Origin of the sequence: Paenibacillus sp. FSL H8-0259 (assembly GCF_037963255.1) — a bacterium.
Lineage (GTDB): Bacteria > Bacillota > Bacilli > Paenibacillales > Paenibacillaceae > Paenibacillus_AQ > Paenibacillus_AQ phytohabitans.
The window spans coordinates 3,632,566-3,690,236 of record NZ_CP150147.1 but is presented as its reverse complement, the minus strand read 5'-3'; the positions used below and the strand labels follow the sequence as shown (position 1 = coordinate 3,690,236).

The following is a 57,671-nucleotide window of genomic DNA, read 5'->3' as shown; positions in this document are numbered from 1 at the left end:
AAGGGCAGCCGTTGTTGCGGCGGTAAAGAACACAGCCTCTTCACCCGTATAGAATGAAGCTGCCGATCCCATTCCCAGTAATCCCATAATCAGCCCCAGCTGGCTGATTGTAGAATAGGCTAACAGAGCCTTCAGGTCCGTCTGCTTCATCGCCTGGATCGATCCATAGATCAAGGTGATCAGGCCGACGCCCGACACAATCCAAAACCACTCATGTTGCCCCGCAAACACCGGGCTGAAACGCGCGACCAGATACAGTCCTGCTTTGACCATCGTTGCCGAGTGCAGATATGCGCTGACCGGGGTCGGTGCTTCCATCGCATCCGGCAGCCAGATATGAAACGGAAACTGGGCCGATTTGGTGAAAGCCCCCAGCAGAATCAGGATCATCGACGGTATGAACAGCGTTTGTCCGCTGATGTCCCCGGCCTGGCTCCAGATTTCACGGATACTGAAGGTCCCTGTCATGCCATACAGCATCAGGAAGCCGGCGAACATTGCCAGACCGCCGAAGACCGTGATCAGCATCGACTTCAGTGCGCCGTAGCGTGACTTCTGTCTACGGTGCCAATAGGCAATCAGGAGGAAGGAGGATACACTTGTCAGCTCCCAGAAGCCGTACAGAACCATCAGGTTATCGGACATTACCACCCCGAGCATCGCGCCCATAAAGATTAGGAGATATACATAAAACGGGGTCAGTTCTTCTTTGCGTTTGTCCAGATAATAAATCGAGTAGAAGATGACCAGCATCCCCATTCCCGTAATTAACAATGCAAACAGCAAACTTAATCCATCCAGATGAAATACCAGATTAATGCCAAGGGACGGAATCCAGGATACAGTCTCATATCCGGAGTCCCCTCCCTTAATGACAGGAATCCGGGTCAAGAAATAAATGAACAACGCCAGCGGTCCGGCAAGTACAAGCCAACCCCGGTGGAGCCAGGCCATCCGCCCGCGTAGAAGCGCTATCATTAGGGCCAGCAGAAACGGAACAAGTACGGTTATATGCAGCAAAGGCAAGCCTCCTTTTCCACTCTACAAATTAAGTTGTGAACAATAGTACATACTACTGGAAGTAAAAACGATTATAAGGGATCGCTAAGTGTCCCCTCGCAGATATGCAAATATCTCGCTTTACCATCTTGCTCAATTCTGAATAAGCCATTCTCAAATTCCGTGTGCAATTCGTGAAAAAATTTCCCTTTGATGAAATCCTGACCTTCCGGCTCATCGCTGAGCTGATAAACGCCCTCATTCTTCACCAGATAGGAGATTACACCTTCTTCATGCGTCTCTTCAAGACCGGCGCGCATCCGCTGTACTGCCACAACATGCAGATCCATCATCTTCATTTTACTGATCAGCTCATTGACAAAATTGCGCTTGGTCAGCTCCTGCCACAGTGTCTGGGCGGATTGTCCGATAATAATCTGCGTGACATCCTTCTCTTCTGCCGCTTCAACGATTACATCCGTTGTCTTGCGGCCCCGGCGTTTGCGGACCATAAACTCTGCTCCGGCCTCCTCGGCGAGACGCTTCCAGACCGCCATGAACATTTCTTTGCTCTGATTGTATTCATCACTATCCGAGCTATCCACATTGAGCACATAAAGCGGTGCCCCCAGCATCTCAGACAGCTCGACTCCACGCCGGATCAAACGCTCCCCGTGCGGACCATAATGAACGCATACCATAATTTTTTCCTTGTGAATGACCTTCGCCCTCCTGTAACATGGGCAAGAAATACAAAAGGAGCCTACTGGCGTTAGGCCCCTTTCTGTTGTTTCAAACCCTAAAAATTATACTTAAATTATATCTATTCCGATACTGTTTGTAAAGTTTACGGACAAGGATATGACAACATTGAAACATAATTACCATTATATCGAAGCCCAAATCAGTCCTTTCACAAGCTATATCTGGCATCGCATGTAAGGTTCATAGAATTTCTTAATGACCACACCAAAAATAATTGATTGGTAAATTGATGTAAGGTTTTATAGAATTCTTTTAAATTAAAAATAAATCCGGGGCTGCCCGAATCCACTATCAGACAGGGAGTGCTAGCTAAAGTGTCCACCGTTCATTCCGTTACTTCAGAAATTACTAACCAGGCTGTACAATATGTTCATCAGATCTACGCGGAGGTCCAGCAGCGCGACCCGCAAGAGCCCGAATTTCATCAGGCGGTCAAGGAGTTCCTGGATTGTCTCGTGCCTGTCCTGGCCCGTCATCCGCAATATATGAAGCAAGGGATTCTCGAACGGCTGGTTGAACCCGAGCGCAGCATATCCTTCCGCGTGCCCTGGGTCGATGATGCCGGCAAGGTCCGGGTCAACCGCGGTTTCCGCGTTCAATACAGCAGCGCCATCGGCCCTTACAAAGGCGGACTCCGCTTCCATCCATCCGTTTATCTTGGCATTATCAAGTTCCTGGGCTTCGAGCAGATTTTCAAAAATGCCCTGACCGGCCTGCCCATGGGCGGCGGCAAAGGCGGCAGTGATTTCGATCCCAAGGATAAATCCGATCAGGAAGTTATGCGTTTCACCCAAAGCTTCATGACGGAACTGTACCGCCACATCGGCCAGGATACGGATGTTCCCGCAGGGGATATTGGTGTCGGCGCACGCGAGATCGGCTATATGTTCGGACAATATAAACGGATTCACGGAGGACATGCGGCCGGGGTTCTCACCGGAAAAGGGCTGTTATACGGCGGCAGTCTGGCACGCAAGGAGGCTACCGGCTACGGCTGTGTATACTTCGTGCAGGAAATGCTGTCGTCCACGCGGGGAACCAGCTTCGAGGGCAGCCGGGTAGTTATCTCGGGATCAGGAAACGTCTCTATTTATGCTATCGAGAAGGCTCAGCAGCTGGGTGCTCTTGTTATCGCGTGCAGTGATTCGAACGGATACATTCATGATCCGCAAGGCATCAACCTCGCTACTGTCAAAAGACTGAAGGAAACCGAACGCCTGCGCATCAGCGAATACGTGAAGGAGCATCCGCACGCACAGTACATTGACGGCTGCAGCGGAATCTGGAGTCTGCCATGCGATATCGCCCTGCCTTGTGCCACCCAAAATGAGATTGATCTGACATCCGCCCGTACGCTGATTCTGAATGGAGTCCAAGCCATCGGTGAAGGGGCTAATATGCCGACGACGATTGAAGCGGTAGAATTGTTCCTTGAGAATAATGTATTGTTCGCTCCGGCCAAAGCGGCTAATGCGGGCGGTGTAGCCGTCTCGGGCCTGGAAATGAGCCAGAACAGCATGCGGCTGGCCTGGAGCTTTGAAGAAGTCGATGCCAAGCTGCAGGAGATTATGAAGAATATCTACCGTAGAACGGTGCAGGCGGCAGAGGAATACGGAGTGGCCGGTAACCTGGTGGCTGGAGCTAACATCGCCGGTTTCCTGAAGGTTGCCGACACTATGCTGGCGCAGGGGATTGTGTAACTAAATAAGCTGCAGATTAATGGCGGGCGGAACGAGCTTTGGTTATTACGGCGAGTCGTATGGACTGCACGTAATCGATCTGTTGCTATATGTGTAAAACTACCTGTAGAGCTCGGCCTGAATGTATTGTTAAATGTATTGTTGTACGTAGTGCAACATAGATTCACTGATAATGGGGTTTTCATAAGGATTGTTGTATGAAATACAACAATTGTCCCGTTCGCCGCTTGAATACGTGGGAAATGCTGCTTTTTATACAACAATTCTTGATTAGACCCGATACCATGAGGGAAATGTTGTATTTCGTGCAGGATTTAAACAAGGCTATTATGTTCAGCTTATTTAGTTACCGCATTTGTCCGGTTACTTCCTCTCTATGAATCAGAGGTATTTCTACCTCTGATTTTTTTTGATTCCATCAGAACCTGCAGAAGGGGTGTCTCAAAGGCCATGCAATGGCTATTGAGACACCCCTCGTTTTTGGAGTATGCGATACTTAAACTCGTGGTGAGAACGCTCCGCGAACGGACCGTTGTTCTAAATGCTGTGCTCTTTAAGCAGGATCAGGGTTTCCCCCGGGCGAGCCCCGGCCAGATCATGGTCCTCACAGCAGCCGGCTGCTCCCACCTGCATGCCCCTTGCTCACTCTTCGCCAGCCTACAGCAGCTCGCGCCGCAGCGTCTCTGCCGATTTAGGGGACAGATGGCCGAGAGGAATATCGAATACCGTCTTGGCACCCTTATGGCCTTCATGCTTCAGGCGGACAGCTGCGCGGGCATAGGCTACCAGCACGCTGGCTGTAAATTCAGGATTACTGTCCAGCTTCAGCCCGAATTCAGCAATCTGCTTGCTTCCTCCGCCGGTTATACCACTACGGATAACGAAGCCGCCATGCGGCATGCCGGAATGCTTCGCAGCAAGCTCATCCTCCGAAATGAAGTTCACCGTTGTATCATAATCGGCGAAATAATTCGGCATCCCCACAATGCTCCGGGTGATAGCCTCATGGTCCGCCCCTTCTTCCGCCACCACGAAACATTCCCGGCGGTGCTTCTCGCGGGTAGTCAGCTGCGGGGTCTCGCCGCCCCGGATACTGTCAATGACCTCCTGGACAGGAACGGTATATTGCACGCCTGCCTTCACACCGGGAACCCGGCGGATCGCATCCGAATGCCCTTGGCTGACTCCGGTGCCCCAGAAGGTATAATCCTCACCTTCCGGCAGGATGGACTGCATCAGCAGACGGTTCATGGAGAACATTCCCGGGTCCCAGCCCGTTGAGATCACACTGACTGTCCCGCCGCCTTGGGCTGCCTTATCCACTTCAGTGAAGAAGTCAGGAATTTTGGCATGGGTGTCAAAGCTGTCCACTGTATTAAACAATCTGGCCAGCTGCGGAGTCTGCTCCGGCAGGTCTGTTGCTGATCCGCCGCACAGAATCATTACGTCGATTTTGCCTATGTATTGCTCGGCTGCGGAAATATGCTCTGTGACTGCTCCTGTGATCTCCGCCAGCTGCTGCGGGTCTCTGCGGGTAAAAATAGCGGCAAGCTCCATATCCGGATTTTGTTCAATCGCCTGCTGTACCCCTTTGCCCAAATTCCCGTATCCGACAATCCCAACTCTGATGTTTGAAGTCATGTTTAATATAGTCCTCCCTTGCCGGTTATCCCGGAGATATGAATCCTTTAAATTATAAGTATATATACATTACACGAAATGTAAACATTTAAGAGTATATAAATTGAATTTTCCCGGACTTGTCCTTTCCCCGTTCTTCACTTACAATGAGTCCAATTGATAATCATTCTTAATGGATGGGGTGAAAAATGAAGATTCCAGCTGTGATCTCTCATACGTATGGAGACAGCCATTACATACAAACACCGGACGGGCGTCAGCTCCATTACATGGAGAACGGAGCCGGTCCGGTAACTGTGGTATTCGAATCGGGCATGGGCATGTCCCGCTCTGCCTGGGGGCTGGTGCAGCCGGTAGTCGCCAGATACGCGCGGGCTGTCGTCTACGACAGGGCGGGCAGCGGGAAAAGCGGTGCGGACCGGGCACCAAGGACCCTGAGCAGAATGGCCGATGATCTCATGTGCTTATTGAGCCACTTGGGAGCGGGCCCCTTCATTCTCGTCGGACACAGCTGGGGCGGCCCCGTTGTCCGCACAGCAGCTTCCCGGAACCCTGACATCATACGGGGACTCGTTCTGGTCGATCCGACAGACGAGCATTGCGGGCTCTATTTCGAAGAAGCTTCCGTGAAGCATTTTGCGAAGATGAATACTCTCCTTCCGCTGCTTGCGGGAACCGGTTTATACAAGCTGATGGGAAGCAAGCCGGGCAAGGTTCTGCCAGCGGATGTCTACAAGGAACAGCGGCAGGAGGATTTCACTATGCGGGCAGCTCATACCATGGTTGCTGAGGGAGCAACCTTCCTGGAGGATTTACGGGCACTTCTGGAGCATCCGCTGAAGCTGGAGGGTATTGAGGTATCCGTGCTCTCAGGAACACTAATCACGCGGATGGAACGGAATTTCCGGCCTGCGCTTCATGCAGCGCACAAGCAGACGGCCGCCTGGTCGAAGCCCGGCAATCCGGTCATATGATCATGTACAGCGAGCCCGGACTGATCGCAGATGAGGTCAGACGGATGATCGATTAGTCTGGGCTTACCGCTCCCTGTTCACCACATAATTCATTAAATGCTTCAGGAAGGTGATATTACGCGGGATCCCGCGCAGAGCCTCATTGGCCTTGCAATAGTGATCCCACATCTCTTTACTGGCCCCTTCTTGACCAAGAATCGAGACAAAATTCGAATTATTGTTAACAACATCGTTGCCGACAGGCTTACCAAGTACATGCATATCCCCTTCCACATCAAGCAAATCATCCTTAATCTGAAAAGCAATGCCCATATGGTAAGCGATTTTTTTGAGCGCACTGATCTCCGCATCGCTAACCTCAGCCAGCATGGCCGGCATGACCAGGCACGCCTCAAAGGCCACTCCTGTTTTGTAAAAGCACACATTATTCAGCTGCTCCAGCGTCAATGTTCTGCCTTTTGCATCCAAATCCATCGCCTGGCCCATACACATCTCCTCTGCCTTCCGGGCCGAATAACGGATCAAGGCAAGCACTGTTTCCGCCTTAAAGCGGTCAAGCGAGGCTTGCTCCCCGATGGCCTTCTGGATCAGATACAGACCGGTTAACTCCGCAACTGCACTGCTGTGAATCTCATGCAGGGTCGTGCGCCCTCTGCGGGTAGAGGCATTATCCTGGGAAGGCAGATCATCGAAGATCAGGGAGGCGGTATGCATGTATTCAAGCGAGCGGAGAAGCGGAACGATGGCTGCCGGCTCCAAGCCGTATTCCTTCACACCCATCACCCAGGTTAGAATCGGTCGCACCCGCTTGCCGTCCCCCGCCAGGCTGTAATTGGCCGCATCGATCAGCTGCTCCTTCATGGCCGGAAGCTCCTGCGGCTTAGCGAAGAGCAGTTCTTCTTTGATCAGACTGCGGACACTTTTAAACGTAGCGAAGAATTCCTTCTGCTCCCTGGCATCCTTCTTCAAGTGCTCAATCATCCGGTCCCGCAGCAGCTTATCAAAAAAGTCCACATCATCCGCTTTGTCTACCAGGATCTGAATGAGCCTGTTAAACTCCGGGTTGCCTGCTGCAAAAATCCTCATCGTCTCATTATACTTATCAGATCCCACACGTTCTTTATAACGTTTCAGCCCGTTAATTGCCCGGTCAAGAATAACCTCGCGGGCCTTGGCATCGGAGTGATATACACTGTGGATCAGATTGGAGATGACCGCCCAGTATAACTCAAAAGGATTAATCAGATCAGGCCTTTGCTTATGATATTTCAAATAATAGGTATACGGTGTTACGGCTCCGTCACTCATATCCTCGGTCATATCCGCGAAATCATCGGCAAGCTGATTGTAGAGGCCAAAAAAGAAGGTCCGCTCTTCAAATCCCTCATCCGCAGGCGCACTAATCACTGAACGCGCAATCAGCCGGGATGACGATGACTTCAAGATAACGGGGATGTACAAATCATCGTTAGTGTAATCTCCCCTGGTGAGTACCTTGACACGGTCCATATCCTGAGCCTGAAAAAAGACATAAGACTGGCCGAAAAAGATATGCTGCATCTCCGGCCGCTGTTGCTGCTTAATATACTCGAATGCCTCTGACAGTTCCGAATGAATATACTTGATCAGTTCCATGTTCTCTCCGGACCAACCCCCTAGTACCGGCACAACTCCTGTGAGCAGCGCTGAACGAATCAGCTCAGAGTATTGCACTTTCTCTTGAACCGTCAGTATCCGAGAATCCAGCAGATCGTCAACGAAAGGATACGTCAGTCCATAGGAATAGCCAAGCCTGATCGCTTCATCCAATCTCCGGGACCGTTCCACAGGCGCAGTATCACCGTCCATCTCTTCTATAACATGCAGTATAACGCCAACGATAATCTTGATTAGCTTGCGCTGGGCATGCTCCGCGTTCATTCCCTCCGGTATATGGGCTGCTACAGATCTTAATTTGGCAAAAACCCAGATCACTGCAGCTTCTATCCCTTCCTTCTGGGCCCAGCGGTATACCCCGTCCAGATTCATGAAATCCGGCACTTCTCCGCTGCCTGAGCGGGCTGACTTCAGCAGATGCTGGTTCAGATCAGCTATGGTTCTCCTGATCCGTTTCTGTGTATCTGGAGAATCCGGTGCCTTACCCAGATCCCTCATATAAATGTACGAGACGCTCCGGTCCAGATAATCATCCAGCTTCTTCGTGTAATTCAGCCATTGGATGTAGCGGTAATAATCTTGGGTGTCCGGCTTTTTCTTCCCCGGTGACCACAAGGACAACACGGAGAACCGCCGGATATGCTTCTTTTTCCACTCATGGATATCCGCCGTCAACGCCGTCACATAAGATTGGCTCTTCAGCTGATCATGGAGTGAGCTTAAGTAGCGGGCGGCCTTCTGCTCTGCCAGCTGATAACCTGTATGGGGATGTTCTCTGACAATTTCATTCATAGGATGCACAACCTTAGCTTCATATTGGTTTATCATGCTGTATGGGGGTCTTTGAACAAATGGGGAGCCTGCTTTTTATCCTTATACGAACAAGTGGCAGCATGGTTACGAAATCAAGTTAAGGATTGACAAACGGTCAATAAACAATTAAAGTTTTAACAGTTACATCATTGATAATGATTATCAATTTCATAAATTTATCATTGAAAGGGAGATTATCAGAAATGAAGAAATTGTTGTTACTTCTACTCATCCTTACCCTCCTGGTACTAAGTGCCTGCGGCAATAATGCAAGCAACAGTGCAAGCAACAACACGGCTGCTGCCACAGCTACACCGGCACCCGAAGCCAGCGCAACTGCAAGTGCTGATAACAGCAGCACAGATACCATTACATATGAGTCCGAAACCGGACCTGTCGAAGTTCCCGCCAATCCCCAGCGTGTTGTAGTTCTTGCCGGGTACGCAGGTAACCTGCTCGCTCTGGATGTCCCCCTAGCAGGAGTAGATTCCTACATCAAAGCAAATCCGAATTTCCAGGATCAGTTGAAGGACGTTGCGGAAGTCTCCGAGGAGAATGTGGAGAGTATTCTGAATCTCAAGCCAGACTTAATTATTGCTTCGTCAGACACCAAGAATCTGGACAAGATGAAACAAATCGCACCGGTGGTTACCTATACATACAACAAAGTGGATTATCTGACCCAGATCCTGGAGATCGGCAAAGCGGTTAACCAGGAGCAGAAAGCCGCTGACTGGATTGCTGATTTCAAGGCACGTGCCCAGGCCGCTGGTGAAGAAATCAAAGCCAAGATCGGTGCGGATAGCACGATCTCGGTTATTGAAGGGGATTCCAAAAATCTGTACACCTTCGGCAGCGCCTGGGGACGCGGTACAGAAATCATCTATCAGGCCATGGGGCTGAAGATGCCGGATAAAGTGAAGGAAATGACAGCCAAAGACGGATACTTCAATTTGTCACTGGAAATCCTGCCGGATTATATGGGAGATTACGTAATCTACAGCAAAGATCCTGCAGGTGATGCTTCCTTCCAGGAGACTTCCACTTATAAGGATATCCCGGCCGTCAAAAATAATCATGTCTACGAAATAGATGCTACATCTTTCTATTTCAATGATGCTCTGTCGCTTGACTATCAGCTTGATTTTATTTCCAAGTCATTGCTGGGAAATTAATTATTATTTAAGCATCCAGCCAGGTTGAAACCGAAAAAAGGAGCGCAAATCGCGTTCTTTTTTTTCGCAAATTGATAAGGAACGGATGGTCGAAATGGAGAAACAGTCTCCGCAAAAGCCGATAAACTCTACTTTTGTGCTTAAGCTGCTCGTCAGCATGATTTTATTTGTGATTGTATTTGCCCTGGCGGTCAGGCTCGGTGCCAAAAATGTTTCACTGGCGGATATTTGGAGCGCCATCAGCAATCCGAAGGCTACGGGTGGTGATATCTCTATCATCCGTGAACTGCGGCTCCCCCGCGAAGTCGGCGGCATTCTGGTAGGTGCCGCCCTCGCTGTTGCCGGGGCAATCATGCAGGGACTAACCCGAAATCCGCTTGCCGACCCGGGGCTGCTTGGTTTGACGGCAGGTGCCAATGCTGCACTTGCGGTATCCTTTGCCTTCATCCCCTCCATCGGATACTACGGAATCATGATCGCCTGTTTCATCGGCGCAGCCTGTGGCGTGATGCTGGTGTTCGGCATCGCTGCACTCCGGAGGCAGAATATGTCGCCACTGCGGATGGTGCTGGCCGGTTCTGCCGTATCCGCTCTGCTGACCGCTGTAGCCGAAGGAATCAGCCTTCAATTCAAGATCTCTAAAAATGTATCGATGTGGACATCCGGCGGGCTGATTGGCACCACCTGGGGCCAGATTACAGCAATTGCCCCTATTATTATCATTTGCCTCATCGTTTCCATTCTGTTGTCCCGTCAGCTGACAATCCTTAGTCTGAACGAAGGAACGGCTGTAAGTCTTGGGCTCAAGACGACTCAGGTTAAGATTGCATTGTACATATTAATCACGCTGCTCGCAGGCGCTGCTGTTGCGCTTGTCGGTAACATCGCTTTTGTGGGCCTGATGATCCCCCACCTCGTGCGGGTATTTGCCGGGACAGATTACCGCGCCATTCTGCCGCTGTCCGCCATTGCCGGCGCCACCTTTATGGTGTTCGCCGACACACTCGGACGGATGATTGACGTCCCGTTCGAGACGCCTGTCGCCGCGATCGTGGCTGTGCTGGGCCTGCCGTTCTTCCTGTTCATTGTCCGTAAAGGAGTGCGATCCTTCTCATGAAACCAGCCCGGCTGTATCGTAATCAACCGCTTGTCGTATCGCTGCTTATGCTTCTTATCCTGGCTACCATCGTTATCGGAATAGGGATCGGATCTTCCCCGGTGTCATACGGGAGACTGATTCCGACAATCCTCGGGCACGGTTCTTTCGAGGATAATTTTGTACTGTTCTCCATCCGGCTCCCCCGGATACTGATTACGCTGCTCGCAGGTATGGCGCTTGCTTTATCCGGTGCTATTCTGCAGGGCATTACCCGCAATGAGCTGGCTGATCCGGGAATTATAGGCATTAATGCCGGGGCCGGGGTCGGGGTTACCGTCTTTTTCATTTTTGCATCTATTGACGCCGGGTCCTTCATATATATGATTCCGCTTGCGGCATTCGCCGGAGCCCTGGTAACCGCTGTACTCATCTATGCCTTCTCCTACACCCGCACCGATGGCGTTCAGCCGATCAGGCTGGTCATCACCGGAGTCGGGTTCTCCATGGCGCTCTCCGGCGTGATGATCGTACTCATCTCTTCGGTGGACCGGACCAAGGTGGACTTCATCTCCAAATGGCTGGCCGGTAATGTGTGGGGTACAGACTGGCCTTTCGTTCTCGCCCTGTTGCCTTGGCTGATCATTCTGGTCCCTTATGTGCTGTACAAATCCAGAACACTGAATTTGCTTGCTTTGAACGAGCCTACTGCTATCGGGGCAGGTGTGGCGGTCTCCAGAGACCGGGCTCTCCTTATGCTGGCGGCGGTTGCACTGGCAGCGTCGGCTGTTTCGATGACCGGCGGCATCGCCTTTGTCGGCCTGATGGCTCCGCATATTGCCAGAGCCCTGGTAGGAGCGCGGCATCAGCAATTCGTGCCGGTATCCATATTAATCGGCGGCTGGCTGCTGCTGCTGGCGGATACGATTGGCCGTAACCTGACCCAGCCTGACGGTATCGCTGCCGGAATAATGGTTGCTTTTATCGGCGCTCCTTATTTCCTGTATCTTCTATTGAAGAAAGAAGGGTAGTACTGACGCAAACTCTCCGCGTAAGCCCACTCCATAGACTAACGCCCTACATACTATATTGGGACCTGACTGCATACATGCAGTTAAATTGTTAGCTCAAAAGGAGCTGGAATCAGTGAAATCAGGAACAAAGCTTACCGGGCGGGTTATCTATAAAGGTGATCCGGGCTATGAAACGGCACGCAAAAATTGGGATCCGCATACGGACAGATTCCCGAAGGTATTTGTCTTCGCACAGAAAACGCAGGATGTAGCCAACGCCATCCGCTGGGCCAACGAGAATAACATCCCTATCCGGCCAAGAAGCGGCCGGCACTCGCTGGAGGTCAATCTGTCCCAGGTCAACGGAGGCATTGTCATCGATGTAAGTGAACTGAGAAGCATCAAGCTCAATAAAAAATCGGGAACTGCAGTAGTGGGGACCGGAAATACGGTGGGAAGAATTGCCCATACGCTTGCGCGGCAGGGATACATGGCCCCTTTTGGGGATAGTCCCACTGTCGGAATCGGGGGCATTACACTAGGCGGGGGAATTGGGCCGCTTCAGCGGACCGTAGGTCTGGTCAGTGATAATCTGATTGAGCTCGAAATGGTGGATGCCAAAGGCAGAATTATTGTCGCCAATAAGAACAGCAACGCCGATCTCCTCTGGGCTTCCCGCGGGGGTGGCGGAGGTAATTTTGGAGTCTGCACCCGTTATAAGTTCAAAGTGCGTCCCGCGCCGGCCACGGCGACCGTATTCCGCATCACCTGGCCCTGGAACCAGTTCGAAAAGGTACTCAAAGCCTGGCAGCGCTGGGCTCCTTCTGTGAACACCAGACTGGGCAGCGAGCTATCCATTGGTCCCAAAAAGGGCGGTAATGTCAGCATGCTGGGCCTGTTCCTCGGATCAAAAGCGGAGGCGGTCCGCCTCTTAAAGCCCATTACGGACGTAGGGACGCCCACGAATCAATTGATCCGCTCATTATCTTATCCCAAAGTAGTGAGTTTCCTGCTGGCTCCCGATCCGGTGGAGACCCAAAGATTCAGCAACCAGTTCTCCAGCGGTTTCGGAAGAAAACCTTTCCCGGACAAAGCGTTTAAGTCTATGCGTGAGTTCCTTGAGAACGTGGAGGGCGAGTTCGCAGGGTTCTATTTCCTCAACTGGGGCGGGGCTGTAAGCCGTAAATCACCCAGATCTACCGCCTTCTACTGGCGTAAAGCGAAATTCTATGTAGAGTGGAACAGTTCATGGGTCAAGAAATCGGATGCTGCCAAAAATATTGCCATAGTGCGGAATACACGCCGGAAGCTGCAGCCGTTCATCGTGGGAAGCTATATTAATGTTCCGGACCAGGGGATCAAACATTCCGGCCCGGTCTATTATGGAGCGAACTATCCCCGGTTACGGAGAGTCAAAGCCAAATATGATCCCGGAAATGTATTCAACAATCCGCAAAGCATTCCTCCGGCCCGCAAGGTATAAGAATAAGATTAAACTGAACATAAGGAGGCCCGCATGTATCCACGCGGGCCTCCTTCTTATGGTTGCAGCCTTTTACTGTCCGGAATTAGCCAGGAATTCATCAATCTGCCGCTGAACTTCTGCAATGATGGTATCAATTCCAGCTTCCTTCACCTGTGCCTGAAGCTTGGCCAGTCCGCCGTCCACATCCTTAACTGAACCGTATTCCAGCGGAATGCCATATTGCAGCATCACATTACCGACATTAGCTACCTCCGTCTTCACTTTGCTGTTATCGAAGACAAAGGTCTCCAGCGGATAGTGGTAAACCTCACCTTCCCATTTGTCGGTCAGCGCATTGCCTTCGTCAGGGAAGGAGGCGTTGTCCCGGTTCAATGGGGAGTTAAAGCCCCAGTTGGAGAATCCGGTATAGTTAGCATTTTTCTCTGCATTCGTATATTTATCATCGCCAACCGGATTATAATGCACAGCCGTAATGCCGTTCATCATCAGATCATGCAGTTCCTTGTCATTCTGCAGAAGATCAATCACCATCAGTGAACGTTCCGGGTTCTTGGTCGTAGCGTGAATAGAGACCCCGTTCTGCGTGGAGACAGCAACAGACTTCTTCTTGTCCGGTGTAATATCAGCCAGAGCCAGCTCATACGGTGAATTTTTCTCGCGCATATCCGTCATTAAAGCGCCTAGCGTACCAAGATTGTGTGTGATTGATGCTGTCTTGCCTGCACGGAACTCCTGCTGGTGATCCAGCTTGCTGTTCAGTGCGCTCTTCGACCAGGCGTTGTGATCCGCAAGATCTTTATAATAGTAGACAAGCTCTTTGAATTCCGGAGTTTCGTATACATTGAATACCTTACCGGCAGGATCTGTCAGCTTGAAGCCAATCGGCAGATCGAAGTCGAACATGTTCCATTCATTCTGCTGCTTCAGCAGGACCCGGTCCAGATTGTGCAGCTTCCAGTCCCCTGTCTCCGGTACGAACGGAGTGACACCCTGCTCCTTCTCGGAGACCGTCTTGAGATAAGTAGCATACGCCTCCGGGCTGTTGATCTCCGGCAGGTTATATTTCTTGCGCAGGTCCTCCCGGTACAGAATCAGCTTCTCAATCGTTTCCCCGCGGTTCTGAGGCACCATATAGAGCTTGCCGTTCACCTTCGCCTGACCCCAGCCCACCTCCGGCATCGCTTCCCAGGTCATCGGCGCGTACTTCTGCAGCAATTCGTCGGTCAGCTCAAGAAACCCGCCTTTGAGGGCCTGATCATTATAGCCTGCCCAGTTGGCAGAGTAGATGAGGTCAAAATTCTCATTCGCCGCCAGCTTGAGCGGATATTTCTGCGCCCAATCCGACCAGTCCAGGAACTCGGCTTCCAGCGTAGCGTTAACTTTCTCCTTCAGCTTCTTGTTGATCTCTCCAAATACCAGGTCATAGTCGACCGGCTTCGGTCCTACAAAAATCATCTTCAGTGTTACGGGCTGGGACGTATCCACTGTGCCGGAATCTCCGGCTGGGCTGGCATTCGTCCCGGCAGCTTCTGTCGCGGCTGCCGAAGCCTGCGGCTCCGCCGTGCTTCCTACGGCATTACCGTTGTTATTGCCGCATGCAGCAAGCAGAGAGATCATCAGTATACCGGACAGCAGTGTTAATCTTTTTTTCTTGTTCAATTGAATTTCCCCCCAGCGTATGTGTAATCGCTTACAATTACAGTATAATAAAAAATCCAAGTCCGTCTAATGTAGGCAGTCAACGATTATACATACTTTTGCAACGACTTTTTGGGCGGAAGTACAATAAATGATGAATTTTGCCGCTCTGTTTATTTAAACAACCCAAAGAAACGGCATTATCTTTAGCAGCCCTTATAAGGCTGTTAAGACAATGCCGTCTCAAACCATATGGTTCTATATCAGGTTCAGCTGCTTATTTCTCAAGAAATCCTGTAGAGGGATTCGTAATGAAGAAGCCTTCTTGGGGAACATAGAAATACTGAATCCAGACACCGTCCAGCAGCGGTTGACGTGTATCCAGCACAATCTCGATACCTTTATCCGTGGCAACCACTTCATCATGCTCGGTCGGTGTATCAAGAGCAACATCATAGTGCCCGTGATTGCCGTGATCCTGAGTAATAATGACGCGGATCTTCTTGCCTTCCGCTTCAGGAGTGTTCAGCATATCCTTCAGAACCTTTGCAGCATTGCGGTTAACTTTAACTTTCATCCTCTAGCGACCTCTATTCTTTGTAATTTACAATAAGAAATCCATTATAACATAATATAAGGTGCTATATATAATTCAGCAATAAATTGCACCCGCTTTTGGTGCAGCAAAAAGAGAGCCGGCCTGGGCTCTCTCCTGTTTTCTTCCATTTGCATAAACTGGCTGGAATTAATCTTACTTCCCTGTGTACAGTTTGGTCTTCATCAGGGCTTCAAGGAAGGAGAACTTGCTGAATGCAGTTCCGCCTTGTGCCAGCGGATCAACCAGATTGACAAATACATTGCCGCCCTTCACAGCTTTCAGGCTCTTCCAGATGGCGTTCTTCTGCAGCTCTTCCAGTGCCTTAGGATTGTCTTTGTTCTCATCCGCCGAGAACTGTACAAAGATGTAATCCGGGTTGATTGCGGCAAAGGATTCCAGGGAAATATTCTGCTGGGCTTTGACCTGCTGTACTTCCTTCGGCACAGTTGCGCCCAGATCGGCATACAGGGAGCGGTTAAAGAATACATCCTGCGGATAGAGGAACAGGCTGCCTGAGCGGATGCGCAGAGCAATGACCTTCTTGTCCTTGAGCTTCGGCGCAAGCTTCACTTTGGCTTCCTTCAGTTCCTTCTGGTATTTCAGAATCGCAGTGGTCGCTTCCTTCTGTTTGCCCGTAAGTGCTGCGAGCAGCTTGAGGTTGTCCATCCAATCGGTCGCGATATGCGATACTGGAATCGTAGTCGCGATCTTCGCCAGCTTCTCATTGGTCTCCGCCGGGAACTTCGTGCTGCTGAGGATAATATCCGGTTTGAGCTTCAGGATCGCTTCCAGGTCAGGTTCTGCCTTTTCCCCGATCGCTGTTACGCCGCTTGTTATTTTGGAAAAGATTGAAGGGAACTCACCGCCGACAGTCAATGCTCCCTTGGGTTTGAAATTGAGTACCAGTGCGTCTTCCAGCGCCTCTACTGCACCGGTAATGACAATATTATTGGTTTTGGCCGGAACGGTGTATACCTTGCCTTTATAGGTAATCTTTTGCGTTGCCTGTGCGGCTTCCGCAACGCCCACAGGTGCGACATTTACACCTGCGGCAGAAACGATACCCAGCGCCATAACACCAGCAAGTACCAAACCTGTTATTCTCTTAATCATAGCCTGCTACCACTCTCCATCATTTATTAATAATGATAATCATTATCACCATTACTAATATAATAGATTCATCTCCCCATTTTGAACATGGATTATTGTCGTTAAAACCATGGACGATCTGCGTAAAGTGAATATCCCCTTAACTATTCTTTACGAATGAGTCAGCCCCTTCAGATTAAACGATAAACCTAATCCGGCTATGGCTACTACGGTCAGGCACCAAAAAGCGGCATGGAATCCCTGCATCATATTCACCGGGAATGTGAAAGAACTGTAATTCATCGTAATCGTCATTATGGCTATCAGCAGAACCCCTCCCATAGAGCTGGCTAACGAGCGGATCGAAATCGTCATTGGAGAGGCATGTGCAATCATCTGAGGAGGTACACTTGCCATCGCATAGGCGGTAACAGGGGTCATAATAAACCCGATTCCCACCATTAGAAGTACATAGAGCACAGCGAGTATAAGTATGGATGAATCCTGGGATAACATAAGCGAGATTAGCAAAGATACCCCGGCAATGAGGGTAAACCCGCCGCGAAGCACTATCTTCACTCCATAGCGGTCATATATTTTTCCAGAGATTACACTGGTACACCCCAGCAGCAGCGCACCCGGCAGCAGCATCAGACCTGACTCACTTGGCGTCAGCCCCCGGACATTCTGCACATATAACGGAATCAGCAGCTCAGCACCCACCATTACAATGAACATCAGCACTCCAATGATTGAGGCAAGGCTAAAGCTCCTGCTCTTGAACAGCCTGAAATCCAGCAATGGAACGGTAAGCTTCAGCTGACGCCTGATAAATAGAATTATGAACAATATCCCGCTTAGGATAACGGCCCCTGCCCATACCCGCGGGGCACTTTGATCCCCTGCCAGATTAACACCATATAACAGACCGGCAAATCCGGTTGTTGATAATAGAATAGATATGTAGTCCAGCTTCTCCCGGTGTCTCTCCCCCACATTCTGCAGACTGAACGCAGCGAGCAGCAGATTGGCTATCACTACAGGCAGCAATGCATAGAAGAGAATCCGCCAGGAGTGATCCTGAACGACTAATCCTGACAGGGTCGGACCCAGCGCCGGAGCCAGGCCCATTACCAGTCCGATTAACCCCATAGCCGAGCCTATCTTCCCCTTCGGGAACACCCTTAGAATCGTTGTCTGGAACAGAGGCATCAGCAGTCCTGCGCCCAAACCCTGAATAATACGCCCGCCCAGAATAAGGATAAAGTCCGGGGATATTCCCGCGATCAGTGTGCCTGCTGCAAAGACACTTGCCGAAGTGAAGAATAAACCTCTTGTCGTGAATCTTCCGATTAAAAATCCGGCAACAGGCACCGTTATGCCTGCAGTCAGATAGTATACTGTAATCAGCCACTGGGCCCTGCCTTCATTAATCCCCAAATCCAGCATCATTCTGGGCAATGCCGTATTCAGCATCGTCTGCATCAGCTGCCCGAGGAAATTCGCGATGACCAGCGAAGATATAATTAATCCGGGTCTGCTTTTCATTCCGTCTCCACCTGTCTCTCTTGTTATAAAATATATTAAAGATATATTAAGTCCTTAATAAAAGCGGACTACGCCCTCCACTTTAACTTCTACAGATTGTTCTGGTTAATTGGACCGGAAGTAAACACCTTAAATCAAAGACTTAATGTATCTACAATATATCCAAAAGTACAGATTGTCAATCTGTACTTACAGGAGTCCGCATGCTTTTACCACTGATTCTTCCACCACTGCTTCTCATAATCTGCCTTCAGCAATTCAAACTGGTTCCGTGTAAACCGGATCAGTCCATCCTGTGCCATCCGCTGCAACTCTCTGGATAAGGCACTCCGGTCCACAGTCAGGTAATCCGCCAGATCATTCCGGCTGAATGGAATTTCAAAGACGGGCGAATTATTTTTTTGGGCCTGCAGGCTGAAGTAGTGGATAATCCGTTCCCGCAGTGATTTGTGTGAGACCAGGTCAAGCTTCTGATACATCGACCGGTTATTCTCAAGCAGCAAGGTCAGCATATTCTCAATAATCCGGCTTCTCAAATGGCAGGTCGCCTGGCCCGGACGTACAATTTTGTTAATCTTGATGAACAGCACCCGGCACGCCGAGCCTGCAACCGCTTCGTAGCCGCTGGGCTCCTGCTCCAGACGAAGGGCGGTCTCCCCGATAATCTCCCCGCTCTCAAGCTCCGAGAATATGAAGCGCATGCCCGAACTATTCTCTTTGCACAGCAATACATTTCCCTGGAGAATAATACCCGCCGAAACCAGATATTCCTCCTGTTTGAAGATGACATCCTTCTTGGCGAAATCCTTGATGGTACCCTGAAGACAGCCCAGTGCCTGCTGCACCTCACTGATCATAAATCCTTTAAATAAGACCGTGCTTTGGATTTTGTTCATATATTGCTGCACATTTATCCGCCTCCTGTTGCCATGGCAACAGAGTCATTGTACAAACTCTGCTACAATTTAATAAATGAGAACGATTCTCACCTCATCTCATTATACCAAATGTTAAGAATCATTCAATATATACAGGAGGACGGCATGAGCGGAATGACTGCAGGCACAGTATTTTATTTCAATGACATGATTAGCATCCGGCCCTATCAGATATCGAGCAGAACACTGAATATCACAGAAGGTTCGGGCCAAGCCGCTGAAGCACCTGAATGGGTACTATACGGCATGGATAAGGATGAGACCATCAGCTCGGAGACCTCGCCCAGATCCAAGCTCATTCACGTACTGGAGGGAGAGCTTCACATGCTCATAGGAGAGCAGCCCTGTCCATTAACCGCCGGGGCAGCGGTAATCGTCCAAGCCGGTACCTGGCATGAATTCGCTGCGCAGAGCAGCTGCAAATTTCTGCAAATCAGCATATAACCTGGAGGTAGATCATATGGAGCAAGAACACTATATTAAAAGATTGCCGCAAGCTGAAGTTATGGATTTACGGAAGATCATTACGGTGGAGGAGCAGCAGGTATCGAGCCTGACCCTGGTACAGCGCTCCAGTCTCGCCATGACACTGATCTCCCTGGATAAAGGCTCATCGATTGGCGGCCACTCCTCCCCGGGCGATGCCATGGTGAATATTCTGTCGGGCGAGGCTCAGATCACCATTGCGGATAAACCCTACACGGTGCTGGCAGGAGAAACGATCATTTTGCCGGCTAATATTCCCCATGCGCTGTATGCTACCGAAGCCTTCCAAATGCTGCTGATTGTGGTCAAACCGGAGAAGAAGGAGCTGAGACATGTTGAAAAAGGAAGTAGGGCATAATTTCCTGGCCAAACTGGGTAAAAAGCGGCTGCGTCCCGGCGGTGTCGCTGCTACGAACTGGTTGATCCGGCATGCGAAGCTGACTAAAGACAGCCGTGTGCTGGAAGTGGCCTGCAACATGTGTACCACCTCTATCCAGCTTGCGCGGGAGTATAAGTGCCAGATTACCGGGATTGATATGGACCCCAGGGCACTTGAGAAGGCTGAGAAGAATATTAGAGATGCCAATCTGGAGGGGTACATTCAGGTCAGACAGGCCAATGCGATGAAGCTGCCTTTTGAGGATAACAGCTTCGACGTCGTCATTAACGAAGCGATGCTGACCATGCTGAATCAGGCGGCGAAGCAGAAGGCTGTAGCTGAATATTTCCGTGTGCTGAAGCCGGGCGGGGTTCTGCTTACGCATGACATCACTTTTGCGAAGAATAACATGGCCGGGGAGCTGGCGGAGCTGCGCCGGACAATTCATATTAATGTAGAGCCGCTGCCTGTGGCAGAGTGGGAAGGACTGTTCAACTCCACCGGATTCAAGAAGATCGAACATTCTACAGGCACCATGTCGCTGATGAGTGTTAAAGGCATGATTCGTGATGAAGGCGTCCCCGGTACACTGCGTATTTTCAAGAATGCACTCAAAAAAGAAAACCGCGCCCAGTTCAAGAAGATGTATACCTTCTTCAATACAACCGGCAAGGACCTGAATTATATCGCCGTGTGCAGCAGCAAGGACTGATGAAAAATCCCGTGCCGCCTGGACTAAAGAGCTCATACACAACAAAAAGGAGCTGTCCCAAAAGCCATGAACTGGCTGCTTGGGAGTCCGAACTGAATCACCGGAATAGCTGAAGGCAGCCCGATCAGGGCGATAATGATCGTTTTCATCAAGAATGGGCCGAGTCCGAATCTTCATCTTGTGCAAGCATGCTCGTTACAAAATCAAATAGCAGCCAAGCAGTGCAGAAGCACTTGTTTGGCTGCTATGCTTATGAACTCATTGCTGATAGCCTGATTAATCCAGCTGTGTTCCGCTGCTGGCGATTACATTCTTGTACCAGTAAAAGCTGTCTTTGCGGGATCTGGCCAGTGTGCCGTTCCCTTCATTGTCCTTGTCGACGTAGATGAATCCGTAGCGCTTCTTCATTTCGCCTGTTCCTGCACTGACCAGATCAATGCAGCCCCACGGAGTGTAGCCGATCAATTCTACCCCGTCCTCCAGCGCTTCACCCATGGTCTTGACATGTTCCCGCAAATAATCGATCCGGTAACCGTCTTGGATTGAACCGTCCGCTTCAACGGTATCTACAGCGCCAAGTCCATTCTCCACTACCATCATAGGAATACCATACCGGTTGTAAATATGGTTCAGGGACCATCTGAGCCCTTGAGGGTCAATCTGCCATTCCCATGCGCTCGCCTGCAGATATGGATTCTTCAGCCCCATCGACAGATTGCCGCCGATAGCCTCCTGATCCGGCGCTGCGCTCACGCAGGTGGATGAATAGTAGCTGAAGGTGTAGAAATCTACACAGCCTTCCCGCAGCGTCTGCTCGTCATCCTCCTCCTGCTGAAGCTTAATATTCTTCTCCTTGAAATATCTTGTGGCGAAGCCCGGATATGCACCTCTGACCTGTACATCCGAGCAGAGGAAATTGCTCAGATTATCCTTTTGCTGCGCCAGCAGAACGTCTTCCGGATTACAGGTCAGCGGGTAAGAACACATGTAGGCAATCATGCAGCCGATCTGGAACTTCTCATTGATCTCATGCCCCAGCTTCACGGCTTTGGCGCTCGCGAGGAACTGGTGATGCAGCGCCTGATAACGCAGTTGCTCATTGTCGCCGATTGCCGAAGTGCCGAGCTCTGCATTGCCCTGCGGCATGATCGCTCCTGCCATGAATGTTCCGAACGGCATCGTCAGAATATTGATTTCGTTGAAGGTCAGCCAGTATTTCACACTGTCCCTGTATCTGTTGAAGATCACTTCACAATAACGGACATAGAAGTCAATCGTTCTGCGGTCGGCCCACCCGTTATAGGCTTCAGCCAGGTGGAAAGGGGCTTCATAATGGGAGATCGTTACCAGCGGTTCGATCTGATGCTTTTTGAGTTCGGCAAAGACCTGATCGTAGAATTGAAGACCCTCCTCATTCGGCTGCGCATCATCCCCATTCGGGAAAATCCGTGACCAGGCGATGGACAAGCGGAATACTTTGAAGCCCATTTCGGCAAACAAAGCGATATCCTCCTTGTAGCGGTGATAGAAATCCACTGCCTCATGGCTCGGATAATTAGAACCGGCTTCCAATACCGGGGTGATTCTTCTGGATACTGTATGCGTTCCGGCGGTAATCACATCGGCAGTGCTTAATCCCTTGCCTCCAGCATCGAATCCGCCCTCCAGCTGATTGGCAGCGGTTGCGCCGCCCCACAGGAAATCCTCCGGAAAACTTTTGTACATTGTGCTCATTATAGTTCCTCCTCGTTTGGGGTTTCATTGAACAGATCAGATCATGACAGTCAGCAGATTCTCCCTGTAATCAATGCTCTTCAGGTCCGTCTCAATCACATCGAGATACTCGGCGGAATTCGAAATAATGACCGGCGTGGTCAGGGTATAGCCGGCCTCTCTGATCGCCGCTACATCAAACTCCATCAGCAGCTGGCCTTTTTTGACCAGATCTCCTTGCTTGGCCTTTGGGGTGAAGTATTTGCCCTTTAATTTGACGGTATCCTTGCCCACATGAATCAGAATATCGACCCCGTTATCACTGGTGATCCCTATGGCATGCCCGGATGCAAACAATGTGGTCAGTACCCCGTCTACCGGTGAGTATACTTTGCCTTCCAGCGGCTCAATCGCGATGCCCTTACCCATGGCTCCTGTAGAGAAAGCTTCGTCTGTCAGCTCGGACAGCGCTCGGACCTGGCCCTTCAGCGGACTTCCCACAGTCTCCTGCTTCACCAGCGTATTGCGCGGGGTGCCTGTGCTCTTGCTCTCTGCAGCCTCTTCATCCTTAAATCCGGAGAAGAATACCAGAATAAAACCTAGAATGAAGCTGATTACAATCGCCGCAATTGCCCCGTAGAAGCCTTTATCCATACCGTCCGGACTGATATAGCTTGGGATGCCGAAGATGCCCAGACCGCCGAGAATATAGCCCTTGGTGCCCATCAGACCGACAATACCGCCCCCGACTGCCGCAGCGACACAGCTTAAGACAAACGGCTTCTTGCGCGGCAGCGTAATCCCGTATATAGCAGGTTCAGTGACACCGAAGATGCCTGAGATGATTGCCGGAATAGACAATGACTTGAGCTTGACGTTCTTAGTCCGCAGCAGAATGGCCAGCACGGCACCGGTCTGGGCAAAGGAAGCCCCGAAGGAAGCTGCCAGAATCGGATCGGATTTCAGCACAGCCATGTTGTTGAGCGCAATCGGAACCAGACCCCAGTGCAGGCCGAAGATGACGAATACCTGCCAGAACGCGCCAACCAGCAAGCCTTCAATAACCGGACTGAGATTGTAGAGGAACAAGGTTCCCTCTCCCAGCAGTTGTCCTGCCCACGTGGAGATTGGACCAATCGCAATCAGTGCCAGCGGAACGGTGACGAGCAGGGTGAAGAACGGAACCAGGAAGGTGCGCACCACACTCGGAATCACTTTCTTGAAGAAGCTTTCCAGCTTAGAGCCTACAAAGGTTGAGATGATGATCGGAATAACGCTGGAGGTATACGACATCAGGATTACCGGGATTCCCAGGAACGTAATGTACACCGGGGATTCAAACAGCGTTCCGCTAAACAGCGTATAGAGCGGCTCGCCGGTTGCCATGGTGCTGCTAAATGTCGGATACACCAATGTAGCACCAATAGCCATTCCGATAAAGATGTTGGCGCCAAACTTCTTCGCCGACGTATACCCGAGGAAAATCGGGAAGAAATAGAACAGGCAGTCCCCAAGCGCATTAAGAATCTGGTAGGTACCCGAAGTATTCGTAATCAGTCCCAGCGTCACAAACAGGGCAGTGAACCCCTTAATCATTCCTGTTGCGCACAGCACACCAAGCGTCGGAGAGAATACCCCGGAGATCATATCGATAAACCTGTTGAACAGGCTTGTTTTACCGGCCGTGGCTGCCTCTGACCCGTCTTCCTGGAATCCGCCAGCAGCCATAACCTGGGCATAGACCTCAGATACATGATTGCCGATGACAACCTGATATTGGCCGCCGCTCTGGATGACTGTAACGATTCCATCCATATTTTTCAGCACATCTGTGTTCGCCAGTGTGTCGTTCTTAAGTTTGAAGCGCAGACGGGTCACACAGTGGGTTAATCCGTTAACATTTTCTTTGCCGCCGACATTCCTGATAATTTCATTCGCGAGTGCATCATATTTCATCCTAAACCCTCCCATTCCCGATTAAAAAACAAAAAACGAAACCACACGGCAATATTCTGCCGATTTGGTTTCGCCTGCATGACCAGTAACAATCCAAAGGTTTTATTCAGTTTGTCTTTGTGTTACCCGCTGAATGTGAATCGTCAAGTACAGTCTTTCCTCATCCAGAAGCCGGGTGTCCAGGTACTGCTCAATTTTGAGTACACAGCTATGCGCCTTTTTGTATTTGGTCCGTACCTGCTTAAGCAGAAAATCATCAACCGACTCCACCGCTTCCTTCTTGCGTGACCGCTGAAAAAAATACCGCAGATGCGTAATGAACCGTTCATAGCTGACCGAACTCTCATCAATCTCGTTGTTATAGGAATACTTAACAATATTGAGAATGTCATCGATCTGTTGCGTCTGTCTGGTGACATCAGCAATTCTATGACCGGAGCTGTTTATTTGCGCATTGATCAGATGCAGGGCAATATTGCCGGCTTCATCCTCCGGCAGGCGGATGCGGGTATAACCCTCAATGATCTGCAAGGCTTGAAGTGCGATACCATATTCCTTGGGATAACAGCGCTGTATCTCCCAGATGAGCGGATTGGTATTGCGGATCCCCTGGTCCCAGAGCCTAAGTGCATGGGTCAAATGATCCGTTAATGTAACATAGATATAATCGCTTAGGCGCACCTTCAGGGAATGCTTGGCATATTCGATAATATCGTAGCTTAAAGCTACATATTCGGCGGGCGCATCTGCCATTAATGCTTTGAATTTCTCCGAAGCATCATTCTGCTTCAGTACAAACGTCTTCTCAATCAGGGATATATCCACCGGATCGCCGGCGTTCTTCTTGAATCCGATGCCGCGTCCCATGACCACCAGCTCATCTTTGCCTGAATCCTTGGCAATAATGGCATTATTATTGAAAATTTTTTCGATAATCAACCCTCTGCCCTCCTTTATCCCGAATTTCATTCATCAATACAGGATGTAGACGGATTAATCAAGGATTCCCGCGGCGTCCCGCAGGCCTTAACATAAAGAAAGGCAAAACCCAAAACACGTGACCATGTTTTGGGTTTTGCCTTTTCAGTAACAATCCCAAATTCAGAATAGCACTCTATTTCACTTTTGGCAACAAAAATGTTTGCGCTTTCAATGAACGATTGTTCCGCCCGGATGATTGGAACATTCTTCGTATGTAAATAAGCAGAGGATTGATTTCCGGGTAATACGGAAATTAATCCTCTGCTTCATGTTACGGTTGAATAAGAACTTAAACGGATGATGAAGTGACAGACCGGGAATTTCTCCAGCGCAGCTTATACAGCTCCGGCAGTACGACTCCGATCAGCACCAGAACCACTCCGGTCCACTGCAGGCCGCTCACATGCTCATGCAGTACGAACGAGGACAGCAGCACGGCAACCGGCAGTTCAGCAGCACCCAGAATACCAGCCATGCCTCCGCCAATATGCGGAACACCGATGGCGAACAGGACTGGCGGGATAAAGGCGCCGAACAATCCAAGCAGGAAGCCGAACAGCAGCAGCTGACTCCACAGCAAACCGTTAAACAGGAAGTATGGCGGGAACAGGATGAACAGCAGCAGCAGGCCGCCGGTAACCATCCAGGCGCTACGGTAAGCCGGATGCGCAGCCGGAACGGCTTTGCCGCTGAAGATAATGAACATGGAATAGCTTACTGCAGATAACAGCCCGAGCATAAGCCCGAGTGCGTTAAACTCGGCAGCTCCCTGATTCAGAATTCCGGCTGCCAGCAGCGTTCCCCCGAACAGCAGGATCAAGGTTAGCACAGTGATCTTATCGGGGCGCTGACGTTTGCTTACAGCCTGGATCAGCACGCTGATCCAGGTGAACTGGAACAGGAGAATAATGGCGAGCGACGCCGGAATATACCGGAGGGACTGGTAGTACAGCAGACCGGTAACCACTGTTGGCGCGCCGGCGAGCATTAGCAGCAATCTGTGTTTCCAGGCCAGCTTCATGGCCGGAGCCTTGCTGACAGCAGCCGTGGCCGCAGTATTGGTACGGCTGCGCTGTTTGCGGTTCTCTCTAACCTTGGTATATAAGGCCAGCAGCCAGGCGAGAATGCAGCCGGTCAGCAGCTGGGTACCAACAACTTCGCCCAGCTTATAGCCTTCTCCGTATGCTAATACGACGATTGTGGATAAAATGCCGTAGCTCATAGCACCTATGAGCACGGAGATTAAGTATTTCATATCTTTCATTTCAATTATGCCTCCTGAATCTCTGTTGTGTCGGCCGCAACACGCAAATAATCCTAACTCCGGGATAGGGACCTGTGTAACAAAGTCCTTATCATCGTAGTTAGGAAGAGTAGGCTTCCTGTAGAAACCCTCGCCCTGATGTACCTGATGGCTGCGAGGTTATACGAGAACAATATGTAATTATCGGGTTGACGACTGTTCATATGTTACACGTCAAGTGAGCTGGCGTCAACCCTTAATTCTTAAAATTTGTGGTGTTACGGAACATAAACCTCTGTGACGGTATTAACCGTGTTATTGCTTACCGTAATCATAGATGGAGGGGCGAAGCCGGTAAACTGCTCATAATACGCAATAAACTCCGCTTTGCTGACGCTTTGGAGCGATCCGGGATTCACACGGTCTATCAGCTTATACTCCGTTTCCGCCGTGACAGTGTAGAGATCGTTAATCTTATATTTGTTGAGGATATAGAATCCTCCCGGCAGATCCTCCTCCGTGATACCCAGGGCGGCAAAACGTTCAGAATCTTCAAGCGTCAGCCACTCCACCTGATCCAAATTCAATGTGTCGCTGTCCATGGCAAGACCTGTAACGTAACCAAGGAAGCTGCTCACAGGTGCAATTGCAAAATCTGCGGCAGTTGCCTCATAATCTACTACAAGATTGTCTCTGGATACCGGCTGGCCCAGTTCAGTTCTGATATATTGAACCGCCACCTGAAGCGGGTCAAGCCATGCCTGTTCCGTCCCCGCATCAGCTCCCGCCTGCAGGCCGGCATAGTATGCAGCCAGAGTCTCTTCCGTCTCCGGTGTTTCGTAATACTCATTGCCGCGCGTATCCATCCAGCGTTCGACGGTCCAGATACCTTGCTCTCCCTGCTTCACAGGCTGGGATAATAACAGCTGGCTGGTCTCACCAGCGGTCAAAATAAATTTGACCAGGATATGATTGCCGCTGAATGTTTCATGCGGAAGTATGCCTTTCCCTTCGAAGAACTTGCGGAGAGCTGTTTCCTGACCGGCCGGCCGGGACATGTCGTTCTCCCCGCTCCTGATCTCCCCCAGATACTCCGGTATAGAATCCTGATAGGAGAATACAAGTATCGGCTTGCCCATACTCCCGTCTTCGGTAAGCATTCCGTCTTCTATATTTATATTTCCCAGCTGCATTAATTTGTCTGCATCATCCGGCTTCAGCCTGTATTCCAAAGCCCAAAGCTGCACAGGCGTATCCAGCAGGTGATCGAATTCACCGATGCGCTCAAATGTAGTGATGGTGCTATTCTCAAAAGTTAGATCCGGCACCGCTCTTTGATAGGAGGCAATATTCGCCTTAATGTATTGTTCTGCGTAATCCCTTTCAGTGAATTCTGCCTGCTGTCTGGGGTTGCCAAGCAGTCCCACGCTAATGCCGGCGGTTCCGGCAATACAGAGCAGGACTACCCAGAATGCGGGTTTGCGGTAATGTAAAATATTGCGGATCCGTCCTTTCGTACCACTCTCTCCAAAAGCAAGCGGCGAGCCGTAGGTAAAACGTCTCCCGGTTGACAAAGCTAACAGCGAAAGCGAATAATCCTGCTTGATTCCGCTGCCCAGCTGCCGGATTACACTCTCATCGCAGGATTTCTCCATATCCTCGCTCATCAGGAAGAATGCGAGCCAGACCAGCGGATTGAACCAGTGGATACAGAGTACTGCATAGGCTAGAGGCTTGATGATATGGTCAAATCTGCGGATATGCACCTGCTCATGCTTGATGATATAAGCCCGCTCCTGATCCTGCAGACCCGGGGGAAGATAAATCCGCGGTCTCAGCATACCTGAGACAAACGGGGTTGAGATCCGCCTGGTTTCATAGATGTTCCCGGATATGAGCCGAGCGTTCTCCAGCCTGCGTCTCAGGCGGATTGTGGCAGTCAGGCTGTGTACAAGCATAATGCCAATCCCGGTAAGCCAAATATACAGCGCAGTCTGGGCCCACGGATTACCGGAAGCCGGGCTGTCTGCAGATTGAGCTGTAGCAGTCACTGACTGTGATACAGCATTCACTGGCTGCAGGCTTGCAGCACCTTGGCTCTCCTCCGGTATCTGCAGGACTTGAGCGGACCGGGAATCCGGCAGGACTGCCCCTGCAGCAGCTTGTGAAGCCGTCAATTTCACTGAAATCTGTTGCGCCTCCGCCGGTATTAGACTGATGGCACTCTCGAAAGAGAACGGGCAGATCAGCCGAAACAAGACTATGGACCATAATGCATAGGAATAGATCTTGGGAACCCTGCGGAGCAGCAGCCGCATAAGGATTACAATTACAATACAGTAGCTGCCTGTAATAGTCATCTTCATCAGGTGTTCCAACAGCTGATCCACGGCTATTCCTCCTTATGCTCCTTGATTAGCTTCACAAAGGCATCTACTTCGCTGTCACTAAGCTTCCGGCTCCTGGTGAACGCCGCCAGAAACCTGGGCAAGGAACCCTCGAAGGTCTCCTCCACGAACTGCTTGCTCTGTTCTGCGTAGAAATCCTCTTTATTCAGAATTGCCGTAACTATGCCATTCCGGTTCTCACATATGCCTTTGCTCTCCAAACGCTTCAACATCGTATACGTTGTTGATTTCTTCCAGTTCAGTTCAGCCTCGCACAGCTTCACGAGTTCGCCTGAAGGAACCGGCTCATGGCTCCAGATCAGTTCTGCAAATTTGGACTCCATTTCGGTTAATGCATTTCTGCTCAAGTTATTACGCCCTTTCGGTCTACAAGTTGTAGACTCAACTGAGTTCAGTTTATAACTTGTAGACCGGAATGTCCAGAACTGAAACCCAGCCCGTTCAACGTGCCAGCAGCACTCATCTTATTGGGCTGCTGCAGTCCCCAGCTTCACTTCACCTGTGACTTTATTCCATTGCAGGCCTATACCCAGAATCCCGCAGATATCCTCCAGCGGGAATATTGTGCTATCGGGCAAGCTGCCTATTTTAAACTCACGGCCTGATTTCTTGCCATTGATATACAATTCGAGCGGATCGCTGACCTTAACCTGAATCGTCGAATTCCCGTAAACAATGGACCAGACAGTGAAATGATAATTGCCGAGCTTCGGATCCGGATTGGATATCCCCCTGCTGACCTGTACACCAAGCGCCTTGAATACACTGGTCAACGGAACATACAGTTTGCCGTCAATCACTGCTGCGGTTCCATAGAAATATAACGGCTTCCCGTTCACGGCGAAAGTTAGCGGATGCTGGACCGGTGCAAGGACATAACCCTCTTCATCCCTGGTTGTCGTACCGCTGCCAGTCGCAAGTCCCGAGTCAAAACCGTCCCCCCAACCGAGAAAAGCACCCTCTTTGCTCTGGGCAAATCCGAAGTTCCCGCTGCTTCCCCATATATTAGTGATGCCGTCTCCGTCTTTTACCTGAAACGGTTTAACCTGCGCTCCTGAGTTGTAATTCCATTGCCAGACTGTCCCATTCTTCTTCAGTACATAGAGCCGGTAGAATCCCGCCTGCAGCTGATAGACGCCGTTAAGATTGGCAACGGGTAACGTCGCTTGAAGCCCCTTGTTCCAGCGCAGGATCTGGCCGTCGCTTCGGAGCAGGAACACCTCACCTTGCGATGCTGCCATACTTGTTATAGAAGATGAAGCCAGCGTACCTACACTGACCGGATCACTCCCAAGGCGCATCCGTTTCAGGACACTGTTATAGATGCTTATCTGCTTCACACTGCCAGCCCCGGTAAGAAACAACGCATCGTTACCATTAATCACAGCGGATTTAATTCCTGAAACGCCTTCAAGCGCTTGATACCGGATCTGAACCAGCCTGCTGTCAGCCTGATCATAGGACGGATACCATAGCATTGCGGTCCCGTCTTTTTTCACAGCAATTCCCTTGGAGCCGTCCGTAGTCAGGAATGAAACGTCCTGAAGACCTTCGAGCTTAACCGGACCTTCCCTTCTTTGATCGGGCAGAATGGGGTCATTCGGAATGAAGCTGCTGTAGGCTTGACCCCAGCCCCATACCTCACCGCCCCCGCTGAGCGCGAAGGATGTATTCCCGCCTGCCGCCACCTGCACGATACCGCTTAGACCCTCCACTCTTCTGGGAACGTACTGATTAATGCTGGTACCGTCGCCGACCTGGCCTTGTTTGTTGTATCCCCAGCCGGTCACTGTCCCGTCGCTCCAGGCCGCAATTCCATGCGCAGAACCGCCGGATGCACTTACCACTTTTAACGCAGGCGCCGCAGCTGCTTCCTTGCCGGAAGGCAGGAATACGGACACCACCAGTATACATACTATGAGCTGAATTACTGTTTTACGTAAAAGCAAAGTCTTTTCCCCCTTGCACTCTTCTTTTCCCCATAATTATCCTATCCACTAGACTAGTATACTTCCAATTATTAGTACAGCACAGCGGGGAAATGTAAAATCCCAACATGCTAAACGTTACATGCACAGTATTTCTCTCCATTTACGAATCAAAAGGCGCAGTAGCTAAATATACTCTTGGAGGGGGTGTTAATCCTGAATAGTTCCGGACCTGTGAAGCTGCTGGGCGTAATTGCCGGAGTCGTCATTCTGAACATTGCTATCTTATCGCCAGGACTGCTGGGAATAGCTATCGGCGGGTCCAGTGCTCTTGAAACTGCAACAGGGGTAACCCTGCTCGTTGTCAGCCTGCTGATTGTGCTTTACGGGAGTTATACCCTGCTCTTCAAACGGGCAATTGTTCCCGCTGTCCCTCCTCTCGATTCACGGGAAGACTATATAGCTGAACTTTACCGCTACCGTAATGTGAGGGTACTGAAAGAGGATGTCGCCCTGGCCCTGGATCAGCTGGAGCGGATGGATAAAAAAAAGCTGACGCTGCTGAATGTTCTTGCCGGGCGTTTCGGGCGGGAGGAGCTCAGTTTCCGGAAGTTCCATACAGTGATTCAAGAAGTGGAGAAGCTCCTGTATCTGAATATCCGCAGTATTCTGAACAAACTAAGCGTATTCGATGCCGCCGAATTCTCGCAATTTACGGGTACAATTAACTCCGGCAGATTCACAAGTACATTCATCCAGAAGAAAAACGCCTTGTTCAACGAATATTTCACCCATGTCAAAGGCTGTCTGGCAGCAAACGAAGAGATTCTGCTGAAGCTGGACCAGCTGCTGCTGGAGATCTCCCGGCTCGGAAGTGCTGATTATGACGCCGCTCTGGAAATGCCCTGCATGCAGGAGCTGACCGCCCTGATCGGGCAGACGAAACTCTATCAGTAACGAAAGGAAGATGATTATGGCCGGGAAAGGCAAAACATTCATCGTACTTGGCCTCATCGCCGTGTCCGTCTTTGCGCTTGTCTACTTCGGAATCAGCCTGACCGCGAACTTGGGCAAATCCAAGACAGAGATCTCTGCAGAAGATGCGGATAAAAGGCTGAACAGGATCTATAAAGATATTAACGTGAGCAGTACCGCACCTGTAAAAGGGCAAATTGATCTTGATCCGGCAGCAGTCGGCGATTCATTGCCCGATATCTCCAAATTCCCGCTTTCTGTGAACAGCACAACGGACAGCTATGCCGAAATTTTCTCCTCGACCGAGAAATCCGGCACCGGCAACGACGGCTGGCTGAATGAAGTGGCCAATGACTTCAACTCTGCGGGTATCCTCGTGGACGGCAAGCCCGTCTCGGTCAGCATTCGTAATATTGCATCAGGCACAGCCGCAGATTATATCCGGTCCGGCAAATATGTGCCAGACGCCTACACTTCGTCCAATGAGCTATGGGGTGAAATGGTCAAGGCAAGCGGCATCTCAGCGGAACTTGTATCTGAGCGGCTGGCCGGCAATGTGGCCGGGGTGGTCATGAGCAAGCAGAAATATGATCAGCTGGTCGGCAAATACGGCTCGATTAATGTGAAGACGATCACCGATGCCATTGCAGCGAATGAGCTCGCGATGGGCTACACTGATCCTTTTGCCAGCTCCACGGGATTGAATTTCCTCGTGACTGCACTGGGCACGTTCGACAGTACGGATCTGCTTGGGGACAAGGCGGTTCAAGGCTTTGAGAAGTTCCAGGCGAATGTGCCTTTCATTGCCTCCACTACCCTGCAGATGCGGGACGCAGCGAAGTCGGGCATGCTGGATGCTTTTGTGCTGGAATATCAGACGTATGTCAATGCGGCAGATCTGACAAGCGGTTATGTGTTTACCCCCTTCGGGGTACGGCATGACAGTCCACTCTATGCACTGGGTGATTTGCCAAAAGAGAAGCTGGAGATCATCCGCAAGTTCGCCGAATTTGCCGTGCAGGACAAATACCAGACAGCAGCCTCAGACAGAGGCTTTAACGGTCTGAATGATTACAAGTCCGAGCTGGCTCCGGTGGACGGCTCCCTCCTCTCCTCAGCCCAGAAGCTATGGAAGGAGAAAAAAGACGGCAGCAAACAGATTGCCGCAGTATTTGTTGCTGATGTATCGGGCAGCATGGCCGGGGAACCGCTGAACCGGCTCAAGGAATCGCTGCTGAAGGGCCAGAAGTTTCTGGGCAAGGACAACAGCATCGGGTTTGTCTCCTACTCCAGTGATGTAACGATTAATCTGCCGATCGGCAAATACGACACCAATCATCAGTCCATGTTCGTTGGGGCGATCAATAGCCTGCAGGCTGCCGGCGGGACGGCTACTTTTGACGGAATGGTCGTGGCCATGAAGATGCTGAAGGAGGAGCTCGCGCTGCATCCGGAGATGAAACCGCTGATCTTCGTGCTTAGCGACGGGGAGACGAACGAAGGACATTCATTGGATGAGATCAGAGGATTGATTGAGAGCTACAAAATCCCCGTATATACAATTGGATATAACGCCAACATCAAGGCGCTGGAGAGCATTTCAAGCATCAATGAGGCGGCTAATATCAATGCAGATACTGAAGATGTGGTCTACAAAATCGGCAATCTGCTCAATGTGCAAATGTAAGTCCCATAATCCCGAAGGAGGGTTCCCATGTCATTCTCAATGGAAATTCCCAGCCCTGAGAAGCTGAAAGAGGCCGTCGAAGAGCAGGTGCAGACGGAGCCGGAGGAAGTTACGCAGCTGAAGGAACAGGCGGTCAATAATGTATCCAATATTCTTGCCCTGGATTTCGATTCACTGGAGAAACGCAAATCAGTGCTGCAGTCGATTGACAGCTTCGGGATGGGCACCATGCGCTCCTCTTCGGAGAAGAATTCGCTCCTGCAGGTATCTGTAGGTAATCTCTCCAAGACCGGTGATGAAGGCGGCCAGGTCGCCAAGGGATTAACAGAGCTGCATCTCCAGCTGAAGGATCTGGACCCGAGTGCAGTTGATTTCGCCAAAAGCGGCTTCCTGGGCAAGTTCTTCCATCCCTTGCGTAATTACTTCGCCAAATACCAGAAGGCGGATAGTGTCATCTCCGATATCATTCTGTCTCTGGATAAAGGCAAAAGCGTGCTGAAAAATGACAATATCACCTTAGAGATTGAGCAACAGACTCTGCGGGAGCTGACTAAACGGCTGAAAAAGGAAATTCAGCTCGGCATCCTGATGGATCAGGAGATCGAGACGCAGATTGAGGCGGCTAAGCAGCGCAGTGAAGACGAGGATAAAATCCGGTTCATCACCGAAGAAGTCCTATTCCCGTTACGTCAGAGGGTAATGGATCTGCAGCAGATGCTGGTGGTCAATCAGCAGGGGATCATGGCCATTGAAGTCGTAATACGCAACAACAAAGAGCTGATCCGCGGTGTGGACAGAGCACGGAACGTCACGGTATCTGCGCTCAAAATTTCGGTTACGGTCGCAAGTGCCTTATACAATCAGAGGATCGTACTCAAAAAGATCGAGCTGCTGAACCAGACCACCAACAACCTGATCAGCGGCACCTCCAAAATGTTGAAAGACCAGGGCGCGGCCATTCACAAGCAATCGCTCGAAACCAGTATTTCCGCTGACACCTTGAAGCAGGCGTTCACAGATGTCCTGTCTGCGCTTGATTCTATCAGCACCTATAAGCAGGAAGCCCTCCCCAAGATGCGGGAGACGATCAACCAGTTCCGGGAACTGGCGGATAGCGGCGAACAGCAGATCCGGCGGCTGGAAAAAGGCAGTACGCTGGGGTTATAGCACTACTGTTGTCAGCTTAAAATAAAGGATTGGACTGAGCTCCGAAATCAAAACAGCGACAGTCAAGGACGCTATTTCCTGTCCTTAGCTGTCGCTGTTTTGATAGATAACGTTTAGCGAACTATATAATAATTGTAATCCTGTAAGCATTCCCCCCCAAGATTGGACATGTCTGTACCCCAAAAGTGCAAACTGTTGCATTCACCGCAAGAATTGGAAATCGCGCACGAAATACCAGGAATCTGAGTAACTAAACGGTACCGTCGCTCTTCAGCGCTAGACTATAATCACCTCCTGCCCGAAACAGCTGGAGTATAGGCAGGCGTTACCGCCACAACGGAATACCGTCAGTACGTGATACCTCAGAAGCCGGCTTCATTTAGTTTAACAGGGATGCCAAATTCCATTTCCCACTGTCCTGCCGTATGGTCAAGCGAGTTGGGGAAGAAAATTTCCAGGGCTGGTCTCGTGACGTCCCATACATACGGGCTTAGAGGAAGCCACTCGGTGGAGACTAAGTGGAGCAGATCTCTCACCGTATCCGGTCTGTCTTTCAACTGCACAAGGGCGTACTTGCCTCCGGGAATCGTCCGGACACCCAGATCGCCAGTCGGTGTCATCCGGTGCTCCGTTGTAATACAAGCATCGTACCTGTGTCTGCCATCCGGCGTGATGTAAGGGTCGTCTAAGATGAGTCCGACAGTTAAGCTGTCTTTATTCAAGGCTTCTCTCGCGACCAACCATGAGGCTACATGCTCAAAGAGCCCTGTAATATCCGAATTAATCCTTCCTTCATTGATAGTCCCCCTATATCGGGCATAGATCGTATTCATCGGAGCAAGGCTCCGAATCTCGATCGGAAGCTCTGCCAGCTTGCCGGACAGTTCGGTGGACTTCTCTAAGGTGACTTTAGCCCTAAACCGTTCTGCGATCGTCCGCAGACGAAATCTGTCCCGGTATTCAGAAGCGCTCAGACCGGTATGCTTGCGGAATACTCTGCAAAAGTGGGCCTGAGTTTGCAGACCGCAATCCAAGGCGATATCAGTTATACTTCTACCTGGATGAAACAATAACAGCTTAATTGCCTTCTCAATGCGGATCCGCTGGATAAACCCGTGCACATTCTCATCCATCACCGTTTTAAACACCCGATGAAAGTGATAGGGTGAGTAGGCACTCACGTCCGATACTTCTTCAAGGGTTAATGGCTCCGTAAGATGCTCTTCCATGTAGTTGACGACATGGTTGATCCGGTACCGGTATTCCAATTCCAAGGCTTTTGCTGCCACAATCCGTTTCCCTCCTTTCCTTTTTCCTATTCATAGATTCAGTCTTTTTTTATTATAGCAAGAATTGTTAATTCGTTAGCAAGAAATTGGAAGACGATACACGCCCATTACACTACCATAAGGGAGTTCGAATTATAAATTTAAGGGGTGTGTTACTCTATGAACAAATTATTCAGCTTTGCTAAGCTGGCCATGGTGGCTGGGGCATTTTGTCTGATCCTTGCCACTTCCGCTTGCTCTTCCGAAAAGTCCTCAACCTCCGTGCCATCCCTCAACAGCTCCAAGGTGATTAGCTTGCCTAATGGGGAGTGGCAGATCGGCACTCCAGAGCAGGTTGAGATGGATTCCAAGGAAATCGAGGCAGTGATGCAACTTGCCAAGAAATCGGCGGTTCTTTCCATGCTGGTTGTTAGAGACGGCACAATCGTCTCCGAGTATTATAAGGATGGCATGCCGGATTCTATGCTGGCTGTAAACTCCATCACTAAGAGCGTGACTTCGCTCTTAATCGGGATAGCTATCGATAAAGGCTATCTGAAAGGAATTAATGAGCCGATCGAGGCATTTTTTCCCGAATATAAAGATTCGTTCGATTCATCAGCTAAGAAATCCATTACCATGGAGCATCTGCTCAGTATGACAAGTGGCTTGCATTTCCCGGAATGGACTGAGTGGAACTATATGCTCAAACCTATGACAGAGACCAAGGATTGGAACCAATTTATACTTAGCCAATCAATGGATGACGCCCCAGGTATTATTTGGAATTATAATACGGGCGGTTCCCAATTGCTGGCGGCGATTATCAGAAAAACGACTGGAAAATCCGAACTCGATTTTGCCAAAGAGCATCTGTTAGGTCCTCTCGACATTAATAGCGTAGAGTGGCCTAGTTCACCGGATGATTCGAATTCAGGTGGTTTCGGACTGAAGATGAAGCCAAGGGATCTAGCGAAGATTGGCCAATTGGTGCTTAACCATGGCATATGGAATGGTAAACGCATTGTATCGGAGGCATGGATCCAGGATACGACCACTCCGCATTCGGAGGGAAATATTAATTTTGGTAATTATGGTTTACATTGGTGGATAAATCAGTACAGCGGACATAAGGCCATTTTCGGTATGGGTTATGCCGGCCAATATTTGACACTCGTACCCGACCTTGATCTAGTAATTGTCGTAAACTCGGCTTTCTCCAAGAATCCCCAGGATACCCTCCTCCCCATTCAGTTTATCGGGCGCTTGGTCAAAGCCGTGAGAACAGATTGAGGAAATCCTAAGAATCGCCCTACAACTTTCATTCGTTTGAAAATGTGATTATTAACTTATGGAGCACCGGGATGGAACAGCCAACCAAGAGACAAATAATCAAGAATGTTATCTAATGTCATTTTTTCTATTGATAGTCAATATTGTAATGTGTCATTTGTACAGACTGCTCTTCGATTACATATTATTCTATAAAACATTCCATTATCCAGCCGATTCCCCTCAGTCCTCCAGAGGTAAATAAGAAGACAAAGGGGGCTGAGCTATGCGTTGCCATAATATGAAACCGCGGATTTCCGTACAACCAGCCATCTGATTATTGTCTCTCTTCTTCCTGTTCTTAAGCTGCGCCACCTGGTCTCCCCGGTCCTCTGCAGCCGGCTTCGCCGCTTCCTGGCCCTACAAGGCAGATGTTATACATAGCCAGCAGATGGTTGTTGTCGAAGCGAAGTCCATCCATTCCCAGACCGGCCAGCTGTCGCTTCAGCAGAACATCGGCGGGCAATGGCAATCCGTCCTCTCAGGAATACCCGTCACCTTGGGCAGCAAGGGCATCGGCAAAATCAAGGAAGGTGACGGGCGGACCCCCTCCGGTATCTACCGCCTCGGCTCAGGTTTCGGATCAGCAATGAATCCCGGCGGACTTCGTATCTTCTATACAAGAACGTCTAATCAGGATTACTGGGTCGATGATCCGTTATCCAGCCAGTACAATCAATGGGTGAATTATGCCGGCAATCCGGATCAGCGCTGGCGGTCTTATGAGCGGCTCCAGCAGCCCCTATATAAATACGCTATCATTCTGAAATACAACGATGATCCGGTTATGTCCGGCAAAGGCAGCGCTATCTTCCTGCATATCTGGAGAGCCGCTGGCAAGCCTACTGCCGGCTGCATTGCCATGTCGGAGTCTAATCTCCTTCAGCTGATGAGGCTGCTTGACCCTGAACTTTCTCCGGCCAGTGCTATTGGCATATCCGGCTGATACAAATCCGGCAACTTTTTTAACAAATATTGGTTTGTATATCCTTCCGCACTAATGTATATTTATACAGTTACTGTAATGAATATACCTGTGCCAAGGAGGGATACCACGATGCATTTTCTGGATATAAGCCAGCTCACCGCTGAGCAGATCCTTGAAATATTTGAATTAACCGATCAGCTTCGTTACAGAAGCCCGGAGCCTTTACTTGAAGGAAAAACGATGATTCTCTTCTTCCCCGATACCAGTCTGCGGACCCGGATCAGCTTCGAGAAAGGCATCAGGGACCTCGGCGGAGCCTATATTACATTTCCGCCGGAAGCCCTGGACAAGAAAGAATCTCCCGGCGATATGATCCGCTATCTGGAGAACTGGGGTGACGGGATTATCGCCAGATATCCCGAGTTGTCCAAGCTGGAAGAGCTGTCGGCGCACGCCTCGATTCCAGTCATTAATGCCATGACAGCGCACAATCACCCCTGTGAGATTCTGGCTGACCTGTACGCCCTGCGCTCCATCAGAGATAACTACCGGGAACTGACCTACACCTTCGTAGGTCCGGCAGGCAATATATCCAGAAGCTGGATGGAAGCCGCCAAGGCTCTTGACCTCTCTTTCAATCATGTATGCACGGCAGGCAAAGAGATGGGGACAGAGAACCCTAATTATGCGTTTCACACCAGTCTGGACAGCATTCTGCCGGAGAGCGACGTTATTCTTACCGATTCTTTGCCAGTGACATGCCTGACCCAGGAGTATCTTGGCGCCTATCAAATTACCCTTGAGCGGATGAAGTCTGCCAAACCGGATGCCATCTTAAATCCTTGCCCCCCATTCTTCCGCAATGAGGAAGTAAGTGAAGATGCGATTGCTTCGCCTTATTTTGCCGGGTTCGGATTCAAGAAAAGCCTGATCTATCTACAGCAGGCCATCCTTATCTATTGTTTATCCCACTAACTGCAGAGCAGTCTTCAGGTAGCTTTCAATTTGAGGTGTGAAGCGGTCATCCGAGGCATCAAGCATAGACAGCAGCTTCTGGATTATTTGCAGAATAACGGCTATCCCCGGGCCCCTCCAGCAGCACATTCTCATATGCTTTTTTAAGTGCAGGGTCAACAGCTTCATCCTCATAATCATAAGCCGGAGTGTTGTCCGTCCCATAGAACGTTCTCGACACTGCGTATCCCAGCTCTGTTTGGACAACGCTGACCCGGTTGGACTTCGGATAGTTCTGGACAAAATCCTCCATAATTACCGCCTTGGCTATAATCTCATCCCACGTAATGACGATACCGGCATCGTAGGTTGCCGGGCGGTTGCTCTCTGTGGCCATGAGATCCATATAAGCTGCAATATCTTTTGCAATATACGGTTTAAACGCTTTGAAGCCCTCATAATGCATAATAGGATAATACATCCCCTCACTGGTCTCGATTTTATAACCCGTATCTCTCAATTCTATTAACAACTTCCGGATATTGGCCTCCTGAACCGAGCTCAACAATCCGCTGTATGTTAGCCCGCTCTTGGCTGCAGCTCTATCAATTACTTGCTTTATACACGGCCTCCTTCTGTGAGAATGCTGCCGCAGTGGCCTGAGGTGTAGAATTTCCTGTAACAATGCTGCTAAAGATCAGAACTAGGCCTAGTAAAGCTCCTTTACACCATACCGGCAAATTGAAATGTAATCTTCTCATCTGCTAACCTCCCGAAGAATAGATGTCTTTCTGATAGCTGAACTTAAGTTTAGCTATTCTCTTATTACCCGATTACCGGATAAGATGCCTCCGGATGGCAGAATTTGAGCTGTTTGCAGAAACCGGCCGCATCGCTCCAGGCGGATAATATTTACATACCGGCTGCGGTGTGAGAAGATATCTTTTGTTTTTTGGCAAAAAAAGTGAGAAACCGCAGGCCGTCCGCGCGTCTTATAAGTAAATACGTCCATTTGGAGGCAATAGATGAAGGAACAAGACAATGCCGAAATCATAATTGCCGAGGTGCTGGCCGGAAATCGTGAGGCCTTTGCTATACTGGTAGACCAGTATAAATCCGGTTTATACCTTCTGCTGCTGGGCCTCGGTGCGAGCCATCAGGATGCGCAGGATCTGGCGCAGGATACTTTCATTCAGGCCTATCAGAAGCTGCGCAGCCATAATGAACAGTCCAGCTTCGCAGCCTGGCTCTACGCCATTGCCATCAACCGGTTCAAATCACAGAAGCGGCGCAAGGCATTCTCTTTCTCGGGAGGCTCCATTCTGGAGGAGATGGATCAGGCCCCGACACCTGAAGAGCGGTATATGATCAAGGAAAACAAGCTGGAGCTGCAAAAAAAGCTGGCCCGGCTTCCGGAACGCTACCGGATCGTGCTGCTGTTGCGTTATACCAATGAATTGACTTATGAGGAGATTGCCGCCATCACGGGAATTACTTTGCATCAGGTGAAGAACCGTCTGCACCGCGCCCGCTTGAAGCTCAAAAAACAATGGCCGAAACCGAAGGAGGATTCCAATGAAAAAATCGGATTACCGCACACACGATAATGTGGCAGATGAGGAAATGCTAATGTCTCTGTCCGGTTATGATGATCATCAGATGGATGAGGATTTCACGGGGCGTGTTATGGAGCAAATCCGCCAGACGGAGATTTTGCCCGCATCAAACGGGTCCATGGCTGGCTATACCAGCAATCCCGGCCGCAGAAGGTTCCGGCGTAATGTACTATGGGCAGGCTTGGGTACAGCTGCCATTGCGCTGGCGGTCCTGCTGTTCCTGCTCCCGGACTTATCTGCTCTACAGCAGATCCAATCCTCCAAATCCCAGCGGCTGCTCATACTGCCTTCCGAGTGGAGTGACCATCACCTGCTGGAAGCCAAGAAAGCCGGGGTAGTGAAGCTGCCTGATATTGAGGTCACGGATCAGGGCTATACGCTGACGCTGCAAGAGGTTGTTGCCGACCCGAACCGGATGATTCTGAATCTCAGAATTACCGATGCCAAAGGGCAGCCAGATGAAGAAATGATGAGTATGTTTGATATCACCCAGCTGCAGCTCCGTAACGAGGAAGGGCTAGAAATTGGAGACCTGCAGGGTATCAATCATATGAGTACTAAGCTCGGCCCCGATAAGTTCAGGATTGAATATCTGTTATTAACCTATTATTTCAAAGGAGAACAGCCCGGGGATACCGTGTTCATTGAAGGGAAGGTTCACGAGCTGATGCTGAAATACAAGACCAATGATAGGATTTCGGGGAATTGGAGCTTCAGTTATGCTGCAGACATGACAACCGCCAATGCTCTGACAGTGAACACTGATTTGAGTAAATACAGCTACACCACACCTCAAGGGCTGGAAATTCTGATGAAAGGCATCACGCATTCTCCTGCCGGTGCCAAAATTGAATTCAGTACCCTGCTAAAGGATGAGCTGGCCTCCCAAGTTCCGGAGAACCGCAGGGTTAATCTGGGTGTCAGGTATCATTTCGAGAATGCCAAAGGTCAAATTGTGGGCTCACTCATTAATAGTAAATATGGCGGAATGTCTGAGATAAACAGAGTCGGTCATGATCTCCAATTGAACTGGAGTTATTACTTAACGGAACTTCCATATCTCAGCGAGCCTATTTATTTCGTACTCGACGGCTTCTCCATCCCTGTTGAATCGGATGATTCATTAACGTTCAATCCGGCGCTTCTGAAGACAAAGCCTGCTGTCTTTGCAGCAGAGGGTGATATTTTGAATGTAAATAATATAAAGATCACTGAGACTCAGACCTTGCCTGGGCTGTCAGCCTGGATGGCTGTCAGCGGCAAATTCAGCAATGAATTCGATATGGACAAATGGATGGCCCGGGACGGCAATGGCACTGAGTATGATGTAATCCGCTGGGGTTCCTACCGGGAGGGGGATCTCGTTACCTTTGGCCAGAGCAGTGGGAACTCCGATCTTGTGTATCTGATTGTTGACGGTATGAAATCCATCCCGAAGGAGCTGACGCTAATCCGCACAGTCACAGACAAACTCTTCAATGACGCCGACTGGAGCTTCGAATTGCCTCGCTCGGCAGCAACTTCACAATAATTTCCACGTCTATTCCTAATAATAGGGATTCCTCATCCCAATAATAGGAAATGGATGTGAATCTATGAACCGCAGTATTAGGCTATTCTTGCTATTGCTTGTATCCATTGCCGCACTCGGCGGCTGCAGTTCAGAGCAGGCTGGTTCCCCTAAGCCTTCTTCCTCATCCGCTGCTCCCGGATTCACGGGAACGGTGCCCACAAGCACACCTGAACCTGCCGTTTCTCCGTCTGCGCCTGGAGTTAGCGTAGCCCCTGCTGCGGCGGCTGTGCCGGATCCGGCAGATTCCTTCCGGGGTGTCCGGCTTGTCAGCAAACAGGGAGAGGTTATAAGAGAATGGGCTTCAGCAGCCATTAACTTGTTCCAACCGGTAAGGACCGGCCTGAACGAACAGCAGCAGCTGCTTATCTACCACATCGGCAGTGAGCAGCCTGAGCTTCTGGCGGAGGACGGAAGCATAACATCCTGGCCGGCGCCGCAATGGTCCGGTGAGGAACCTCCCTACGGTAATGACTACGGCAATGATGTGCTCTATGCCGACCGGCTGCTGAATGATGAGATTTTTGCCGTCAAAGGAAACCGCACTTTATACCTGGTGAATATTACAACCGGAGAAGCCAAAAAGCTGTATTCTGCCGAGCGGGCGGTCTATGGACTCACCGCATCCCCGGATAACAGCCAGGCTGCCCTGCTTGTTGCCTCTGAGCCGTATATAGGTCCTGACGCCGATTTGATTGTTCTGAACCGTAAGGGAGAAGAAGTATTCACCAAACCGAGGGCCAGCGTCCAAAGCCACAGTGACGGATTTCTGTTTATTTATCCGATGGCCTGGAAAGATCCCGGTATCCTCACAGTTCCGGTCAGCGGATATGAGCAATATGGCAACGGTGGCGTGAATCTGGTTCATACGGATACTGGGGTAACCGAGTTCTTGGAGAAGCCTTCCCTTCCCGCTGACCTGCTTCTGCTATTTGAGGAATCCGCCGGAAAGGTGAAATTCCCGGAGGAGCTGCACTTCCTCCCCGAGCCTGGAGACCAGCCTGTGTATTATGCGGTTCAAGGCATGAATTCGGATATCTGGCTGCTTAATCAGAAGACCCGGCAAGCCGTGAAGCTGGAGAGGGGACGTCTGCTGAAATGGACCAGTGACGGCAACCTGCTGATAGGCAAAACCTCAAGGGAACTGCTGGAGGCCTATATAGGAACAGATTCCTTATAACATGCTGTCTCTAGCATAATTTTCGATACCGTATCTACCACACGCAATAAAAGCGGGGATCAGCCTATGCGCCGGTCCCCGCTTCCCTGTATTCACTACAAATTTATATTTTCTCATCCCAAATCTTCCGCTCATTCTCCTTCACCAGCAGCTCAGCCGCCTCGGGGTAGACCGTCCGGAACGGATGATGTTTGGCTTCGATGACCTCCACCATTTTATCAATCATTTCCTGGGGGTCCTGCTGCAATGCAAGCATTGCGGCACCTTTTAGCATATCCGCGCGTTTCGTGAAATTGACTTTCTCGTCATACCATTTCTCTTTCTCTTCAAACATCATATCATTGAAGCCTGTCTTATAGGGTCCCGGATTAATGGTCGCTACCTGGATGCCGAATTCAGCGCCCGCTGCCGGCACCGGTTATGAAAATCGTTTTTTTGCCAAACATATAATCTCCTCCAGTGTCAGGTATAGTAGTTATATCAGCAGGCATTATCAATTACCGAAGAGCTGCGGATGATTACATGGTGATTTTACCCCTACCCTGGCAAGATAATCATATGCTTCCACTTGTACTTCCCGTATAATGCGTTCGGTTACATTTTCTCATTCATGCAAGCCTTGGGACTCTTTCCATCACTCGTCAGACTATATTTCCTTTCCTCCCCGCAGGTTTACCGCCTTTCAGCATACATAAGAACGCAGAATCCCCTAGCAACTTCCTTGATAACTTTAATGTTAAAGTTAATAATTGGTTCTTTAGATTTATATTACATATTGTGAATCTCTCCGATATCTTATTAGAACAGTATTTACTGTATACCACACTGCCAAAGAGGAGACTTCACATGAACGCTTTAAAGTTATTATCCAGAAAACTAGGTTGTATTCTGCTTGTACTGTTACTGGTGACCATCGGTACAGCCGGCGCCAGCCAAACACAAACGGCTTCAGCGGCAACAGCAGGCAAAGCATATGTGTATTATGTATCCAATGAAGTTCTATACCGTGTAACGACAGACGGAAGCGAAACACAGAAAATCGCCGAGAATTTCGATGGCAACGGATTAATGTCGACAGGTAAATATCTCTATTTTTACTATGAGAGCATCATGGGTATACAGCGCCTGTCACTAACTGATCCCGATGCCTTAATCACCAATTTTAGCGGAGATCGCAATATTGTCTATTTCCTGATCGATGGTGACTTCCTGTACTTCATGGATGACACGGGCAGCATCTACCGGACTTCAGCCAATGCTGAAGATGATACCCAGCTTACGCGGGTCGCAGACAATGCAGATGCGAACTTCCAGTGCTTTGACGTCCTGAATGGACGAATCTACTATAATGCCTTGAAGGATACAACCACTACCTGGGTAGCTTCTAAGCCTAGTGACGGGAGCGGAACCATTCAATGGATCGCCAGCGGAGCTATTCAGGATGCCAGTTTCATCCACCCGTATGGTGCCAGCTTAAACCTGATGATTGACACTATTCCTGGTGAAACAGAATATTCCCTTAATTCTAAGGTGCTCTACACGCTTCCCTTAAGCGGAGGGGCTCCCAAAGCAGCCAATGCCAAAAGTCCGCTGGATTCAAATGAAGTGTACGCTGGCACCTGGTCCAATAATTACTTCCTGTTTAACAAAGGGATTAAACTTGATGCAAAAGGAGAGAACAATTTCAGCACTGGCAAAGGCTTCCTGATCGACAAAAACGGAAAGATCCTTCAACTTAGCCAGAATAGTGTCCTAAGCATCAGCGAGTTAAGCAATACCAAACTGGCATATGTGGATTCCAAGGGCAAAGCATATATCAGCACTCTTGCAAATGGCAAAATAGCCTCATCCAAGGCACTTGCACTGACTAATGTTATCAATGTCCAAACCGTAAAGAATGGAACCACGCTTACTACCATTTTTTATACCAAAACCGATGCTTATGTACTGAATGCCGATTCAACACTGACCAAGATGGCGGGTGTAGAATCTGACTACTCCGTAATTACAAACGATATCCAGGGTATATATTATATTAACGCTGGAGACAACGATTGTTTGTACCGGTTCAGCAATGACGGTAAAACCAAAACCAAGCTTTCGGCTGGCCCGGTAACTTTTATCGGCTTGCTCTCCACACATTAAATACCAGACTATGAAGGAGCTTCTATTTGAAGCCCTGGTTCAGAAGAAAAGACCATGCACTGATATAACAGCTGCATGGCCTTTTTTTTCATTTAAATATCAATTCACACAAATAACCGTATCCCGTCTGAAAAGTTCCGGAGCAAGCCGCAGACTTCTTCCGGCTCCCCCATTCATAATTTCAATCAGCAATTCAGCGGCAAGCGTTCCAATTTCTTCGTACCGGTGACGTATGGTGATAAGCGGCGCATTCGTATTTTCGGTAAAAAAGCATTATCATAGCCGATCACCGGGAGATCGTCAGGCAACTTTATCCCCTTACGGCCCAATTCATAATTGCCCTCATAGCACGAGGTCATTGGCACAGCATACCGCATAATATCAAGTTTGCTGTCCAGAGAAGGCATTCTGAATTAGCCCGGTTTAGGAGCGTTTCCCGTAGGCCTTGCCCTCTTTTACCGTCTGTACATGATACATATTTACTGTAGTGCTAATGATATAAGCAGGCTTCGCCTGCCCTCTGCTGTTCTTGTGGCCCTGAAGATGGGCATCACTCTTCTCCCAGTTCTTCCAGGCTTCCTCCGATTCCCAGCGGATCAGCAGGAGAACCTCTTCATGCTCCTTACTCTTCTTATTGACCATCACGCTGACATCGATCAGCCCGTCCATTTCCTCCAGTGCCCCCTGTTTGCTGAAGCGTTCTACTACGGTGCTACTGTTGCCTTTTTCTACAACGATGGATCTGGTTTGCACGTACATATTGATCTATTCCTCCTGAAGAAGCTGCTGCACCGGGCTTAAATATTGATGCAGTCAGCTTAAAATATAATACTCTCATTCTAATTGATAATCGTTATCATTTCCAGCCAAGCTGCAGCACAATAGATAAAGTTTATTTTATAACAGAGATCTCACTAGAAAGAATAGAACTCCCGGTATAAAGTTTTAATAGTTGTTGTTACCCAATACGCATAGAAAGCAGGCAGAATATCAGATGAACATCGAAGTTAAGCTTACCGGGCTTAATGAAGCCTATATTATCAAAAATATGTATCCGCTCTATCTGCATGATTTGTCGGGACATTACGGACTTGTGCAAGGACATACCCCTAACCGGCACGGTATATTTGAGGATGATGACGAATGCCGCACACTGGCAGACCAGTATGAAGTGCAGAATATCTGGTGGGAGAAACCCGGGATTCTCTACCCTTTTCTGATCATGGTGAATTCACTGCCGGCCGGGTTCGCACTGATTGCCACTCCGCCGCACTGCGGGCAGGAGGTTAATTATTTCGTGAATGACTTTTTTCTGCTGCAGCCCTTCAGGGGGAATGGTATTGCGGAGCAAGCGGCTGTGGAGGTATTTGAACGGTTCCGGGGCGAATGGGAGCTGTTCACCAATCCGGCGGCGAGGAATATAACCGGTCAGAAATTCTGGCGGAAGACAGTCTCCCGCTATACGCAGGGTCAATATACAGAGCGCACCGGAGAGACCTTCGACGGAAATATGCTTGTCTTCCGGTTTAATAACCGGATTGAATGAGTGTTAACTTTGACACTTCACAAGTCACACAGCACAAAGGCTGACGCGCTAAAGATACCGGCGGTCAGCCTTTTCTCATCCTATTTTACGGCAGAATGGGCAGGTTAATTTCTTTGGCATTCTTACCTGTGCCCGTCTTCAGAAACAAATTGAGGGACTCGGGTTGATCCAGCAGATTGCTGCCGAAGCTCCGTTCAAAGCCCTCATAAGTTCCGGAACCCAGCGTCATTCCTAGATGGACAGTTCCATATTTTGTAATCGACTGAATTTCATTCCCGTATACAACCTCAAATATATTTTGCCTGTTCTGCCAGGTAATATCTGACTCATTCTTAATTTTAATCATCGTCCGGATCAGAAGTGGTGAGATTTCAACCTTCTCCAGTGTCACTTCGATCCCGTCGAGGACGAAGTCTTCATCCGGCTGAACAATGACAGTTTGCTGCTCTTTGAATTTCGGGTCCAGCTTGAAGCTGACCTTGAGTCTGGGAGAATAATGCATGTCGGCTACAATTGTCCCTGTCTTCGGCTGGCCAAGCTTGCCGGTGTCCACAGATGCGATCTGGAAATCTGCTTCAAGCTGCTCCGGGATCGGCTTGTTCCGGTCCAGATTGATAATGCTTCGGCCGTAGTAAATACGGTTATTGAGCAGGCCAGAAGCCGTCGCATTGCCCCCGATTCCGCCACCGTTCTCCAAATATTGTCCTGTCGATATATCCTTCATTCGTGCACTGCTGGTACCATAGACCTCCTGACCTTCAGCCACTTCTGCTGTGTACAAAAAGATAATGCGGTTCTCATCCGCTGTAACGGCATTCAATGTAATCTTATAATCTCCGCTAGCGGCACTTTGATTAATCATCTGGATATAATCATGCCGGATAGCTGAATCCAGAGTCGCCGCCTCCATATCAAAAGAATAGAGCCGTTTAAACTTTTCCAGCTCTCCCCAATTCACTACTCCAGGAGGTGCGGCAGTATGCGATGCAGAATCGTGGATTACTGGAATGAAAAATAGGATCATCGCGGCAACCGCAGCGGCAGCTAAGCCGATAATGGAACCTTTGGTGAATCTGCCCTGCCAGCTCCTCCTGCGTCCGCTCTCCATTCCTGCCTGAACTGCCATTCTGACCGCATTGCCTCCGGCGTCCGCTTCAGCTGCCTCGTGTATACGGACTGCATCAGACAACATCGCCTGTACTTCCCTGCTACTGTTCATTCCATTCACCCCGGTTCTTCATAATCATCCTAAGCTGCTTCAGTCCTTTGTGCTGCCAGGTTTTGATTGTTCCCTCCGGCTTCTTAAGCAGAACGGCGATTTCAGCCAAGGTCATATCATTGTAGTATTTGAGCAGCAGCACATGACGGTATTTCAGCTTCACCTGCAAGAGCGCCCACTGCATCTCCATAGTATGAGTGCTGTTATGAATGACCGGCTCCATCATATTCTCCGCTGCGGTCGGGACTGCCCTCTTCCTTCTCCGCTGTTCGTCAATGCAGACATAGATTAATATCCGTATCAGCCAGGATTTGAACGCCTGGGGGTCCTTTAGGGTCCTTTAGGGTTCTTCGTTTCACCCAGGCCCGGCAGGTCGCTTCCTGCAAGGCTTCCAGCGCATCGTTGCGGTTGCCCAGATAACTGTAAGCAATATGATATAGCTGATCACTGTGCTCCATAACCGCTTTAACAAAATCCGTCTCTTCATGCGGCACAGCGGCAGTAACCCGCTTCATCTCAGCCCCGGACATCGTCATCTCTCCCTCTCCTCTCCATCACTTTTACATGAATTAGACGGAGAGGTATCACAAACAGTTTTATCCTGCGGCAATTATTATCACAAAAAAAACCGCATTCCCCGCTGACCGGGAAAAAATGCGGCCTTACTTGTGGAACGCAGCTAATTAGCCGCCGCCGGATATCCTCCGGCTACAGCACCCAGTTGCCTTGGCGGAACACCGGCTCAATGGTCCCATCGGCCAGCTCCCCGTCAATATCAAGCTCCGCCGAGCCAATCATGAAATCGACATGCGTAAGGCTGACGTTGGCTCCCCTGGCAATCAGTTCTTCGCTTGTCATGGAAGTCCCGCCTTCAATGTTAACCGGATACGCACTGCCCAGGGCGAAATGACAGGATGCATTCTCATCGATCCCGGTATTATAGAACACTCTGTTCAGCCGGGAGATCGGAGAGTCATGCGGCACCAGTGCCACCTCCCCAAGATAAGAGGCCCCTTCATCCGTGTCCAGCAGCGAGGTCAGATGCTCACGCCCGGATTCGGCATCATAGGCTGTAACCTTGCCGTCCGTAAAGGTAACCGTAATTCCGTCCACCAGCCGTCCGTTCAGATTAAGCGGAAGGGTGCTTTTGACAGTACCATTGACTCCGGTGCGATGCGGCATCGTGTATATCTCTTCCGTAGGCATATTCGCTACAAAATATACACCGCCGGCATTCTCGCCGCCGCCGCCGCGCCACAGATGGCCTTCAGGCAGTTCTACGCGCAGATCCGTGCCCGGTGCACGGTAATGAAGGCTTTTATACCGTTTGGCATTCATCCGCTCCTGGCTCTGCTTCAGGTCACCGATATGACTGCGCCAAGCAGCAACCGGGTCCTCGCTGCCCACACGGTTCATCTGGAATACCGCTTCCCACATTGCCTCAATCCGGCCCTCTTCAGGCAGATCAGCGAATACCTTGTCCGCCCAGGCACGCGTAGGTGCCTTGACCAGCGACCAGCTGATTCGGTTGTTGCGGGTATAGTTCTGATATTTCTTACGGGCTACAGCAGCAGCCTTAACCGCTGTGGAGACTTTGGCGGAATCAATTCCGCGGAACAGCTCAGGGTCCGGTACCTTAATATGTAATATAGCCCCGCCTTCTTCAGCGAACCCCTCCAGCATGTCCGCATGCCACTGCGGATAATATCCGAAGGAATCCTCAGAAGCCTTCTCATAACGGATGCGCGTAACCGCTTCATCATCCCAGTCCACAAGCACATATTTAGCCCCTGCCTCATAAGCTTTGCCTACGATTAGCCGGGTAAGCTCCACGGTCTCAAGCGGTGCATGCACCATCAGCACTTGCCCTGGCTGCACGTTCACGCCAACCTTTACCACAAGCTCTGCATATTTCTCCAGCATCAGATCAAAATCCTTCATGTCTTCTCTTCCTCCGTATCTATTCTGTCTGTGAATGATTCTTGCCTTACTTTGAACAAACCCACTTGTTATTTTAACGCAAAAAAGGGCATGTGGCGATCAGTTAATCCCCCTCAGCCCATTTTCCTGTATAGACGCCGCTCTCATCACTCCGGATCATAAACCGGGCTTCGCTGAACACCGAGTTATGCCGGTAAGCAGACATTGTCAGCTCACTCTCTGTAATTCTCTCCGGTGATTCTCCGTTTAGCGGAGTCCAATAGATCGTCTCACCCGGCGCTATCGTAATCTCCTTACCAGCCTGGTTCACCTTATTGTCTGGCGCATTCCAGCGTATGAAGCTGCCCGTACTTGCACTCAGCCTGATCTCATCCGCATCTTCAGCATTTACAATTAGCGTATAGCCGGGTGCCTTGCTGTCGGTGACACGGTAGCTTCCATAAGAAGCCTCACGATCCGGCTGCGCCAGCTCCGGTGTTCCGTCTGCAGCATGAACCGTTAGACTAAATACCTTCTGCCATGCCTGCAGCTTCTCCGGTCCGGAAGAAATCTCCCTGTAAAAAAAGGCAAGCAATCCTAGAGCGATAATGAGCAGCACTCCCGCAACGAGGCGAAACCGGGCCTTCTTCATTCCGGTCCCTGTCCTGTTCATTTCCATCCCCCTCCAATCATATTAATCTCCCTGCTGCGCCGGAAACGGAAAGTGCATTCCCCCTCCGCCTCCGGTACCGCAGAATCTACTGTTTATCCACCTGCAGCAGCGTAATTGTCTTCACATCATACGTATGTGAAATCTTCTCTTCGTCAATCACTTTCAATTTCGTGAGACTCGCTACTTTGGCCGGGTCTGCCTTGGAGAGCAGCCTCCACAGTTCCGGATCTGACAATGTCTGGTAAAGCTTATCATCATCATATTCCTTCCGGTTCTGCGTGACAAGCTTCACTTTGTAGCTGCCGATAACCGACTCCGCCTTGCCTTGTTCAGCAAAATAGGCCAGAATATCCTGCCTCAGCCCGGCCAGCTCCTTTTCCAGCTCCTTCTGCCTGGTCTTCAATTTATAATACTGCTGTACCTTCTTCTCCATCCTGTCTCACGCTCCTCTCCTCATATGTATGCAGGAAAGAACGGATAGAATGATTAATTCCATGGATTAAGCCCAGGTTTAATTCTATACTGAAGTCGGTTCAAGCAAGTTATAATAGGGGAAATAGTCTGCAACGTTAAGAACCGGGGTCTCATACATAATGCTTAGCATCCTATCGAGAAATCGTTCAGACAAAAACTAAGACAGCAGGTGAACCATGTTTCAATCCTATCTTTTTCCGATCTCTTATGCATTTATGGCTTTTCCGTTAGCGGCGCTGCTCTTCACTTTGCCGTTCCTGATCGTTCAATACCGCCGGCACGGTTATATCAACAAGATTCGGGCGCTCATCCTCTATTTGCTGCTCCTATACTTGCTGAACGCCTTTTTCCTGGTGCTGCTGCCCATGCCGGACTCACGCCATAACGCTGCGCCTACCGGGCATATGCTCCAGCCTGTGCCGCTGCAGTTCATTCAGGACATCTTGCGCAATACGCATCTCTCGCGTAATGATCCGTCAAGCTATCTTAACGTACTGCGCGAAACGGATTTCCTGCTGGCTGCCTTCAATGTTGTGCTGACCTTACCTTTCGGGCTGTTTTTGGGCTACTATTTCCGGACCCGCTGGGTCGTGTGCATCATGCTTTCTTTCGGGCTATCGCTATTGTTTGAGATAACACAGATTACCGGGATTTACGGTTTCTTCGACCATCCTTACCGGATCTTTGATGTCGATGACCTGATCACCAATACATTCGGCGGAATAGCCGGATTCCGGATTGCCTTATGGATCTCCGGACTGCTGCCGCGGATTGAACAGCTGGACAGCCAGGAGGATTTATCCGCCAAAAAGGTTACCTACACACGCCGAGGCCTCGCTTGCCTGCTGGATGCAGTCCTATGGATGGCAGCGGCACTTCTGCTCAATCTGCTATCTTTGAATATTTCATTCTGGTCAGTCAGTATGGTGTATTTCCTGATCGTTCCTCTCTTAACCGGAGGGCGGACGCTCGGCAAATGGGTGGTGCGTATCCGGCTGGGCAGTGCGGATGGTGGTCCGCTCAAACTCTGGATGGTGTGGATAAGGTATGGACTACTCTATGGATTGCTTGGAGGAATAAACTTCCTGTCCCTTGATTCTGCCTTAATGCTTAATTTCGGCACTGCAGGTTCTACGGTTATACGAATTACAGCCTCGCTTGCCGATCTGATCTTCTTCATTCATCTGCTGATGCGGATGTTTAAGCGTGACCGCCCGCTATTCTACGAAGAGTGGAGCCGGACACACAATGTGATTACCTGGCCGGACCCGCAGCCGGCAGCTGCCGCTGAGACGCTGGCCAACTAAAATACTATGTATAGAGGGAAGAAAACAGCCATGAAAAATAATGATGCAGACCTTAGCAGCAGCCCCCTCAGCAACATTCACTCCCCCGCCCGGGAGTGGCAGGAATGGATAATTGAAGCGGATATAACGGCCATGCAGCAGGAAATGGAGCAGGGGAATTTAACTTCCGAGCGGTTAACAGCGCTGTATTTAGAGCGGATTGACCGGTATGACAGCCTGCTGAACTCTGTACTGGAGATTAACCCTGATGCACTGGAGATTGCCCGGATGCTTGATCAGGAACGCCGGGACAAGGGAGTACGTAGTCCGCTGCACGGGATTCCTGTACTTGTTAAGGATAATATCGCTACTTCGGACAAGCTGCACACCAGTGCGGGAGCGCTGGCATTGGCAGATTACAGGGCTGCTGAAGATGCCGTAGTCATTAATAAGCTGCGGGCTGCAGGTGCAGTGATTCTGGGAAAAGCAAATATGACGGAGTGGGCCAACTTCATGTCGCCCACCATGTGGGCGGGATACAGCTCACGCGGCGGACTGGTGCTGAATCCTTACGGGCCCGGTGAGCTGTTCATTGGCGGCTCCAGCTCGGGAAGTGCTGCGGCCGTTGCCGCTAACCTGGCAGCTGCCGCTCTCGGCACGGAAACTTCGGGTTCCATCATTTGTCCGGCTGCCCAGAACTCGCTTGCCGGCATCAAACCTACGTGGGGGCTGGTAAGCAATGCGGGGATTATACCGGGGATCGGCAGTCAGGATACCGCCGGTCCGATGGCCAGAACCGTATCGGATGCTGCACTGCTCCTCAGTGTCATTGCCGGTACCGGAGAGCATCCCCACAGCGCTTCATCCGATGGGACAGCAGGCAGACAGGATTATACTGCCGCTCTGGATATTGAATACGTGAAATCCAAACGGATTGGTATCCCGAGATTCTATTATAAGGATTTGGATGAGGAGGCACTGCTCCTGATGGAATCTGCCATAGCTGTTCTTAAAGAACTTGGAGCTGAAGTCATTGATCCTATTGAGCTTCCTTGCCAGAATGCCGAGTGGAATGCTGTTATACTACAATATGAATTCAAAAAAGGCTTAAACCGTTATTTAAGCGGCCTGCCTGCTTCTATCCCGGTGCATTCCCTGCAGGAGTTAATCGAATTCAACAACCAGCACAGCGCACAGGCGCTGAAATATGGTCAGGGAACGCTTGAATGGCTGGATACTTCCGGAGACGAGATTACGGAGCAGGAATATCTGGAGCAGCTGCAATTCTCCCGGTCCATGGCTGGCAGACAAGGCATCGATTATGCACTGGAGCATTACGGTCTGGATGCCATCATGTTTGCCGGATTTCACGGTACTGACCTGGCAGCCAGAGCCGGCTATCCGCTCATTACAGTCCCGGCCGGATATACCACTACCGGGATAACTGCACCGGGAGGCTATATCACCAACGGTCCGCAGGGGGTCACCTTCTCCGCGTCAGCCTTCAGCGAAGCCGTGCTGACCGGCATTGCATACAGCTTCGAACAGGCCACGAAGCACCGGCGTCCGCCGCTTCTTGACACGGCCGGGGAATCCGATTGATATCACAAACAGAGGCGGTACCCCGCAACCCGGGATACCGCCTCTGTTCTTTTATGTTCTTTTGTACAACGAATATAAATCTACACTTCCGACGCATCAGCAAGATGAAGGACTACCGGACAATGATCACTGCCGAGAATATTGCACTCTATCCCTGCATCCAGAAGGCGCGGGGCCAGCCGCGAGGAAGCGAGGAAATAGTCGATCCGCCAGCCTACATTCTTCTCTCTTACCTTCGGCATATAGGACCACCAGCTGTAGGCACCCTCAAGCTCAGGATAGAAATACCGGAAAGTATCAACGAACCCGGCCTCCAGCAGCTCTGTCATCTTTCCGCGTTCTTCATCGGTGAAGCCTGAATTCCCGCGGTTCGATTTGGCATTCTTGAGATCAATATCCTGATGCGCCACATTCAAATCCCCGCAGACTAGAACCGGCTTATGCGCATCGAGCTTCAGCAGATAATTGCGGAACTCATCCTCCCATTCCATCCGGTAATCCAGTCTCGACAGATCCCGTTTGGCATTCGGAGTATATACATTCACCAGATAGAAGTCTGTGAATTCCAGGGTAATAATTCTTCCCTCGTCTTCGGTTTCCTTGTCGAGACCATATCTGACAGACAGCGGCTTAATCCGGGTGAAGACGGCCGTACCTGAATATCCTTTTTTGAGGGCATAATTCCAGTACTGCGAATACTCCTCACCGTGGTCCAGAACAATCTGACCCTCCTGAAGCTTCGTTTCCTGCACGCAGAAGATGTCTGCGGCGCTTTCCCGGAAATATTCGTTAAACCCTTTGTTTACACAAGCTCTCAGACCATTTACATTCCAGGACACCAGCTTCATCGTTGTCATTCTCCTTACCATTCACTAGAATTACTTCCAGTGTACCATATTGTCCTCTATTTGAGCGTAGCAGCCATGTCTTTTGCCGGAATGCTCTTCGGGCTTATCCTATACCGCTTCTACGGCAGACAGTCCAAAGATAAGGCATATATTAAACCAGCTTCATAGGTCATAGACCTAATCCATAGAGTAATCGAACCGCAAAGAGCCCCCGCCCGCCATGGGTAGAGGCTCTTCTTCTATTTAATTCTACCTCTCATCGCCCTATTAAAATGTGCTAATCTCCCAAGACATACGTTACAGCAATCATAGTTTCGGCGAATATGATATCCTATCAAACGAAAAAGGAGGTCATTACCATGGCAATCTTGTTACCGCAACAATTCTTCAACCTGGCTGCAGGCGTTGGTAAATCTTATTATGAGAATCTGGCTGGAGGCATCAACGCGGCTGTAACTGTAAATAACAACTCCGGTTTCCCTGTGGACCTTGTTCTTTACAGAGTCAATGCTCCAGTCGTCACTTATACTATTCCTGCGCTGAACAGTCTCACAGTTTCTGTAAACCTGCTGCTTGTTGCTGCTCTTCTCAGCACAGCTGCAGGCGCAGTCTTCGGCACCATCGAAGTTGCAACCTCTGATTTCTAAATCTTATGTCAGAGTATCCCCCTCATACTCTCTCATTAACATTCCCTTGTTCAACATCTCCGGCTGTTTGACGGCCGGGGATGTTTTTGTGCTGTTATGATACAACCTCTGATTCAGGCATCGGTCCGATATACGTAGATTGCGGGCGGAAAATCCGGTTATTGGCCGCTTGCTCCAGTATATGGGCCGTCCAGCCGACAATTCTACCAGCCGTAAACGTTGGAGTAAATATCTCCGGTGAGAGCTGCAGCGCCTTCAGAATGGCTGCGGCATAAAACTCGACGTTAGTGAACAGCCGCCGGCCCGGCTTGTATTCCTCCAGCAGGGCAATTGCCGTGGCTTCTACATGCAGGGCAAGGTCAAAGGATGCATCCTTCCCGATCATCTCCAGCGTGGCAATCTGCAGCGCTTCTGCACGGGGGTCCTTGGTCTTATAGATGCGGTGTCCAAAGCCCATCAGCTTCGTCCCGTTATCCAGCGCATTGCGCAGCCAAGGCTCTGCCCGCTCTACCGTTCCGATATCCTCCAGCATTGAGATGACTTCATAAGGTGCACCGCCATGCAGCGGCCCTTTCATCGCCCCGATGGCTCCGCATACCGCTGCGCAGATATCAGATTCAGTCGAGAGCACCACCCGCCCGGCAAACGTTGAAGCATTCATGCCATGCTCCATGCAGAGAATCAGATAAGCGCTGAGCGCCTTGACATGGGCTTCCTCCGGCAGCTTTCCTGTAAGCAAATATAGATAATTCGCAGCATGGCCAAGCTCAGGAAGCGAATCCAGTGGTGCCAGGCCCTGCAGGCTGCGGGCTCTGTACGCGATGATTGCAGGTAGAACAGCCGTCAGACGTACCGCTTGCTTCAGCGTTGGCGGCCAGGTTGTATTCTCTTTATCGCCTAGTGCGGCAACCGCACTCTGCAGCACCAGCATAAGCGGTACCGAAGCCGGGAACAGATCCAGCATCCTGCAAAGATACTCAGGAATGACTCTCTCCTCTGCCATCTGTGCCTTCAGCAGCGCCAGTTCCTCTGCATCCGGCAGATGCCCGTTCCAGAGCAAATAAGCCACTTCCTCATAACTTTTGCTTACCGCAAGCTCTTTGGCCCAATATCCGCGGTATACCAAATGTCCTTTCTCTCCATCGACCAATCCGATTTCAGTTTCTCCGGCAACTACGCCTTCCAATCCGGTTACTTTAGCCATTGACCTTTGCTCCTTTTACGATCCCGCAGGAATTGATTCATCATATAAGGAGTATAAACGTCAAATTCGATATTGTATATTTATAGTTTTTTATGAATCCATAAAAAATATCTATCAAGCCTGCGGTTCAGGCGCCATCAGCTGCTTCAGCTTGGATTCTGTATTGGAATCTCCGGCGGGGGTGTAGATGCTGCAGCGCAGATCCGTGCTGCCCTGCACCTGAAGCGAGGTTAAATGGAACAGCATTTTGCCGGCTTTGGCATGCCGGAACTCCAGTACTACGTCCGGAGCGGAGCTTACCCGGCTCTCTTCCCATAGCTGATTGAACTCCGGATGCTGTTCCTTCATCTCCGCAATGAATTCATCATACCAGCGGTCCTCCAGATATTGTCCGTAATAGGCGCGGAAAATCGACAGGTACCCCCGGACAAACTGCTCCCAGTTCACGGCCAGCCGTCTGAATTCCTTGCGTACAAATAACAGGGAGATCAT

Annotated in this window: 52 protein-coding genes and 1 riboswitch (2 of these 53 only partly in view); of the genes, 23 read left to right on the top strand and 29 right to left on the bottom strand. The window is 50.1% G+C overall.

What is annotated here, in order from left to right:
* Together NSU01_RS15590 and NSU01_RS15585 are read right to left on the bottom strand one after the other, a co-directional pair.
* Positions 1 to 1,026 carry the beginning of a Na+/H+ antiporter subunit A gene (locus NSU01_RS15590; protein ID WP_076244826.1) on the bottom strand. The gene continues 1,839 nt to the left of window position 1, outside the view, so the window shows 1,026 of its 2,865 coding nt (coding positions 1–1,026); the start codon lies at positions 1,024 to 1,026; the stop codon falls past the left edge of the window.
* A 65-nt stretch (positions 1,027 to 1,091) separates the two neighbouring features.
* Entirely contained in the window at positions 1,092 to 1,700 is a 609-nt protein-coding gene (locus NSU01_RS15585; protein WP_042136847.1) for a universal stress protein, read from the bottom strand.
* A gap of 378 nt (positions 1,701 to 2,078) precedes the next feature.
* Between NSU01_RS15585 and gdhA the strand changes: the two genes are divergently transcribed.
* On the top strand, positions 2,079 to 3,464 hold the full coding sequence (gene gdhA / locus NSU01_RS15580; RefSeq protein ID WP_042136845.1) for an NADP-specific glutamate dehydrogenase: 1,386 nt from the start codon (positions 2,079 to 2,081) through the stop codon (positions 3,462 to 3,464).
* A 657-nt stretch (positions 3,465 to 4,121) separates the two neighbouring features.
* Here gdhA and NSU01_RS15575 read toward each other — a convergent pair.
* Positions 4,122 to 5,105, bottom strand: a complete 984-nt coding sequence (locus tag NSU01_RS15575) for a diaminopimelate dehydrogenase (protein ID WP_042136843.1) — start codon at positions 5,103 to 5,105, stop codon at positions 4,122 to 4,124.
* A gap of 188 nt (positions 5,106 to 5,293) precedes the next feature.
* On the opposite strand from NSU01_RS15575, the gene NSU01_RS15570 reads away from it, so the two are divergent.
* Complete coding sequence (locus NSU01_RS15570; protein WP_256703909.1) at positions 5,294 to 6,079, top strand: alpha/beta hydrolase; 786 nt, start codon at positions 5,294 to 5,296, stop codon at positions 6,077 to 6,079.
* 63 nt (positions 6,080 to 6,142) lie between these two features.
* Here NSU01_RS15570 and NSU01_RS15565 read toward each other — a convergent pair whose 3' ends face one another.
* On the bottom strand, positions 6,143 to 8,527 hold the full coding sequence (locus tag NSU01_RS15565) for a polyprenyl synthetase family protein (RefSeq protein ID WP_256703908.1): 2,385 nt from the start codon (positions 8,525 to 8,527) through the stop codon (positions 6,143 to 6,145).
* Positions 8,528 to 8,751: 224 nt separating this feature from the next.
* Here NSU01_RS15565 and NSU01_RS15560 point away from each other — a divergent pair, with 224 nt between their 5' ends.
* The 4 genes from NSU01_RS15560 (at position 8,752) to NSU01_RS15545 (ending at position 13,315) form a co-directional block, all read left to right on the top strand.
* The gene (locus NSU01_RS15560; RefSeq protein ID WP_076244823.1) at positions 8,752 to 9,723 is read left to right on the top strand and encodes an iron-hydroxamate ABC transporter substrate-binding protein; all 972 of its coding nucleotides are present in this window, start codon (positions 8,752 to 8,754) and stop codon (positions 9,721 to 9,723) included.
* Between the two features lie 94 nt (positions 9,724 to 9,817).
* Complete coding sequence (locus NSU01_RS15555; protein ID WP_076244820.1) at positions 9,818 to 10,840, top strand: iron ABC transporter permease; 1,023 nt, start codon at positions 9,818 to 9,820, stop codon at positions 10,838 to 10,840.
* The gene (locus NSU01_RS15550) at positions 10,837 to 11,850 is read left to right on the top strand and encodes an iron ABC transporter permease (protein ID WP_076244818.1); all 1,014 of its coding nucleotides are present in this window, start codon (positions 10,837 to 10,839) and stop codon (positions 11,848 to 11,850) included. Before NSU01_RS15555 ends, NSU01_RS15550 begins: the two co-directional genes overlap by 4 nt.
* A 115-nt stretch (positions 11,851 to 11,965) precedes the next feature.
* Positions 11,966 to 13,315 carry an FAD-binding oxidoreductase gene (locus tag NSU01_RS15545; RefSeq protein WP_042136838.1) on the top strand — a complete coding sequence of 450 codons (1,350 nt, stop codon included), beginning with the start codon at positions 11,966 to 11,968 and terminating at the stop codon, positions 13,313 to 13,315.
* 72 nt (positions 13,316 to 13,387) lie between these two features.
* Here the strand turns inward: NSU01_RS15545 and NSU01_RS15540 are convergent, their stop codons facing one another.
* The 5 genes from NSU01_RS15540 to NSU01_RS15520 form a co-directional block, all read right to left on the bottom strand.
* Positions 13,388 to 14,977, bottom strand: coding sequence for an ABC transporter substrate-binding protein (locus NSU01_RS15540; protein ID WP_305954213.1), 1,590 nt, complete (start codon positions 14,975 to 14,977; stop codon positions 13,388 to 13,390).
* A 256-nt stretch (positions 14,978 to 15,233) separates the two neighbouring features.
* Positions 15,234 to 15,533, bottom strand: a complete 300-nt coding sequence (locus NSU01_RS15535; RefSeq protein WP_042136836.1) for a heme biosynthesis protein HemY — start codon at positions 15,531 to 15,533, stop codon at positions 15,234 to 15,236.
* Between the two features lie 174 nt (positions 15,534 to 15,707).
* Positions 15,708 to 16,667 (bottom strand): ABC transporter substrate-binding protein, encoded by a 960-nt coding sequence (locus NSU01_RS15530; protein ID WP_039303485.1) that lies wholly within the window; start codon positions 16,665 to 16,667, stop codon positions 15,708 to 15,710.
* A 150-nt stretch (positions 16,668 to 16,817) separates the two neighbouring features.
* The gene (locus NSU01_RS15525) at positions 16,818 to 18,194 is read right to left on the bottom strand and encodes a DHA2 family efflux MFS transporter permease subunit (RefSeq protein ID WP_076244815.1); all 1,377 of its coding nucleotides are present in this window, start codon (positions 18,192 to 18,194) and stop codon (positions 16,818 to 16,820) included.
* Positions 18,195 to 18,403: 209 nt separating this feature from the next.
* Complete coding sequence (locus NSU01_RS15520) at positions 18,404 to 19,102, bottom strand: Crp/Fnr family transcriptional regulator (protein ID WP_042136833.1); 699 nt, start codon at positions 19,100 to 19,102, stop codon at positions 18,404 to 18,406.
* A gap of 135 nt (positions 19,103 to 19,237) precedes the next feature.
* Between NSU01_RS15520 and NSU01_RS15515 the strand changes: the two genes are divergently transcribed.
* From NSU01_RS15515 to NSU01_RS15505, 3 genes are read left to right on the top strand one after another with little or no spacing between them, the layout of a single operon-like run.
* Complete coding sequence (locus NSU01_RS15515) at positions 19,238 to 19,576, top strand: cupin domain-containing protein (protein WP_042136832.1); 339 nt, start codon at positions 19,238 to 19,240, stop codon at positions 19,574 to 19,576.
* A gap of 16 nt (positions 19,577 to 19,592) precedes the next feature.
* Positions 19,593 to 19,976 (top strand): cupin domain-containing protein, encoded by a 384-nt coding sequence (locus tag NSU01_RS15510; protein ID WP_042136830.1) that lies wholly within the window; start codon positions 19,593 to 19,595, stop codon positions 19,974 to 19,976.
* On the top strand, positions 19,951 to 20,709 hold the full coding sequence (locus tag NSU01_RS15505; RefSeq protein WP_042136828.1) for a class I SAM-dependent methyltransferase: 759 nt from the start codon (positions 19,951 to 19,953) through the stop codon (positions 20,707 to 20,709). Before NSU01_RS15510 ends, NSU01_RS15505 begins: the two co-directional genes overlap by 26 nt.
* Before the next feature lie 276 nt (positions 20,710 to 20,985).
* On the opposite strand, the gene NSU01_RS15500 is transcribed toward NSU01_RS15505, so the two are convergent.
* From NSU01_RS15500 to NSU01_RS15470, 7 genes are all read right to left on the bottom strand, one after another.
* A complete protein-coding gene (locus NSU01_RS15500; RefSeq protein WP_076244812.1) occupies positions 20,986 to 22,443 on the bottom strand; it encodes a 6-phospho-beta-glucosidase in 1,458 nt (485 codons plus the stop codon).
* 36 nt (positions 22,444 to 22,479) lie between these two features.
* Complete coding sequence (locus NSU01_RS15495; protein ID WP_076244810.1) at positions 22,480 to 24,378, bottom strand: beta-glucoside-specific PTS transporter subunit IIABC; 1,899 nt, start codon at positions 24,376 to 24,378, stop codon at positions 22,480 to 22,482.
* A 102-nt stretch (positions 24,379 to 24,480) separates the two neighbouring features.
* On the bottom strand, positions 24,481 to 25,317 hold the full coding sequence (locus NSU01_RS15490) for a PRD domain-containing protein (RefSeq protein WP_076244808.1): 837 nt from the start codon (positions 25,315 to 25,317) through the stop codon (positions 24,481 to 24,483).
* Positions 25,318 to 25,648: 331 nt separating this feature from the next.
* Positions 25,649 to 26,614, bottom strand: a complete 966-nt coding sequence (locus NSU01_RS15485) for a DMT family transporter (protein WP_076244989.1) — start codon at positions 26,612 to 26,614, stop codon at positions 25,649 to 25,651.
* An 86-nt stretch (positions 26,615 to 26,700) separates the two neighbouring features.
* Positions 26,701 to 26,810: riboswitch (purine riboswitch) on the bottom strand.
* Positions 26,811 to 26,880: 70 nt separating this feature from the next.
* Complete coding sequence (locus NSU01_RS15480) at positions 26,881 to 28,992, bottom strand: M56 family metallopeptidase (RefSeq protein ID WP_076244806.1); 2,112 nt, start codon at positions 28,990 to 28,992, stop codon at positions 26,881 to 26,883.
* Positions 28,993 to 28,994: 2 nt separating this feature from the next.
* A complete protein-coding gene (locus NSU01_RS15475; protein ID WP_076244803.1) occupies positions 28,995 to 29,357 on the bottom strand; it encodes a BlaI/MecI/CopY family transcriptional regulator in 363 nt (120 codons plus the stop codon).
* Between the two features lie 117 nt (positions 29,358 to 29,474).
* Positions 29,475 to 30,959, bottom strand: a complete 1,485-nt coding sequence (locus tag NSU01_RS15470; protein ID WP_076244800.1) for a hypothetical protein — start codon at positions 30,957 to 30,959, stop codon at positions 29,475 to 29,477.
* 186 nt (positions 30,960 to 31,145) lie between these two features.
* Between NSU01_RS15470 and NSU01_RS15465 the strand changes: the two genes are divergently transcribed.
* From NSU01_RS15465 to NSU01_RS15455, 3 genes are read left to right on the top strand one after another with little or no spacing between them, the layout of a single operon-like run.
* The gene (locus NSU01_RS15465; RefSeq protein WP_336100800.1) at positions 31,146 to 31,895 is read left to right on the top strand and encodes a hypothetical protein; all 750 of its coding nucleotides are present in this window, start codon (positions 31,146 to 31,148) and stop codon (positions 31,893 to 31,895) included.
* A gap of 16 nt (positions 31,896 to 31,911) precedes the next feature.
* Entirely contained in the window at positions 31,912 to 33,600 is a 1,689-nt protein-coding gene (locus tag NSU01_RS15460; RefSeq protein WP_076244798.1) for a VWA domain-containing protein, read from the top strand.
* A 27-nt stretch (positions 33,601 to 33,627) separates the two neighbouring features.
* Positions 33,628 to 34,767 (top strand): toxic anion resistance protein, encoded by a 1,140-nt coding sequence (locus NSU01_RS15455; protein WP_042136815.1) that lies wholly within the window; start codon positions 33,628 to 33,630, stop codon positions 34,765 to 34,767.
* Positions 34,768 to 35,129: 362 nt separating this feature from the next.
* Here the strand turns inward: NSU01_RS15455 and NSU01_RS15450 are convergent, their stop codons facing one another.
* Positions 35,130 to 36,056 carry an AraC family transcriptional regulator gene (locus NSU01_RS15450; RefSeq protein ID WP_083705572.1) on the bottom strand — a complete coding sequence of 309 codons (927 nt, stop codon included), beginning with the start codon at positions 36,054 to 36,056 and terminating at the stop codon, positions 35,130 to 35,132.
* Between the two features lie 159 nt (positions 36,057 to 36,215).
* On the opposite strand from NSU01_RS15450, the gene NSU01_RS15445 reads away from it, so the two are divergent.
* The 3 genes from NSU01_RS15445 (at position 36,216) to NSU01_RS15435 (ending at position 39,270) form a co-directional block, all read left to right on the top strand.
* On the top strand, positions 36,216 to 37,328 hold the full coding sequence (locus NSU01_RS15445) for a serine hydrolase (RefSeq protein WP_083705571.1): 1,113 nt from the start codon (positions 36,216 to 36,218) through the stop codon (positions 37,326 to 37,328).
* A gap of 319 nt (positions 37,329 to 37,647) precedes the next feature.
* Positions 37,648 to 38,313 (top strand): L,D-transpeptidase family protein, encoded by a 666-nt coding sequence (locus tag NSU01_RS15440; protein ID WP_256703902.1) that lies wholly within the window; start codon positions 37,648 to 37,650, stop codon positions 38,311 to 38,313.
* 111 nt (positions 38,314 to 38,424) lie between these two features.
* Positions 38,425 to 39,270: an ornithine carbamoyltransferase gene (locus NSU01_RS15435; RefSeq protein WP_042136811.1), complete on the top strand. Its 846-nt coding sequence runs from the start codon at positions 38,425 to 38,427 to the stop codon at positions 39,268 to 39,270.
* Between the two features lie 58 nt (positions 39,271 to 39,328).
* Here the strand turns inward: NSU01_RS15435 and NSU01_RS15430 are convergent, their stop codons facing one another.
* Positions 39,329 to 39,781, bottom strand: coding sequence for a hypothetical protein (locus NSU01_RS15430; protein WP_144026100.1), 453 nt, complete (start codon positions 39,779 to 39,781; stop codon positions 39,329 to 39,331).
* A 493-nt stretch (positions 39,782 to 40,274) separates the two neighbouring features.
* Here NSU01_RS15430 and NSU01_RS15425 point away from each other — a divergent pair, with 493 nt between their 5' ends.
* The 3 genes from NSU01_RS15425 (at position 40,275) to NSU01_RS15415 (ending at position 43,615) form a co-directional block, all read left to right on the top strand.
* Positions 40,275 to 40,856, top strand: coding sequence for a sigma-70 family RNA polymerase sigma factor (locus NSU01_RS15425; RefSeq protein WP_076244790.1), 582 nt, complete (start codon positions 40,275 to 40,277; stop codon positions 40,854 to 40,856).
* The gene (locus tag NSU01_RS15420; protein WP_076244787.1) at positions 40,825 to 42,396 is read left to right on the top strand and encodes a DUF4179 domain-containing protein; all 1,572 of its coding nucleotides are present in this window, start codon (positions 40,825 to 40,827) and stop codon (positions 42,394 to 42,396) included. The genes NSU01_RS15425 and NSU01_RS15420 overlap by 32 nt, the downstream gene beginning before the upstream one ends.
* Positions 42,397 to 42,460: 64 nt before the next feature.
* Complete coding sequence (locus NSU01_RS15415; protein ID WP_042136804.1) at positions 42,461 to 43,615, top strand: hypothetical protein; 1,155 nt, start codon at positions 42,461 to 42,463, stop codon at positions 43,613 to 43,615.
* A gap of 103 nt (positions 43,616 to 43,718) precedes the next feature.
* On the opposite strand, the gene NSU01_RS15410 is transcribed toward NSU01_RS15415, so the two are convergent.
* The gene (locus NSU01_RS15410; protein WP_231575366.1) at positions 43,719 to 44,030 is read right to left on the bottom strand and encodes a hypothetical protein; all 312 of its coding nucleotides are present in this window, start codon (positions 44,028 to 44,030) and stop codon (positions 43,719 to 43,721) included.
* Positions 44,031 to 44,461: 431 nt separating this feature from the next.
* Between NSU01_RS15410 and NSU01_RS15405 the strand changes: the two genes are divergently transcribed.
* Positions 44,462 to 45,760 (top strand): DUF5050 domain-containing protein, encoded by a 1,299-nt coding sequence (locus NSU01_RS15405; RefSeq protein ID WP_042136803.1) that lies wholly within the window; start codon positions 44,462 to 44,464, stop codon positions 45,758 to 45,760.
* A gap of 423 nt (positions 45,761 to 46,183) precedes the next feature.
* On the opposite strand, the gene NSU01_RS15400 is transcribed toward NSU01_RS15405, so the two are convergent.
* Positions 46,184 to 46,519 carry an antibiotic biosynthesis monooxygenase gene (locus tag NSU01_RS15400; protein WP_042136801.1) on the bottom strand — a complete coding sequence of 112 codons (336 nt, stop codon included), beginning with the start codon at positions 46,517 to 46,519 and terminating at the stop codon, positions 46,184 to 46,186.
* Positions 46,520 to 46,754: 235 nt separating this feature from the next.
* Between NSU01_RS15400 and NSU01_RS15395 the strand changes: the two genes are divergently transcribed.
* Positions 46,755 to 47,306, top strand: a complete 552-nt coding sequence (locus NSU01_RS15395) for a hypothetical protein (RefSeq protein ID WP_042136800.1) — start codon at positions 46,755 to 46,757, stop codon at positions 47,304 to 47,306.
* Between the two features lie 85 nt (positions 47,307 to 47,391).
* Here the strand turns inward: NSU01_RS15395 and NSU01_RS15390 are convergent, their stop codons facing one another.
* From NSU01_RS15390 to NSU01_RS15365, 6 genes are all read right to left on the bottom strand, one after another.
* On the bottom strand, positions 47,392 to 48,525 hold the full coding sequence (locus NSU01_RS15390) for a DUF4179 domain-containing protein (protein ID WP_083705570.1): 1,134 nt from the start codon (positions 48,523 to 48,525) through the stop codon (positions 47,392 to 47,394).
* Complete coding sequence (locus NSU01_RS15385; RefSeq protein ID WP_256703913.1) at positions 48,515 to 48,802, bottom strand: sigma factor-like helix-turn-helix DNA-binding protein; 288 nt, start codon at positions 48,800 to 48,802, stop codon at positions 48,515 to 48,517. The genes NSU01_RS15390 and NSU01_RS15385 overlap by 11 nt, the downstream gene beginning before the upstream one ends.
* Entirely contained in the window at positions 48,798 to 49,061 is a 264-nt protein-coding gene (locus tag NSU01_RS15380; RefSeq protein WP_256703901.1) for a sigma factor, read from the bottom strand. The genes NSU01_RS15385 and NSU01_RS15380 overlap by 5 nt, the downstream gene beginning before the upstream one ends.
* A 172-nt stretch (positions 49,062 to 49,233) precedes the next feature.
* On the bottom strand, positions 49,234 to 50,466 hold the full coding sequence (locus NSU01_RS15375) for an aminopeptidase (RefSeq protein WP_039303534.1): 1,233 nt from the start codon (positions 50,464 to 50,466) through the stop codon (positions 49,234 to 49,236).
* A gap of 103 nt (positions 50,467 to 50,569) precedes the next feature.
* Positions 50,570 to 51,118 (bottom strand): hypothetical protein, encoded by a 549-nt coding sequence (locus tag NSU01_RS15370; protein ID WP_076244783.1) that lies wholly within the window; start codon positions 51,116 to 51,118, stop codon positions 50,570 to 50,572.
* Between the two features lie 85 nt (positions 51,119 to 51,203).
* Positions 51,204 to 51,551, bottom strand: coding sequence for a hypothetical protein (locus NSU01_RS15365; RefSeq protein ID WP_039303540.1), 348 nt, complete (start codon positions 51,549 to 51,551; stop codon positions 51,204 to 51,206).
* Between the two features lie 217 nt (positions 51,552 to 51,768).
* Between NSU01_RS15365 and NSU01_RS15360 the strand changes: the two genes are divergently transcribed.
* Both NSU01_RS15360 and NSU01_RS15355 read left to right on the top strand, forming a co-directional pair.
* The gene (locus tag NSU01_RS15360; protein ID WP_076244780.1) at positions 51,769 to 52,899 is read left to right on the top strand and encodes a VanZ family protein; all 1,131 of its coding nucleotides are present in this window, start codon (positions 51,769 to 51,771) and stop codon (positions 52,897 to 52,899) included.
* Positions 52,900 to 52,929: 30 nt separating this feature from the next.
* Positions 52,930 to 54,480 (top strand): amidase family protein, encoded by a 1,551-nt coding sequence (locus tag NSU01_RS15355; RefSeq protein ID WP_076244777.1) that lies wholly within the window; start codon positions 52,930 to 52,932, stop codon positions 54,478 to 54,480.
* Positions 54,481 to 54,560: 80 nt separating this feature from the next.
* Here the strand turns inward: NSU01_RS15355 and NSU01_RS15350 are convergent, their stop codons facing one another.
* The gene (locus NSU01_RS15350; RefSeq protein ID WP_076244774.1) at positions 54,561 to 55,328 is read right to left on the bottom strand and encodes an exodeoxyribonuclease III; all 768 of its coding nucleotides are present in this window, start codon (positions 55,326 to 55,328) and stop codon (positions 54,561 to 54,563) included.
* A 359-nt stretch (positions 55,329 to 55,687) separates the two neighbouring features.
* Between NSU01_RS15350 and NSU01_RS15345 the strand changes: the two genes are divergently transcribed.
* A complete protein-coding gene (locus NSU01_RS15345; protein WP_039303550.1) occupies positions 55,688 to 55,975 on the top strand; it encodes a hypothetical protein in 288 nt (95 codons plus the stop codon).
* Between the two features lie 94 nt (positions 55,976 to 56,069).
* Here the strand turns inward: NSU01_RS15345 and NSU01_RS15340 are convergent, their stop codons facing one another.
* Both NSU01_RS15340 and NSU01_RS15335 read right to left on the bottom strand, forming a co-directional pair.
* Positions 56,070 to 57,179, bottom strand: a complete 1,110-nt coding sequence (locus NSU01_RS15340) for a citrate synthase/methylcitrate synthase (RefSeq protein WP_076244771.1) — start codon at positions 57,177 to 57,179, stop codon at positions 56,070 to 56,072.
* 114 nt (positions 57,180 to 57,293) lie between these two features.
* A protein-coding gene (locus NSU01_RS15335; protein ID WP_076244768.1) for a helix-turn-helix transcriptional regulator crosses the window boundary here: on the bottom strand, positions 57,294 to 57,671 show its 3' end. It continues 474 nt past the right edge of the window; 378 of the gene's 852 nt are visible here — the last part of the coding sequence; its start codon lies off the right edge, out of view; the stop codon is at positions 57,294 to 57,296.

Excerpts from the sequence above, each read along its gene's own strand:
- NSU01_RS15425 (WP_076244790.1), top strand. The coding sequence starts at position 40,275 with ATGAAGGAACAAGACAATGCCGAAATCATAATTGCCGAGGTGCTGGCC.
- NSU01_RS15350 (WP_076244774.1), bottom strand. The coding sequence starts at position 55,328 with ATGAAGCTGGTGTCCTGGAATGTAAATGGTCTGAGAGCTTGTGTAAAC.
- NSU01_RS15510 (WP_042136830.1), top strand. The coding sequence starts at position 19,593 with ATGGAGCAAGAACACTATATTAAAAGATTGCCGCAAGCTGAAGTTATG.
- NSU01_RS15405 (WP_042136803.1), top strand. The coding sequence starts at position 44,462 with ATGAACGCTTTAAAGTTATTATCCAGAAAACTAGGTTGTATTCTGCTT.
- NSU01_RS15415 (WP_042136804.1), top strand. The coding sequence starts at position 42,461 with ATGAACCGCAGTATTAGGCTATTCTTGCTATTGCTTGTATCCATTGCC.
- NSU01_RS15375 (WP_039303534.1), bottom strand. The coding sequence starts at position 50,466 with ATGAAGGATTTTGATCTGATGCTGGAGAAATATGCAGAGCTTGTGGTA.
- NSU01_RS15560 (WP_076244823.1), top strand. The coding sequence starts at position 8,752 with ATGAAGAAATTGTTGTTACTTCTACTCATCCTTACCCTCCTGGTACTA.
- NSU01_RS15500 (WP_076244812.1), bottom strand. The coding sequence starts at position 22,443 with ATGAGCACAATGTACAAAAGTTTTCCGGAGGATTTCCTGTGGGGCGGC.
- NSU01_RS15460 (WP_076244798.1), top strand. The coding sequence starts at position 31,912 with ATGGCCGGGAAAGGCAAAACATTCATCGTACTTGGCCTCATCGCCGTG.
- NSU01_RS15570 (WP_256703909.1), top strand. The coding sequence starts at position 5,294 with ATGAAGATTCCAGCTGTGATCTCTCATACGTATGGAGACAGCCATTAC.
- NSU01_RS15400 (WP_042136801.1), bottom strand. The coding sequence starts at position 46,519 with ATGTACGTGCAAACCAGATCCATCGTTGTAGAAAAAGGCAACAGTAGC.
- NSU01_RS15585 (WP_042136847.1), bottom strand. The coding sequence starts at position 1,700 with ATGGTATGCGTTCATTATGGTCCGCACGGGGAGCGTTTGATCCGGCGT.
- NSU01_RS15445 (WP_083705571.1), top strand. The coding sequence starts at position 36,216 with ATGAACAAATTATTCAGCTTTGCTAAGCTGGCCATGGTGGCTGGGGCA.
- NSU01_RS15420 (WP_076244787.1), top strand. The coding sequence starts at position 40,825 with ATGAAAAAATCGGATTACCGCACACACGATAATGTGGCAGATGAGGAA.
- NSU01_RS15565 (WP_256703908.1), bottom strand. The coding sequence starts at position 8,527 with ATGAATGAAATTGTCAGAGAACATCCCCATACAGGTTATCAGCTGGCA.
- NSU01_RS15395 (WP_042136800.1), top strand. The coding sequence starts at position 46,755 with ATGAACATCGAAGTTAAGCTTACCGGGCTTAATGAAGCCTATATTATC.
- NSU01_RS15455 (WP_042136815.1), top strand. The coding sequence starts at position 33,628 with ATGTCATTCTCAATGGAAATTCCCAGCCCTGAGAAGCTGAAAGAGGCC.
- NSU01_RS15355 (WP_076244777.1), top strand. The coding sequence starts at position 52,930 with ATGAAAAATAATGATGCAGACCTTAGCAGCAGCCCCCTCAGCAACATT.
- NSU01_RS15495 (WP_076244810.1), bottom strand. The coding sequence starts at position 24,378 with ATGAAATATGATGCACTCGCGAATGAAATTATCAGGAATGTCGGCGGC.
- NSU01_RS15370 (WP_076244783.1), bottom strand. The coding sequence starts at position 51,118 with ATGAACAGGACAGGGACCGGAATGAAGAAGGCCCGGTTTCGCCTCGTT.
- NSU01_RS15340 (WP_076244771.1), bottom strand. The coding sequence starts at position 57,179 with ATGGCTAAAGTAACCGGATTGGAAGGCGTAGTTGCCGGAGAAACTGAA.
- NSU01_RS15530 (WP_039303485.1), bottom strand. The coding sequence starts at position 16,667 with ATGATTAAGAGAATAACAGGTTTGGTACTTGCTGGTGTTATGGCGCTG.
- NSU01_RS15390 (WP_083705570.1), bottom strand. The coding sequence starts at position 48,525 with ATGAACAGTAGCAGGGAAGTACAGGCGATGTTGTCTGATGCAGTCCGT.
- NSU01_RS15435 (WP_042136811.1), top strand. The coding sequence starts at position 38,425 with ATGCATTTTCTGGATATAAGCCAGCTCACCGCTGAGCAGATCCTTGAA.
- NSU01_RS15535 (WP_042136836.1), bottom strand. The coding sequence starts at position 15,533 with ATGAAAGTTAAAGTTAACCGCAATGCTGCAAAGGTTCTGAAGGATATG.
- NSU01_RS15525 (WP_076244815.1), bottom strand. The coding sequence starts at position 18,194 with ATGAAAAGCAGACCCGGATTAATTATATCTTCGCTGGTCATCGCGAAT.
- NSU01_RS15345 (WP_039303550.1), top strand. The coding sequence starts at position 55,688 with ATGGCAATCTTGTTACCGCAACAATTCTTCAACCTGGCTGCAGGCGTT.
- NSU01_RS15360 (WP_076244780.1), top strand. The coding sequence starts at position 51,769 with ATGTTTCAATCCTATCTTTTTCCGATCTCTTATGCATTTATGGCTTTT.
- NSU01_RS15575 (WP_042136843.1), bottom strand. The coding sequence starts at position 5,105 with ATGACTTCAAACATCAGAGTTGGGATTGTCGGATACGGGAATTTGGGC.
- NSU01_RS15365 (WP_039303540.1), bottom strand. The coding sequence starts at position 51,551 with ATGGAGAAGAAGGTACAGCAGTATTATAAATTGAAGACCAGGCAGAAG.
- NSU01_RS15505 (WP_042136828.1), top strand. The coding sequence starts at position 19,951 with ATGTTGAAAAAGGAAGTAGGGCATAATTTCCTGGCCAAACTGGGTAAA.
- NSU01_RS15380 (WP_256703901.1), bottom strand. The coding sequence starts at position 49,061 with ATGACGATGTCCGGGGCTGAGATGAAGCGGGTTACTGCCGCTGTGCCG.
- NSU01_RS15555 (WP_076244820.1), top strand. The coding sequence starts at position 9,818 with ATGGAGAAACAGTCTCCGCAAAAGCCGATAAACTCTACTTTTGTGCTT.
- NSU01_RS15515 (WP_042136832.1), top strand. The coding sequence starts at position 19,238 with ATGAGCGGAATGACTGCAGGCACAGTATTTTATTTCAATGACATGATT.
- NSU01_RS15485 (WP_076244989.1), bottom strand. The coding sequence starts at position 26,614 with ATGAAATACTTAATCTCCGTGCTCATAGGTGCTATGAGCTACGGCATT.
- NSU01_RS15550 (WP_076244818.1), top strand. The coding sequence starts at position 10,837 with ATGAAACCAGCCCGGCTGTATCGTAATCAACCGCTTGTCGTATCGCTG.